Source organism: Streptomyces sp. NPDC050704 (assembly GCF_040654355.1).
In the GTDB taxonomy this organism is placed as follows: domain Bacteria; phylum Actinomycetota; class Actinomycetes; order Streptomycetales; family Streptomycetaceae; genus Streptomyces.
Genome location: NZ_JBFAHW010000085.1, coordinates 1 through 45,592, shown reverse-complemented (window position 1 = coordinate 45,592; position 45,592 = coordinate 1). Strand labels below are relative to the sequence as shown.

The 45,592-nt window shown below is 70.2% G+C and carries 44 protein-coding genes; 20 read left to right on the top strand and 24 right to left on the bottom strand.

What is annotated here, in order from left to right:
- Nucleotides 1-145 precede the first annotated feature (145 nt).
- Nucleotides 146-892 carry an MBL fold metallo-hydrolase gene (locus AB0I18_RS36650; protein ID WP_363110015.1) on the bottom strand — a complete coding sequence of 249 codons (747 nt, stop codon included), beginning with the start codon at nt 890-892 and terminating at the stop codon, nt 146-148.
- Nucleotides 893-951: 59 nt separating this feature from the next.
- Entirely contained in the window at nt 952-1,227 is a 276-nt protein-coding gene (locus AB0I18_RS36645) for a YkvA family protein (protein WP_363110014.1), read from the bottom strand.
- A 166-nt stretch (nt 1,228-1,393) separates the two neighbouring features.
- Here AB0I18_RS36645 and AB0I18_RS36640 point away from each other — a divergent pair, with 166 nt between their 5' ends.
- The 4 genes from AB0I18_RS36640 to chvE all read left to right on the top strand — a co-directional run bounded on the left by AB0I18_RS36640 (nt 1,394) and on the right by chvE (nt 8,377).
- Nucleotides 1,394-2,596 (top strand): FAD-dependent monooxygenase, encoded by a 1,203-nt coding sequence (locus AB0I18_RS36640; RefSeq protein WP_363110013.1) that lies wholly within the window; start codon nt 1,394-1,396, stop codon nt 2,594-2,596.
- Between the two features lie 79 nt (nt 2,597-2,675).
- The gene (locus AB0I18_RS36635; RefSeq protein ID WP_363110012.1) at nt 2,676-5,882 is read left to right on the top strand and encodes an amidohydrolase family protein; all 3,207 of its coding nucleotides are present in this window, start codon (nt 2,676-2,678) and stop codon (nt 5,880-5,882) included.
- 49 nt (nt 5,883-5,931) lie between these two features.
- Entirely contained in the window at nt 5,932-6,723 is a 792-nt protein-coding gene (locus AB0I18_RS36630; protein WP_363110011.1) for an aminoglycoside adenylyltransferase family protein, read from the top strand.
- A gap of 562 nt (nt 6,724-7,285) precedes the next feature.
- Nucleotides 7,286-8,377, top strand: coding sequence for a multiple monosaccharide ABC transporter substrate-binding protein (gene chvE / locus AB0I18_RS36625; protein ID WP_363110010.1), 1,092 nt, complete (start codon nt 7,286-7,288; stop codon nt 8,375-8,377).
- Nucleotides 8,378-8,462: 85 nt separating this feature from the next.
- Here chvE and AB0I18_RS36620 read toward each other — a convergent pair whose 3' ends face one another.
- Nucleotides 8,463-9,128: a Tat pathway signal sequence domain protein gene (locus tag AB0I18_RS36620; protein ID WP_363110009.1), complete on the bottom strand. Its 666-nt coding sequence runs from the start codon at nt 9,126-9,128 to the stop codon at nt 8,463-8,465.
- A 645-nt stretch (nt 9,129-9,773) separates the two neighbouring features.
- Between AB0I18_RS36620 and AB0I18_RS36615 the strand changes: the two genes are divergently transcribed.
- Both AB0I18_RS36615 and AB0I18_RS36610 read left to right on the top strand, forming a co-directional pair.
- A complete protein-coding gene (locus AB0I18_RS36615) occupies nt 9,774-10,469 on the top strand; it encodes a DUF6230 family protein (protein ID WP_363110019.1) in 696 nt (231 codons plus the stop codon).
- Nucleotides 10,469-10,867 carry a DUF6114 domain-containing protein gene (locus AB0I18_RS36610; protein ID WP_363110008.1) on the top strand — a complete coding sequence of 133 codons (399 nt, stop codon included), beginning with the start codon at nt 10,469-10,471 and terminating at the stop codon, nt 10,865-10,867. Before AB0I18_RS36615 ends, AB0I18_RS36610 begins: the two co-directional genes overlap by 1 nt.
- A gap of 46 nt (nt 10,868-10,913) precedes the next feature.
- On the opposite strand, the gene AB0I18_RS36605 is transcribed toward AB0I18_RS36610, so the two are convergent.
- The 3 genes from AB0I18_RS36605 to AB0I18_RS36595 form a co-directional block, all read right to left on the bottom strand.
- Nucleotides 10,914-11,540, bottom strand: a complete 627-nt coding sequence (locus tag AB0I18_RS36605; RefSeq protein ID WP_363110007.1) for an alpha-ketoglutarate-dependent dioxygenase AlkB — start codon at nt 11,538-11,540, stop codon at nt 10,914-10,916.
- A gap of 67 nt (nt 11,541-11,607) precedes the next feature.
- Complete coding sequence (locus AB0I18_RS36600) at nt 11,608-12,237, bottom strand: NUDIX domain-containing protein (RefSeq protein ID WP_363110006.1); 630 nt, start codon at nt 12,235-12,237, stop codon at nt 11,608-11,610.
- Between the two features lie 112 nt (nt 12,238-12,349).
- On the bottom strand, nt 12,350-12,520 hold the full coding sequence (locus AB0I18_RS36595; protein ID WP_363110005.1) for a hydrophobic protein: 171 nt from the start codon (nt 12,518-12,520) through the stop codon (nt 12,350-12,352).
- Between the two features lie 380 nt (nt 12,521-12,900).
- Here AB0I18_RS36595 and AB0I18_RS36590 point away from each other — a divergent pair, with 380 nt between their 5' ends.
- Nucleotides 12,901-13,698: an RNA polymerase sigma factor SigF gene (locus AB0I18_RS36590; RefSeq protein ID WP_363110004.1), complete on the top strand. Its 798-nt coding sequence runs from the start codon at nt 12,901-12,903 to the stop codon at nt 13,696-13,698.
- Between the two features lie 186 nt (nt 13,699-13,884).
- Here the strand turns inward: AB0I18_RS36590 and AB0I18_RS36585 are convergent, their stop codons facing one another.
- The gene (locus AB0I18_RS36585; RefSeq protein WP_363110003.1) at nt 13,885-14,259 is read right to left on the bottom strand and encodes an ANTAR domain-containing protein; all 375 of its coding nucleotides are present in this window, start codon (nt 14,257-14,259) and stop codon (nt 13,885-13,887) included.
- Between the two features lie 220 nt (nt 14,260-14,479).
- Here AB0I18_RS36585 and AB0I18_RS36580 point away from each other — a divergent pair, with 220 nt between their 5' ends.
- From AB0I18_RS36580 to AB0I18_RS36570, 3 genes are all read left to right on the top strand, one after another.
- Nucleotides 14,480-14,653, top strand: a complete 174-nt coding sequence (locus AB0I18_RS36580) for a CsbD family protein (RefSeq protein WP_363110002.1) — start codon at nt 14,480-14,482, stop codon at nt 14,651-14,653.
- A gap of 372 nt (nt 14,654-15,025) precedes the next feature.
- A complete protein-coding gene (locus AB0I18_RS36575; protein ID WP_363110001.1) occupies nt 15,026-15,226 on the top strand; it encodes a hypothetical protein in 201 nt (66 codons plus the stop codon).
- Nucleotides 15,227-15,282: 56 nt separating this feature from the next.
- Nucleotides 15,283-16,746, top strand: coding sequence for an aminotransferase class I/II-fold pyridoxal phosphate-dependent enzyme (locus AB0I18_RS36570; protein WP_363110000.1), 1,464 nt, complete (start codon nt 15,283-15,285; stop codon nt 16,744-16,746).
- Between the two features lie 209 nt (nt 16,747-16,955).
- On the opposite strand, the gene AB0I18_RS36565 is transcribed toward AB0I18_RS36570, so the two are convergent.
- From AB0I18_RS36565 to AB0I18_RS36530, 8 genes are all read right to left on the bottom strand, one after another.
- A complete protein-coding gene (locus tag AB0I18_RS36565; protein ID WP_363109999.1) occupies nt 16,956-18,392 on the bottom strand; it encodes a carboxylesterase family protein in 1,437 nt (478 codons plus the stop codon).
- 252 nt (nt 18,393-18,644) lie between these two features.
- Nucleotides 18,645-18,776 (bottom strand): hypothetical protein, encoded by a 132-nt coding sequence (locus AB0I18_RS36560; protein WP_363109998.1) that lies wholly within the window; start codon nt 18,774-18,776, stop codon nt 18,645-18,647.
- 6 nt (nt 18,777-18,782) lie between these two features.
- Nucleotides 18,783-19,400, bottom strand: a complete 618-nt coding sequence (locus AB0I18_RS36555; RefSeq protein WP_363109997.1) for a DNA polymerase ligase N-terminal domain-containing protein — start codon at nt 19,398-19,400, stop codon at nt 18,783-18,785.
- A 149-nt stretch (nt 19,401-19,549) separates the two neighbouring features.
- Complete coding sequence (locus AB0I18_RS36550; RefSeq protein ID WP_363109996.1) at nt 19,550-19,921, bottom strand: hypothetical protein; 372 nt, start codon at nt 19,919-19,921, stop codon at nt 19,550-19,552.
- A 31-nt stretch (nt 19,922-19,952) separates the two neighbouring features.
- Entirely contained in the window at nt 19,953-20,366 is a 414-nt protein-coding gene (locus AB0I18_RS36545) for a hypothetical protein (protein ID WP_363109995.1), read from the bottom strand.
- A gap of 111 nt (nt 20,367-20,477) precedes the next feature.
- Nucleotides 20,478-21,074 (bottom strand): hypothetical protein, encoded by a 597-nt coding sequence (locus AB0I18_RS36540; protein WP_363109994.1) that lies wholly within the window; start codon nt 21,072-21,074, stop codon nt 20,478-20,480.
- Nucleotides 21,064-21,684 carry an RNA polymerase sigma factor gene (locus tag AB0I18_RS36535; protein ID WP_363109993.1) on the bottom strand — a complete coding sequence of 207 codons (621 nt, stop codon included), beginning with the start codon at nt 21,682-21,684 and terminating at the stop codon, nt 21,064-21,066. The genes AB0I18_RS36540 and AB0I18_RS36535 overlap by 11 nt, the downstream gene beginning before the upstream one ends.
- Before the next feature lie 243 nt (nt 21,685-21,927).
- Nucleotides 21,928-23,403 (bottom strand): MFS transporter, encoded by a 1,476-nt coding sequence (locus tag AB0I18_RS36530; RefSeq protein WP_363109992.1) that lies wholly within the window; start codon nt 23,401-23,403, stop codon nt 21,928-21,930.
- Nucleotides 23,404-23,500: 97 nt separating this feature from the next.
- Between AB0I18_RS36530 and AB0I18_RS36525 the strand changes: the two genes are divergently transcribed.
- The 6 genes from AB0I18_RS36525 (at nt 23,501) to AB0I18_RS36500 (ending at nt 32,180) form a co-directional block, all read left to right on the top strand.
- On the top strand, nt 23,501-24,439 hold the full coding sequence (locus tag AB0I18_RS36525) for an AraC family transcriptional regulator (protein ID WP_363109991.1): 939 nt from the start codon (nt 23,501-23,503) through the stop codon (nt 24,437-24,439).
- 124 nt (nt 24,440-24,563) lie between these two features.
- Entirely contained in the window at nt 24,564-25,748 is a 1,185-nt protein-coding gene (locus tag AB0I18_RS36520; protein WP_363109990.1) for an ROK family transcriptional regulator, read from the top strand.
- 112 nt (nt 25,749-25,860) lie between these two features.
- A complete protein-coding gene (locus tag AB0I18_RS36515; protein WP_363109989.1) occupies nt 25,861-27,678 on the top strand; it encodes a carbohydrate-binding protein in 1,818 nt (605 codons plus the stop codon).
- Nucleotides 27,679-27,706: 28 nt separating this feature from the next.
- Nucleotides 27,707-30,082, top strand: coding sequence for a glycoside hydrolase N-terminal domain-containing protein (locus tag AB0I18_RS36510; RefSeq protein WP_363109988.1), 2,376 nt, complete (start codon nt 27,707-27,709; stop codon nt 30,080-30,082).
- A complete protein-coding gene (locus tag AB0I18_RS36505) occupies nt 30,079-31,242 on the top strand; it encodes an SGNH/GDSL hydrolase family protein (RefSeq protein WP_363109987.1) in 1,164 nt (387 codons plus the stop codon). The genes AB0I18_RS36510 and AB0I18_RS36505 overlap by 4 nt, the downstream gene beginning before the upstream one ends.
- Nucleotides 31,243-31,331: 89 nt before the next feature.
- Nucleotides 31,332-32,180, top strand: a complete 849-nt coding sequence (locus AB0I18_RS36500; RefSeq protein ID WP_363109986.1) for a universal stress protein — start codon at nt 31,332-31,334, stop codon at nt 32,178-32,180.
- A 20-nt stretch (nt 32,181-32,200) separates the two neighbouring features.
- On the opposite strand, the gene AB0I18_RS36495 is transcribed toward AB0I18_RS36500, so the two are convergent.
- The 3 genes from AB0I18_RS36495 to AB0I18_RS36485 form a co-directional block, all read right to left on the bottom strand.
- Nucleotides 32,201-33,451, bottom strand: a complete 1,251-nt coding sequence (locus tag AB0I18_RS36495; RefSeq protein WP_363109985.1) for a DUF4032 domain-containing protein — start codon at nt 33,449-33,451, stop codon at nt 32,201-32,203.
- Between the two features lie 137 nt (nt 33,452-33,588).
- Nucleotides 33,589-35,193 carry a cation acetate symporter gene (locus tag AB0I18_RS36490; RefSeq protein ID WP_363110018.1) on the bottom strand — a complete coding sequence of 535 codons (1,605 nt, stop codon included), beginning with the start codon at nt 35,191-35,193 and terminating at the stop codon, nt 33,589-33,591.
- Nucleotides 35,194-35,210: 17 nt separating this feature from the next.
- On the bottom strand, nt 35,211-35,621 hold the full coding sequence (locus tag AB0I18_RS36485) for a DUF485 domain-containing protein (protein WP_363109984.1): 411 nt from the start codon (nt 35,619-35,621) through the stop codon (nt 35,211-35,213).
- 523 nt (nt 35,622-36,144) lie between these two features.
- On the opposite strand from AB0I18_RS36485, the gene AB0I18_RS36480 reads away from it, so the two are divergent.
- Entirely contained in the window at nt 36,145-36,678 is a 534-nt protein-coding gene (locus tag AB0I18_RS36480) for a hypothetical protein (RefSeq protein WP_363109983.1), read from the top strand.
- Nucleotides 36,679-36,736: 58 nt separating this feature from the next.
- On the opposite strand, the gene AB0I18_RS36475 is transcribed toward AB0I18_RS36480, so the two are convergent.
- A complete protein-coding gene (locus AB0I18_RS36475; protein ID WP_363110017.1) occupies nt 36,737-37,654 on the bottom strand; it encodes a LysR family transcriptional regulator ArgP in 918 nt (305 codons plus the stop codon).
- A 68-nt stretch (nt 37,655-37,722) separates the two neighbouring features.
- On the opposite strand from AB0I18_RS36475, the gene AB0I18_RS36470 reads away from it, so the two are divergent.
- Nucleotides 37,723-38,334 (top strand): LysE/ArgO family amino acid transporter, encoded by a 612-nt coding sequence (locus AB0I18_RS36470; protein ID WP_363109982.1) that lies wholly within the window; start codon nt 37,723-37,725, stop codon nt 38,332-38,334.
- On the opposite strand, the gene AB0I18_RS36465 is transcribed toward AB0I18_RS36470, so the two are convergent.
- Nucleotides 38,312-39,271, bottom strand: coding sequence for a DMT family transporter (locus AB0I18_RS36465; protein ID WP_363109981.1), 960 nt, complete (start codon nt 39,269-39,271; stop codon nt 38,312-38,314). The genes AB0I18_RS36470 and AB0I18_RS36465 overlap by 23 nt on opposite strands.
- Before the next feature lie 90 nt (nt 39,272-39,361).
- Here AB0I18_RS36465 and AB0I18_RS36460 point away from each other — a divergent pair, with 90 nt between their 5' ends.
- Nucleotides 39,362-39,967 (top strand): TetR/AcrR family transcriptional regulator, encoded by a 606-nt coding sequence (locus AB0I18_RS36460; RefSeq protein ID WP_363109980.1) that lies wholly within the window; start codon nt 39,362-39,364, stop codon nt 39,965-39,967.
- A 137-nt stretch (nt 39,968-40,104) separates the two neighbouring features.
- Nucleotides 40,105-40,467, top strand: a complete 363-nt coding sequence (locus AB0I18_RS36455) for a DUF4180 domain-containing protein (protein WP_363109979.1) — start codon at nt 40,105-40,107, stop codon at nt 40,465-40,467.
- Between the two features lie 168 nt (nt 40,468-40,635).
- On the opposite strand, the gene AB0I18_RS36450 is transcribed toward AB0I18_RS36455, so the two are convergent.
- The 4 genes from AB0I18_RS36450 to AB0I18_RS36435 form a co-directional block, all read right to left on the bottom strand.
- Entirely contained in the window at nt 40,636-41,535 is a 900-nt protein-coding gene (locus AB0I18_RS36450) for a Gfo/Idh/MocA family oxidoreductase (RefSeq protein ID WP_363109978.1), read from the bottom strand.
- Nucleotides 41,536-41,614: 79 nt separating this feature from the next.
- Complete coding sequence (glgB, locus tag AB0I18_RS36445) at nt 41,615-43,774, bottom strand: 1,4-alpha-glucan branching enzyme (protein WP_363110016.1); 2,160 nt, start codon at nt 43,772-43,774, stop codon at nt 41,615-41,617.
- A gap of 112 nt (nt 43,775-43,886) precedes the next feature.
- Nucleotides 43,887-45,305, bottom strand: coding sequence for a maltokinase (locus tag AB0I18_RS36440; protein WP_363109977.1), 1,419 nt, complete (start codon nt 45,303-45,305; stop codon nt 43,887-43,889).
- A gap of 14 nt (nt 45,306-45,319) precedes the next feature.
- The coding region (locus tag AB0I18_RS36435) for an alpha-glucosidase C-terminal domain-containing protein (protein ID WP_363109976.1) at nt 45,320-45,592 on the bottom strand (273 nt) is incomplete at its 5' end.

The following is a 45,592-nucleotide window of genomic DNA, read 5'->3' as shown; positions in this document are numbered from 1 at the left end:
GCGACGCCCGGCGCGGCGAACCCCGCTTTCCCGTCCCCGTCGTTGGTGACCGCCGAGCCGAGGAACAAGCCACGGACGGCCCGCAGCCTCGGCGGCTACCGTTCGTCGGCTGCGGCACCGAGTCCCACCGACCCGGCACATTCAGTCAGGCTGCCTTCTCCCGCGCCCGCCGGGCGGCCTCGCGCACGGAACCGCGGTGCACGGGCCCATGCCCGGGCAGCAGGACGTCGCCGGAGAGCTCCTCGAAGGTGTCCAGTGAGGCGATCGCGCCGCTGCGCTCCCGGTGGAACATGTCGGGCAGCAGCTGCGGTCCCGCCAGGCGTGAGATGGGGTGGCCGCTGACCAGTCCGTCGCCTGATATCACGACCCCCGCCTTCGGCAGGTGGAAGGCGCAGTGGCCCGCCGTGTGGCCGGGGGTGTGCACGGGCACGGGGTGACCGGGCAGGTCGAGAGGCCCTTCGCCCGGGAAGGGCCGCGGGTCGGCGACTGGAATGTGGTCGGTGCCGCCGGAGCGGAGCGCGTGCACGGCCCAGGGCACCACGCCGGGCCGCCAGGCGTTCCGCAGGATCTTTCCGATGGTCACCTGGTGGAGGAAGTCCCGGCGCGCGTGCGGGACTTCCTCCTCGTGGGCGTAGACCGGTGTCCCGTACGTACGGCTGAGGTACTCGGCCGAGCCCAGGTGGTCGTTGTGGGCGTGCGTGATGAGCACGGCCGTGACCGCCTCCGGCGAACTGCCCACGACGGCAAGGGATTCGAGGACCTTGTCCCGGTCTCCGGGGTAGCCGGTGTCGACGAGGGTGACGGCGTCCCCGTCGCTGAGGATCACCCAGTTGGTGTTGCTGCCGTGCACCAGATGGATGCCGTCGGCGACTTGATGAATGTTGGCCCGCATGATCGTCCCGAACCTAGTGAGGCCCCCGACGGATACAGCCAAGCAGATCAACTGCCGTGTCAGCGCAGTGGGTCGGCCGAAGCGCGCATCGACTTCAGGGCCAGCAGCAGTACGGCGATGTCGTCGAAATAGGCGGGGTCGGGCAGTACGTCGGTCGGCAGCACGAGATAGGCGACGGCTCCCCAGAAGACCCAGCGGGGGCCGGTGGGCAGACCGGCCCGGCGGAGGTCGCGCCGGGTGCGGACCAGCCGGACCGTGAGGGTGACCGCCACCGCGAGGGCCGCTGCCAGCAGAACCGCGATGCCGAGAACGAGAATCCACACGCTGGTATCCATGAGCCCATCCTCGCCTCGCCCATTGCTCCTGTTCGTATGCCCAGGTTCGCCCCGCCCGCACCGCGGAGCCGGTCCGACACGCGGCGCGATGCGCCGGAATGCCTCTCACCGGACACCTACCCTGTGCTGTCGGTTGATCACCTTGAGCGAACAGTGGGGTACGCGCGTGAAGATCGCCTGTGTCGGCGGCGGGCCCGCCGGCCTGTACTTCTCCATCCTGATGAAGCGTCAGGACCCGGACCACGACATCACCGTCCACGAGCGGAACCCGGCCGGTTCGACCTACGGATGGGGGGTGACGTACTGGGGGAGTCTGCTCGACAAACTCCAGGCGGGCGACCCCGAGTCGGCGCGCGTAGTCAAGGAGAGTTCGGTCCGCTGGAGTGACGGGGTCGCCCACATCGGTGACCGTACGACAACTCACCACGGCGACGAGGGTTATGGCATCGGCCGCCGACAACTGCTGGACCTCCTCGCCGAGCGGGCCCGCTCCCTGGGCGTGCACGTCGAGTTCGAGCACGAGATCGCCGACGGGGATCCACTGCCCGACGCCGATCTTGTCGTCGCCGGCGACGGCGTCCACAGCGGGGTGCGCGAGCGGCACGCCGGCCACTTCGGCACCGAGGTCGCCCTGGGCCGGAACAAATACATCTGGCTGGGCACCACCAAGGTCTTCGACGCGTTCACCTTCGCCTTCGTGGAGACACCGCACGGCTGGATCTGGTGCTACGCCTACGGGTTCAGCGGGGAGCACAGCACCTGTGTCGTCGAGTGCTCCCCACAGACGTGGACCGGCCTCGGCCTCGACCGCGCGGACGAGGCGACAGGGCTCGCCCTCCTCGAAGGGCTGTTCGTGAAGCTGCTGGACGGGCACGGCCTGATCGGCCGAGCGAACACCGGCGGCGGCGCGCAGTGGCTGAACTTCCGTACCCTCACCAACCGCACCTGGTCCCACGGCAACGTCGTCCTGCTCGGCGACGCCGCCCACACCACGCACTACTCCATCGGCGCGGGCACCACCCTCGCCCTGGAGGACGCCATCGCCCTGGCGGACGCACTGTACGCACAGCCCCAACTCGCCCCCGCCCTCGCCGCGTACGAGAAGGAACGCAAGGCCGACCTCCTCGCCGTACAGAGCGCGGCCCGCCACAGCGCCCAGTGGTACGAGGACCTGCCGCGCTACATCGGACTCCCACCGGACCGGATGTTCGCGCTCCTCGGCCAGCGGCACTCCCCGCTGCTCCCGTACGTTCCGCCGCAGCTCTACTACCGGATCGACCGGGCGGCCGGACAGCTCGAAACGCTGCGCCGGCTCAAGCGATGGCTGGGGCCGAAGGTGGCGCGGACCCTGCACGCGAAGAGAGGGTGACGCTTCGTCAACAACCGACCCGTTTGGCGTGAATGGTGGTGTTGCCCATGTGCTTGGAGATACGCGAGCGTGCTGGGTCATGGACCGTGAACGGAGCAACGCCGCCCTTCCCCTCCCCGTCCCCCTCTCCCGTCGTCAACTCCTCGCGGCCGCGGGCGCCGCCGGTGCCGTCACCGCCGTAGGTGTCGCACCTGCCGTGGCGCGGCCGCGCACCGAACTGTCGCTGTCCTTCACGGCGGCCACCAACGGCTCGGCGGCCCTCGCCCCCGGCGGGGACCGGCTGATCGCCGAGATCCAGAACGTCCTGTGGTCGCTCCCGCGCACGGGTGGCGAGACCGTCCCCCTGACCGCGGCGGGCCTCGAACCGAACCGGCCGGTGTACGCCCCGGACGGCAAGCTCATCGCCTTCTGCGCGTACCGGGGCGGCGGCTTCCACGTATGGACGATGCGGTCCGACGGCTCGGACGTACGGCAGCGCACCGACGGTCCCTGGGACGACCGCGGCCCAGCCTGGTCGCCCGACGGCACCCGTATCGCCTTCGCCTCCGAGCGCGGCGGCGATCCGGTGACCGGCAGCCCGTACCGCATCCATGTGCTGGACCTGAGCACCGGCGACGTCACCCGTGTCACCGGCCTCCCGGATCAGGAAGGCCCCTTGCAGGACGGGGCGTGGGAGGACTTCGACCCCACCTGGTCACCGGACGGCGGACGGATCCTGTTCGTGCGGGCCAAAGGCGTCACCACCTCCACCGGCCTCGGACTCGAGTCACGGACCATCGCCGCCGCCCCCGTAGAGGGCAAGGGTCCGGTGGTCGTGGTGCACACCGAGACCACGGCCGCCCAGGTCATGACCCCCGCTCTCGCACCGGACGGCCGGCGCCTGGCGTATCTGCGGACCACCGCGGCACCCAACGGCTCCTGCACGCTCGTCGTCGACGGCGAACCCGTCGCGGTCGCCGGAGACATCGCACCCGTGCCGCCCCGCTGGACGCCGGAGGGTGAACTGCTGCTCACCGTGGACGGCCGCTTCACCCTCGTGCGGCCGGAGCGGCCGGCGGAGCCGGAGACGGTCCCCTTCGAGGGCGTACTGCCCGTGACGCGGCCGCGCTACCGGGTCAAGGAGTACGACCTGGGGGAGGGGCGGGCGCGCCCGGTGCGGGGCATCCATCTGCCCGCACTCTCGCCCGACGGCCGGAGCATCGCCTTCGCCGCGCTCAACTCGCTCTGGCTGGCGGACAGTTCGGGTGGCCGGGCGCCGGAGCGGCTGCGCCGTTCGGACCCCACCCGTTATCTGCTCGGACCCGCGTGGGCGCGCGACGGACGGTCGCTGCTGTACGCCGACGACCGCGACGGACTGCTCGGCGTCCACCGGCGAGATCTGGCCACAGGGGAGGAGACCGTACTCGCGACCGGGGGACGGGTGCATCCGGCGCTCTCGCCGGACGGGACACGGCTCGCCTGCCTCGACATGACCGGACGGCTCGTCGTCCGCGACCTGGCGGCAGGTACGGAACGGGTGCTCGCGACCCCGCTCGGCGCGGGCGGACTGCCCGGCCGGCCCAGCTGGTCACCCGACGGCCGCTACCTGGCACTGTGCGACCGCAACCGCCTCAACCTCCGCTTCCGAGAGGGCTACAACCTCGTCCGGGTCGTCGACACCACCACCGGCGCCGACCGGCTGCACGCCGTCGGCCCGCACCTGTCCCTCGCCGACCGCTACGACTCCGGTCCCGTCTGGTCGCCCGACGGCCGCTGGATGGCGGTGATCGTCGAGTCCGCGCTCTGTCTGTTGCCCGTCACACCCGACGGCACCCCACGAGGAGCCCTGCGCACCCTCACCACCGAACCGGCCGACCACCCCTCCTGGTCCGGCGACTCGAAAACCCTGCTGTACCTGTCCGGCACCCGGCTGCGCCTCATCGACATCGACGGGGATGGTGACGGCGGACCGGCCCGTACCGTCCGCGTCCCACTCGACCAGCGCAGACCCGTCCCCGCCGACACCGTGGTGCACGCCGGTCAACTGTGGGACGGCACCGGCGAGTCGGTACGGGAGGACGTCGACATCGTCGTACGCGGCGGACGCGTCGCGGCCGTCGAACCGCACCGGCGGCGCGGGGCGCTGCGCCGGATCGACGCCTCGGAGCGGACCGTCGTGCCCGGACTGTGGGACACGCACACCCACCCGTGGCAGGTCACCTACGGCGGCCGCCAGACCGTCGGCCAGCTCACCTACGGCATCACCACCGCCGTCTCCCTCGGCGGGTTCGCCTACGAACAGGCCCGGATCCGGGAGGCGGTGACGGCTGGTCAGCTGGTCGGGCCCCGGCTGCTGACCACCGGCGAACTGCTCGACGGGTCCCGGGTCGCGTACAGCATGGGACGCGCCCACCGGACCAGGGACGGGCTGCGGCGCTCGCTGGAGCGGGGCGCGGCGCTCGACTGGGACTTCGTCAAAACCTATGTGCGGGCGCCGAGTTGGGTGATGGAGGAGGCCGCGCGGTTCGCCCACGAGCGGCTCGGCGTGCGGTCCGGCGGCCATCTGCTCTCGCCCGGCGTGCAACTGGGACAAGACCTGACGACCCATCTGCAGGCCACCCAGCGCGGCGAGTTCGGGCACGCGGTGACCGCGTCCGGGCGTGCCTACCAGGACGTGCTGGAGATCTACACCGCGCGAGGCGTGAACTTCGGTCTCATCGCCACGCCGTTCACGTCAGCGCCGCTGCTCGGCGCGGACCCCGGGCTCGCCGACGACCCCCGGGTCACCGCCGTGATGCCACCGTGGGACGCCGCGGCGGTCCGGCAGTCGGCGGGCGTGCCCCCGACCGCGGCCCAACTCGCCACCCTGCGCACGGAGACCGACATCTACCGGCGGATCCTGGCCGCGGGCGGCCTCGTCGCCCTCGGCACCGACCAGCCGCTCGTCCCCGTCGGACTCTCCCTCCACCTCGGCCTGCGCGCGCTGCACCGGGGCGGCCTGTCCCCGGCGGCCGCCCTGCGCACCGCGACCGTCCTGCCCGCCCGCCTCTTCGGCGTGGACGACCACCTCGGCACGGTCGAGCCGGGCAGGCTCGCCGACCTGACGGTGGTCGACGGCGACCCGTTCACGGACTTCGACACCCTTGTACGGACGGTGTCCGTGCTCCGCGGCGGGGTGCCGTACACGACCGACGACCTCGTGGCCGCGTACGAGCCCACCGCGCGACGCGCGGCGGGCGACGAGGAGGAGTGGCTGGACGTGGGGCGGCTGATGCGGCGCGACGGGTGCTGCGACTCGGGGATCTGAGACGGTGGCGCCCTGCTCACGGGCGGGACGGGTTGTTACTGTCCGGCCCGTGAGTGACCGCCAGTCCCAGTCCCAGACCCAGACCCAGCATGTCCTTCACCTGGTGCGCGAGGTACTCGGCACGGAGGTTGTCGGCGTCTACCTGCACGGCTCCGCCGTCCTCGGCGGTCTGCGGCCGAGCAGTGACCTCGACCTGTTCGTCGTCGCGCGGCGACGCACGACGGAGCACGAGCGGCGGGCCCTCGTCCAAGGGCTGCTCCGGGTCTCCGGCGACGGCGCCAGGACCGGGCCACCGGCCCGCCCCGTCGAACTGACCGTCGTCGCCCAGGACGAGGTCAGGCCCTGGCGGTACCCGCCGCGCTGCGAACTCCTCTACGGCGAGTGGCTGCGCGACGAGTTCGAACGCGACATGGTGCCCGCACCGTCGCCCACGCCCGATCTCGCGCCGTTGATCACGATGGTGCTCCTCGGAGACGCCCCACTGGTCGGCCCGCCTCCCGCGGAGGTCCTCGACCCCGTGCCGCACGAGGACCTCCGGCGCGCGATCGTCGCCGGTGTGCCGGAGCTGCTCGCCGACCTCGAATCGGACACCCGCAACGTCCTGCTGACCCTCGCCCGCATCTGGACGACCCTCGCGACCGGGACCGTGACCTCGAAGGACGGGGCGGCCGCGTGGGTGCTGGACCGTCTTCCGGCCCGGCATCGGCCCGTACTGGCCCGTGCGCGGGCCGCCTATCTCGGGGGCGAGAGGGAGTCCTGGGGTGGACTGATGCCGGACGTCCGCGCACATGCGGATCACGTTGTCCGCGCGATCGAGCAACTAGCCGGACTACGCGGGTAATTGAAGGGAAATTGTCCAGAAATGAACCACGCCCCGCGCGGTATCGAGATCACGGATCGTGCGTCGTCGCAACTAATGTGACGAAAGAGGGCCACAGGGGCCACGCACCGGTATACGCTGCCCGGCACCCCACGTTCGATGCCGCGCCCGTGGGGGCCGGACACCCCGGCCTGCTCGTGTGCGGGTTCAACGGTGCCCCATCGCGAGAGACATACCGTCCGGTCTGACGCTCCACCCCCTCACCGAGACCCGGTGAGCCCAGCCGATCCCGGAAGGCTTCCCGCACCGGGCCCCGGCCAACTTTGGCGTCCGCCACCGGTACGTACGAGCTGTGCGGCTTCTTCCGGTACGGCGCCCCGAATCCCTGTCACGCGGCCTCGGCACGATCTCGGCGCTGACACCCATAGAACGCACCAACGGGACCCCGCCCTGGAACCGTGCGCTGCGGACGCGTCACGACCTGCCGGTCCGGCCGGGAGCGGACGACGGCCTTCAGCCGCTCGGCGCTCAGGCGGAAGCCCAGTCCCGTCGACTGCCTGCCACCCAGTGAGGAACGATGAGCATGCGCGCCCGCACCACCGTAGCTGCGGCCATTTCCGCGGTCCTGTCAGCCTCTCTCACCGCATGCGGTGAGAGTTCCGACGCGGGCAGTGGCGGAGAGGCCGCGTCCATTGGCATCGCCATGCCCACCAAGGTGTCGCAGCGGTGGATCAACGATGGTCAGAACATGGTCGACGAACTCAAGGGATTCGGTTACACCACCACCCTGAAGTACGCCGACAACGACCCCAAGGCCCAGGTCGCGCAGGTGGAGGCGATGATCTCCCAAGGTGTCGACGCCCTGGTCATCGCATCCGTCGACGGGCGTGCGTTCAACGATGTCCTGGGCAAGGCGGAGGACGCCGACATTCCCGTGATCTCGTACGACCGGCTGATACTGGGCAGCTCCGACGTCGACTACTACGCCACCTTCGACAACGTGAAGGTCGGCCGGCAGCAGGCCGACTTCCTCGTCGAGGACCTGGGACTCGTCAACGGCACCGGCAAGGGCCCGTTCACCGTCGAACTGTTCGCGGGCTCCCCCGACGACAACAACACGAAGTTCTTCTACGACGCCTCGATGGAAGTCCTGGAGCCGTACATCCAGAACGGCGACCTGATCGTGAGATCCGGGGAGACCGAAATGGACGTGATGACCACCCCGCGCTGGGACGGGCCCACGGCGGAGAAGCGCATGAACAAGCTGCTCGACGAGCACTACGCGAACGAGAACATCGACGCGGTGCTCTCGCCGTACGACGGAATGTCGATCGGCATCATCAACGCGCTGAAGGACCACGGCTACGGCGAGCCGGGCAAGCCTCTGCCCGTCATCACCGGCCAGGACGCCGAAGTGCCCTCGATCAAGTCGATCATCGACAACGAGCAGTCCCAGACCGTGTACAAGGACACCCGTGAGCTGGCGCTGGTCACCGCCTACATGGTCAACTCGGTGGTCCACGACAAGAAGCCGGTGATCAACGACACCAGAACGTACAACAACGGGAAGAAGGTCGTTCCCGCGTACCTTCTGGAGCCGGTGAGCGTCGACAAGGGCAACTACAAGTCGGTCCTCGTCGACTCGGGCTACCTCAAGAAGAGCGACCTGGACTGAGGCCTGGACTGAGCCGGGGCGAGCGCGCGGGGCGGGAGTGGTCTCCCGCCCCGCGCGCTCCTTGTTCGGCCGGCGTGGGCCGGCGTCAGTTGACGAAGACGGTGGGGCTGCCTTCCTGGCTCGTGTTCTGGACCGGGGCGTACTTGGCGGTGAAGTAGCCGTTGGCGAAGCACAGCGACGAACCGGAGAACTTCGTGAACTGCTGCTTGGCGAACGAGATGCTGTTGTCGGTGTTGTCGGCCGTGCCGGACAGGCTGGGCGCCCGGTAGACGCAGGTGATGCTGCCCAGGAGCGTACGCAGTACGACGGTTGTCTGGATGGTCGAGCCGTCGGCCGGGGTGATGGTGACGCCGCCCTCGGAGGTCACGGCGGTGGTGTAGGGCAGGTTGTCGACCGTGATGCGAGTGACCCCGAGTACACCGACGACGTTGCTGGAGCAACTGGTGCTGTCGAAGGTGTGGCTGGTGACGGACTCGGTGGCGGTGCCGGGCGCGGCCGGGTTGTCGACGACACTTGCCACGAAGGTCGACGACGCGCAGGAGACGCCGCTCGTTCCGGTGCTGCTGGAGTAGAGCGTGGCGTTGGTGCCGGTGGCCAGCGAGGCGCTGAGGACGTCGCCGGTCGCGACGGCCGTTCCGCCGGCGCCGCCGGTGGTCAGGACCGTGCCGTCGGCGGCCGAGGCCGGGCCCGCCGCCGAGAGGGCGAGGGCGGTGACGGCGGCGGCCAGGGCAAGGGAAGTCCGAGTACGCATGCGGGTGCCTCATTCTGGAGTGGGGGCGTGCGAGGGGGCCGCCACCGGTCCGCCGCGCCTTCTCCGTACGAGGCGGACCGGTGGTGGCTGTCGGCCGACCGGCCGGAGGCGTCGAGGGACGGCCTCCGGCGCGGGGCCGGGTGGGGCAGCCGGGCGCGGCCCAGGAGGGGAAGCGGCCGTGCCGGTGCCATGAGGGGTGGATGCGGATCGCACGTGTGGTCTGCCGACCGTGCAGCTGGTCTGCCGGCCGTGTGACGGGATGGAGCCCGGGTGTCGACGTGCGCCGCAGGGCGGATCCGGCGCCACGGATCCCTGCGTAACCTGGGAGAGTTGTAAACCTGAGGGTTGTTCAACGTCAAGACGTAGTAAGGAAGTTGACGATGAACGGGTCACCGGGACGGCCGGTCGGCTCCGTCCGGGACAGCCCTCCACGGGTCCGTCACATTTCCAACTTCGTATTTCCACAAGGCTCTTGACCCTCGCTGATTACCGGGGGTAACTTCCACGGCGGCTACTGCGGCGTAACCAGAAAGCCCTTGTGCTCGCCGGGAGGTACGAGGAGGCGTGCGCCGCAGCCGCTGTCCGCGCCAGGACAACGTGCCACTGAAGCCCTACCTCGCGCTGATCATGCCTTTGGGAGCAGAAATGGCCTCGTCCTCGGACGCCACCTCGTCCGCCGGTTCCACCCCCGATCCGTCCAGCGGATCGGAAAGCGGTTCCACCGCAGAGAGCTCCGAAGTCCCCGCCGACAGACGTGGGCGGGTCCGCCTGCGCCGCGCCGCGGTGATGGCGGTGCCTGCCACCGTGATCGCGGCGGGACTCATGATCCTCACCGCTCAGGGGGCCCTGGGTGTGCAGTTCGCGATCTCCGGAATGCCCTTCACGGTCACCGCGACGAACCTCGACGGTGAGGGCTTCGAGCAGTTCGGCGGCCTCGACCAGATGGCCGCGGGCAGCCCCAACGAGGGCGACACGGGAGGCCAGGTCCTGGTGGTGGTCTCCGCGATCAAGAAGGCGACCCTCACCAAGCTCTGCCAGAGCGTCGACCTCGGCGGCACCAACCTGCTCATCACCGCGGGCCAGGGCGCCCAGAAGGTGTCCGCGACGAACCTGACCACCGATTCCACCGAGCTCTCCGGCGACGCGTCCTTCGACAACATCGAGATCGGGAACGACGCCAGCACGCTCGACAAGGCCGGTGTCCAGGGCCCGAAGGGCGTCTTCAGCCAGCAGGCCGACACCGTTCACATCGCCAACCTCCGGCAGATCAACTACGCCACCACGGCGGCGGTGTTCAAACTCCCCGGCCTGAAGCTCCGCTTCAGCGACCAGGGCTGCTGATGGCCGCCTTCCGGCGGTGGCGGGCCGGCCGTCCGTTCTGGGGCGGGCTGCTGCTCGCCCTGGGCGGGGCGGAGATCCTCCTCACGGAGAAGGCGTCGCTGAAGGTCGTCATGCACATCGGCATGCAGGGCCTGGCCGGCTATCTCCTGCCCGCACTGATGCTGATCTGCGGTCTGCTGATCCTCTTCAACCCCGCCCAACGCCTCTTCTACTCGATCTGCGGCGTCCTGCTCTCGCTGGGCACCTGGCTCACCTCGAACCTGGGAGGTTTCCTGGTCGGGCTCTTCCTCGGCGTCGTCGGCAGCTGCCTCGCCTTCGGCTGGCTGCCGAACCAGGAACCGCGCCGGAGCCGTCCGCGGTGGCGCCGCGGCCGGACCCCGGCTCAGCAGCAGTCGTAGTGCGTGGCCCGACCGCAGGGGGCCGTGGCCGGCGGTACCCCTGCGGTCACTGCACGCCGTGCGGCCGGAACTGGACGCTGATCCGGGGGCCGGCCGCCCGCGCGGTCTTGGGGATCGCGTGTTCCCAGGTGCGCTGGCAGGAGCCGCCCATCACGATCAGGTCGCCGTGCCCGAGCGGTCTGCGAACGGCGGCGCCGCCGTTCCGGGGCCGCAGGAGCAGGTCGCGCGGAGCGCCTACGGAGAGGATGGCGACCATCGTGTCCTCCCGCGCGCCCCGGCCGGTCCGGTCCCCGTGCCAGGCCACACTGTCCCGCCCGTCCCGGTAGTGGCAGAGCCCGGCCGTGGTGAACGGTTCCCCCAACTCGTCGGCGTAGTGCGCGGACAGGGCATCCCGCGCCTCGTCCAGTACGGGGTGCGGCAGCGCGTCGTTAGCCCGGTAGAACGCGAGCAGGCGCGGTACGTCCACCGTGTGCTCGTACATCTGGCGTCGTTCGGCCCGCCAGGGAACGTCGGCGGCGAGCCGCGCGAACAGCGCGTCGGCCCCGGTCAGCCACCCCGGCAGCAGATCGATCCACGCCCCGTCACCGAGCACGGTCCGGTGCAGCCCGTCGAGTGTGCCGAGACGGGTCTCGTCGCTCTGGTCGAAGAGCGACCCCTGGAGGTGCGTGGACATGGGGCCAGGGTACTCGCATATTCGAATACGTGTGCTATCTAGGTCCGTGACCTGGCCCGAGGCACCTTCACTCGCGCCACGCTCCCCGCGTCAACTTACGGGTGAAGCGGTGCATGTGCGGGTCCAGTGAGGTCGGTGGCTCGGCGAGGATCTCCTCCGGGGTCAGCCACCGGATCTCGGTGAACTCCTCCTCGTCGTAGGAGGTGACGTCGGCGGTGTCGGAGCTGAGGACGTACCAGAGGGAGACGTCGGTGTGCTCGCCCTCCCCTCGGGTCCGCGTGACGGTGAGGAAGAAGGGCCGCTCTCCTGCCACGGCGGCCGCGACCGCGGGGATGCGCAGTTCCTCGTCGCACTCGCGGACGACGGTGGCCCACGGGTCTTCGCCCGGTTCCACGTGGCCACCGGTGGGCAGCCACAGACCGGCCTTGCGATGCGCGACCAGCAGCAGGCGCCCGTGTCTCTCGTCGAGGACGACGAAGTAGGCGACGAGGTGCATCGGGGGGACGTCGGGCTTGCGGGTCCGGCACAGCGGCGCACCACTGGCGATCCACTCGGCGGCGGTCCTCAGATGGCTCTGCTCCAGCTCGTCCCAGGGTTCGACGTGCTCCAGCAGGTGGCTCAACCGGGCGCGAAAAGGCTCGCGGTGGTCGTCCGGTCGGCTGCCGTGGTCTGCTGACCCGCTGCGAGATGAAGTCACCCGCGCATCGTGTCAGGCAGGTACGACACCGGGGTCCCGGGCTGCTGTGCCTGTTCAGGGCTACGGCCCCCGGAAACGGCGTGTCCAGGGGCCGGTCCGGCAGGGGGTCAACTCACCACCTGTACCAACGTGACCTGCCTCCCATGGCCGTCGGGCCGCGCATCAGGAAGCCGAGCAACCAGACGACGAGCACGGCGAGGGCGATCCACCAGAGGACCTCCACCGCGAATCCCGCCCCGAAGAGAATCAGGGCCAGTAGCAGAACCAACAGGATGGGGACCATGACCTCCACCTCCTGAGAGGCCGAGTTCCCCGAATCCTGGCCTTACACGGCGAATCCGCGCGGAGCTCTGCGTGACGAATTCATTTTCGGCGTTCTCAGCGTTCTCGGCGTTCGTGCTCGGCGATCTCCTGGGAATGGAGTCAACGTCCTGCCCGAAGTGCCGTCACACGTCATTACCGGTCGATCGCGAGGCGTCACGGAATGCGGCGAACCGTTTTAAACGCCCGAAGGCGGGAAATTTCTCTATCAGTGCTTCGGACAGGAGGCACGTCCGTGGGAGCTGGTTCGCCAGGTCGACGGGTGTGTTCCGAGCGATCCGTATGCGCGCCCTCCCACGGTGACTGTCCCTTCAGGACCCTCTGAGGGAGATGCGACGCACCATGCGAATCGCCGTCAGAACGAAGCAACATCCGCACGACGACGCCCCCGACACGGCCGCGGACTTCGAACGGCTCGCCGCCCTGCCCGAGGGGCCCGAACGCCGAGCACTGCGTGACGAACTGGTCCAGGCCTGGCTGCCCATGGCGAACCGCATCGCCATGCGGTACCGAGGGCGGGGCGAGTCCGTCGAGGACCTCTGCCAGGTCGCGGCCCTCGGTCTGGTCAAAGCGGTCGACCGCTTCGACGCCGACCGTGGCCACGCCTTCGAGAGCTACGCCATCCCGACCATCACCGGTGAGATCAAACGCCACTTCCGCGACCACATGTGGGTCCTGCACGTGCCGCGCCGAGTCCAGGACCTGCGCAACCGGGTGCGCTCCGCGGTGAAGGACCTGTCGCAGACGACCCCGGGACGTCGGCCCACCATCGCCGAGATCGCCGCGTACGCGCAGATGAGCGAGGACGATGTACGAGCCGGATTCGAGGCGCTCGACAGTTTCAGCGCCCTGTCCCTGGACGCCGAACTGCCCGGCAGTGACGACGGCTACGCGCTCGGGGACTCCCTGGGCGAACAGGACCCCGGCTTCGATCTGATCGTCGACCGCGAGGCCGTGAAGCCCTGTCTGGGGGCGCTGCCGGAGCGTGAGAGGACCATCCTCTACCTGCGCTTCTTCCGCGGTATGACCCAGAGTTGTATCGCGCAGGAACTCGGCATCTCGCAGATGCACGTGTCCCGGCTGCTCAGCGGCTGCTGCGCCAAGCTGCGGGAGCAGACGCTCGAAGACAAGGCCGCCTGACAGCCGACCCGCGGCGGCCGCACCGGGCTGGGGGCCGCGCCGACAGACCCAGCCGCCCGTCGCGGGTCTTCCCCGGCCGGGCGGCGGGCGGCGAGCTCACTGCCGAACCCTCCCGGGAGCGGTTTGCCAGTGCGCCGCCACTGTCCGAACTAACCTGTGCGGGCCGAACAAAACACCTTCCGCCCCTCAGGGTGGCAGAGAATCATCCGGAAGGAATGTGGGCCCGTACCGGTCAAGAGCATCTTCCAAAGTGGCCCGGATATCGGGTGGGAGATCGCCTTTCTGGCCCCAGATAATGATCAGCTCGGCGATATTCCGCAGTTTGATGTTCGTGTGCTGGGAGACGTCCCGCAGTACGGTCCAGCCCTGGTCGGGTGTCACCCGCCCCATCGCGACCATCATGCCGATCGCCTGGTCCACCACGGCATGCGAGGTCACGGCTTCCTTCAGCTGGTTGATCTCCTCCTGCAACTCGACGACCTTGGACACGTCTTCTTCCGGCACCGTCGGCTGCGGCGGGCCGCCTGGTTCGTAGGTTCCCGAGTGGGTCTCTGAGGTCATCGTCCCCTCCAGGGCGCGGGGGGCGGCGGGGCTCTGCCTGTTGTCCCGTCGGTGCGTGTCTGCTTCCATCCTCGTCACTCGGTCGGGCGTGTGCCAGTGCGGAGGCGTACCAAGAAAAACGGCAGTGACGCACTGTGTCGAAACGTGTACGGATTGCGAGGTCGGTGGCGGGGGCGCAGGGTGGATATGCCAGTCCAACCCCCACGAAGGACGGAAAACCATGGGTAAGGCAAAGGGCAAGGCCAAGCAGATGAAGGGCAAGATGAAGGAGACCACCGGCAGGGCCATGGACGACACGTCCATGGAGGCCGAAGGCCGGGGCGAACAGATGACGGGCAAGGCCCAGGAACTCTCCGCGAAGGCCGCCGAGCGGATGAAGAAGTCCGGCCGGTAGACCGGCCCACTCGTGCGGGACGCCCCCGAACGGCCGTGCCGGGCCCAGCCCGTGTACGGACGCCGGGGGCGTTCTGCCGCGCCCTCGGTGACCTCTGTGTCCTTCGCCGCCCGTGACGGACGGGATCGGACGAGGTGCGGATGAGGAGCCGCAGGGAACTCGACGCGCTGAAGGCAAGGAGCACTTGGTGCTCCGACGACGTGTGTCCCGCGGGCCGGCCGGCCGTCACCGCACGACTCAACGCCCTGCGGGCGACCTGGTCCTCAGTAATCCGCCCTACCTCCCCACGGCGCCCACCCACCCGGCCGCCGGACGGCCGCGGCGCCGAGCGGGTCTGACTGCATACGGACGGACCGGGGTACTCGCCGCCGCATGCGCAAGATTCTGCGGCGCCCGCTCAGGCGCAAGAAGCCGACCCGCACCGCGACCGAAGAGGTCCTGGAGGAAGTCAAGGAGCAGGGCCACGAGGACGACACGGACACCACGCGGGGGCGAGGCGGCGGGGCGGGCGATCCGATCACCCCGAGTCGCCAGGCGAACAAGGACGTCGTCGAAGGCGACCAGTCCGGCTAGACGTCACGGCCATCGACCTCAGGCACAATCCCGCCGCCGAAGGGAGGGCATTCCCCGTGGACCACACGCAAGCGCCCGTACTCGACGCCCTGCGGCGCTACCACGAGCGGGGCGAACTCGCCTTCACGCCGCCCGGCCACAAGCAGGCACGCGGCGCTGACCCCGAGGCCAGGAAAACGCTCGGGGACGCCGTCTACCACTCCGACCTGCTCGCGTCCGGAGGGCTGGACGACCGCCGTACCGGCTCAGACGTACTGGTGCGTGCCGAGCGGCTGATGGCGGACGCCGTGCACGCCGAGCACACGTTCTTCTCCACCTGCGGCAGTTCCCTGTCCGTCAAGGCGGCGATGCTCGCCGTGGCAGGCCCGAACGAGAAGCTCGTGGTGGGACGTGACGCCCACAAGTCGGTGATCTCCGGCCTGATCCTCTCCGGGACCGAGCCCGTCTGGGTCGACCCCCAATGGGACCCGGAACAGCGCATCGCCCACCCACCAGGACCGGCGGCCTTCGAGGAGGCGCTCACCCGCCACCCCGACGCCAGGGGAGCCCTGGTCACCAGCCCCACCCCGTACGGGAGTTGCGCCGCCCTCGACGAGATCGCGGAACTCTGCCACGGGCACGGGATCCCCCTCGTCGTCGACGAGGCCTGGGGCGCCCATCTGCCGTTCCACCCGGACCTCCCGTCCTGGGCGATGGACGCGGGTGCGGACGTCTGCGTGACCAGCATCCACAAGATGGGCAGCGGACTGGAGCAGGGCTCCGTCTTCCACCTGCAGGGCTCCCTGATCGAGGTGACGACCCTGCGCTCGCGCGCCGACCTGTTCGACACCACCAGCCCGTCGGTCCTCATCTACGCGGGACTCGATGCCTGGCGCCGGCAGATGGCCCTGAACGGCAAGAGCCTGCTGGACGACGTACTGCGCCTCGCCGAACAGGTCCGCTCCGCCATCGACGAGATCCCCGGCCTGCACGTCCTCGGGCACCACGACCTCGTGGGGCCCGGCCTGTCCGTCGACTTCGACCCGCTGCCCGTGGTCATCGACGTCAGGGGTCTCGGCACGAGCGGCTACCGTGCCGCCGACTGGCTGCGCCGGGAGCACCGGCTCGACGTGCACCTGGCCGACCACCGGCGCATCAGCGCCCAGCTCACCCACGCCGACTCGCCGGCCACCACGGACCCGCTGCTCGCCGCCCTGCGCGACCTCGCGGAGCACGCCGGGGAACTCTCGGCGGGGCTGCCGGACATCGAGGTTCCGAGCGGGGAGGACATGCGGCTGGAGCAGGCCTGCCGGCCCCGCGACGCCTACTTCGGCCCGTCCGAGCCTCTACCGCTGGACCGGGCGGCCGGCCGTGTCTCGACCGAGATGATCACTCCGTACCCACCGGGTATCCCGGCGGTGCTGCCCGGCGAACGGCTCACCGAGCCCGTCCTGCGCTACCTGCGGACCGGTCTGGACGGCGGCATGAACCTGCCGGACGCGTCCGACCCGGAATTGCGCACGATCCGTGTCCGCAGGTGAGTCCCCTCAGGGACGTTCTCGGTTCTCGGTTTTCTGGGGATGTTCGCGGCTGATCGCGGCAGAGTCCGCTCGCGCGGCGGCAGGCCGCTCACGGATGATCTCTCGCGCCTTCTCGTCGTCGCGCGGCCCGAGGAATCGCGGATGACGCAGCATGCCAACACCTACTCTGTTCGCCCCCTGCTGCGCTGTTCCGGATCGGCCGGTGACCGTCAGGGGCGGGCGATGTTCTCGAACAGGTCGAGGACCGCCTGGTAGTGGGCGCTGGGCTCGTGGGGAGGGGTGCCGACACTTCCCGAGGTGGGCCGGTCCGTGACGGCGGGCCACAGGCGGGTCTGCCCGCCGGTGACGAAGTCGAGCACGATGTCGCGGATACGTGTGTCACGGCCGGCCTGTTCGGGGCTGCGGCCCGGCTGTTCCTGGCCGACCAGGGCGTACATCTCGGTGCCGTGCACGGCGGGCGCACCCTCGGCGGGCCCGATCGCGAGGAGATGGGCGTTGCCGCCCGCGGCGGCGTGGGCCAGAGCACCGCGAGCGGCGGGGAGCGTGAAAATGTAGTCCGTCAGGAGCGCGGCGCGGACCTCGGCAGGGGTGCGGCCGCCCTGGTCGTAGGTATCGACGATCCTCTTGGCCCGGGAGCGGGGAATGCGCCACCCCGCGACTTCGTCGGTGACGCGATCGACGGCGTGCGGGTCGAACCGGGCGAGGTCGTTCGCCACCCACCAGCCCATCTCGTCACTGACCGTGCTCAGAAGGACGTCGATGTCCCGGTGCGAGCCCGAGGCCAGGACCTCCAGCGGGTGGGCGTGCAGCACCCCGCCGGGCTGTTCGGCGTCCAGGACGACGCCGACGCTCCGGTTGTCCATCCCGCCGCGGACTCCGAGATCCGTCGGGCAGACCTTGTGCAGGGCGGCCACCAGGGAGGCCGCGTCGAGATCGATCAGCTTGTCGGGGTTGCCCGAGACACCGAGTTCGGTGACGAACCGCTCCGCGAGCTCCTCGGCCCACCAGGCCGGGACGAGACGCGAGGGCGCGCCGGAGAACCCGGCCAGTCGCCGGTACAGGCCGTCCGCGGAGGAGGCCCCGAGCAGCCCGAGGGTGGAGTAGGCGCCGGCGCTGTGGCCGAAGACGGTGACGTCATCGGGGTCGCCACCGAAGTGGGCGATGTTCTGCTTGACCCAGGTGAGCGCGGCAATGACGTCCTGCAAGCCGAGGTTGCTGGCCTCGGCGAGCCGCCCGCCGTACTGCGACAGCGAGAGCGCACCCAGTGCGCCGAGCCGGTAGTTGACCGACACGCTCACCACGCGTCCCGTCGCGGCGAGACCGGCGGCGTTCGAGGTGGTCTGCGTGTTCGCGCCGAACTCGAATCCGCCGCCATGGACGTACACGGCCACCGGAAGCGCCCTCCCGGCCGGCTGCTCGGGAGCCCACACGTTCAGGTTCAGGCAGTCCTCGCCCGTCCCGCTGTCCGCTTCGAGCCAGTCGCCGCTGTCGGGCTGGACGGGGGCGACGCCCTTGCGGTCATAGGGGCGGTCCGGGTCGAAACCGGCGACCACGGGGCGGCGGTAACGCTCGGCGGTGGCGTACGGGATTCCCCACCAGGACCGCACCCCTGGTGCAGTCGGAGCCTTGGGCGCGGTCGCGGTCATGGCGTGAGATTCCTTCCGGTGCGGTTCGGTGTTTCGCGCGGCGCGTCGGCGGCTGATCGCTCGCGGTGACGCTCTCCAAGCATTGCCTGGACTCCGGTAAATCGCCGGGCGGACAGCGGTCACGCGGTGGTCACCAGGTGACACTTCGGAAACAGGATCTCGGTGCAGACCATGAACTTCTGCCTGTTGGGCCGCCGCCGCACATGGACAACGGACAGGAGCAAACCCTGTCCATAACTTCCGCTCGAAGATCTACTTCCCGGGGAAGTCCCGCCGGCCGCTCAGCGTGGCGAGCATGGGCTGTGCGGCCAGTTCCACGCCGGGACGCGCGTCACGGAGCAGCCGCCTCGGGTCGGTGGGCAGTGAGCCCAGGAGATCGGTCATGGCCGCTCACCTCTGTCCGGCGACCTGCCGCAGAGTGCGGCCGCTGCGTACCGAGCGGGCCCGGCGCGGATCGGGCGCTCCTCGGTCACCGGGCCGGGCCCGCTCGTCGTCGATCTTCACCAGCAGCCAGGCCTCGTCCTCCCCGTCGCCTGTGCCCTCACCGCCACGGAAGCGGGTCAGGGCGTATCCGCCGCGCAGCTTGGCGCCGTCCAGCCAGAACCTGGCGTGCCCGTGCTCCAGCGACTCTCCGAACGGCACGGGCCGCCCGCGACGGTCATGGCTGAGGGGTCGGTAGGTGCCGTGGTCCCAGACGATGACCGTCCCGCCGCCGTACTCGCCCTCCGGGATCACCCCCTCGAACTCCTCGTACTCGAGCGGATGGTCCTCCGTCGGCACGGCGAGCCGCTTGTCCCGCGGATCGGCGGACGGTCCTTTCGGGACCGACCAGGACTTGAGTACGTCGTCGACCTGGAGCCGGAAATCGAAGTGCGTGGTGCTCGCGTCGTGGATCTGCACCACGAAGCGCGGCCCGTCACCCGAGGACCCGTCCCGGCCGTGGGGCTCCTCGGTCCTGTCGAAGTCACGCCTGCCGCGGTAGGTCCGCAGCGCGCCCTTGTCAGCCACGTCCGGCTCCTTCCCTGGCCCCGCGGGTCCGGCCGCAAGGATCTGCGACCGGTCCCGCAGGCCCCGGGTACCCCTGATGTGCCCGGCCGACTCAGGAACGTACGAGAGGGCCAGGCGCTCGGAGACGCCTGGCCCTCTTCCCGCCGCCCTCAGCAGTCGGGCACGGCCACCCAGGGAACCAGCACGTCGTAGCGCGAGAAACCGGTGACGCCGGTCGTGGTGTCGGTGTGGCGGAACCACTCCTCCTCGTTCACCACGACCCGGCAGTGCACGGTCACGTCGTGCGAGGTGTACCCGTACCCGACGGTCGTGGACGACGGGTCGGCCCGGGTGTGGATCCGGGCCCCGTCCACCAGGTAGCGTCCCGGCTCGTCCTGCGCGACCCGCGTCCCGGCGTCCGTCACGCGGGTTCCGTCGGCGGCCCGGGTCCCCGAGTCCGCCAGTGCCGGGGTCGGCGCGGTGAGTGCGACGGCGGCGACCAGGGTCGTCAGCGCGACCCTGCCCGCGACGTGCGGCCTCATGATGACAGGCTCCTTTCGACTTCCGACGGGATCAGGCGCCGCACACCGGGACGCCGGGCAGCTGGTTGTCCGGGTGGTCCACGTAGTAGCTCGCGATGTAGCCGCGGGAGTCCCCCCGGGTGATGTAGACCCACCAGGGGTTGCCGCTGACGTTCTCCCCCTGCTTCTGGCAGACGGCCTCGAAGGACTGGCCGGGCTGCAACTGCCCGGCCACCGACGGGCAGTTGCCCGGCGACGGGAACCCGTCGCACACGGCCGGGTCGGCCGGGTTGTCGCGGACGTTGACGTCGGTCGCCCAGACGGTGAAGCTCGCCAGGGCCGACGCGCCGTCCGACGCGTCGTTGACGGACGTGGCACCGGTCGAGGCGGCGGTGGCCGGACCGGCCAGTCCGGCCGTCAGAGCTGTCGCGGCGAGGGCCGCAGCGAGAGCGGTACGAAGTCGCATGAAATCTCCCCGTGTTGTCGTGCTTGCCTTACGCACGGCACACGAAGGAGAAGCCCGATCCGTATGACACAAGCGGCCTGTGACGCTCATCACATGTCAAGAGGGCCGCTGTCAGGGGGAGTTGCGAACCTCGCTCGCCGAACACGTGCGCACGTCGGCCGTGTTGCGGGTGCGGACACCGGGCAGCCAGCCCTCCACCTCCGCACGGGTCCTGACCAGGTACCAGCGCGTCGACGTGATGCCGCTCTCGTCCGTCACCAGGGTGCCGCGGGTGACGACGCACGCCGCCGCCAGACGGTCACCGTGCCAGACGCGGCCGGCCGAGTTGCCCGGGGCCGTGTACGCCGCGTACGGATCCTTCGTCAGCCGCAGCGCGCATTCCAGTGTCCGCAGGGGGCGGCACGGCCGCTCGGCGTTGAACACCGTCACCGTGGTCCCGAACCGCGCGGGCGGGCCGGACGGGTTGTCCGCGGCCGGTCGTACGAGCCACCAGGCGCCCAGCACGACGGCGCTCACCAGGACGGCGGCGGCCGCGACCGCCAGGCCGAGCCGCAGGCGCGGGCCGACGACGGCCGGACGGGGTCGGGCGGTGGTGGACCGAATGTTCTCCCACAGCCCGGCCGGGGTCTCGATCTCCTCGTCCGCGGCCCTGAGCCGGTCGCGCAGCAGCGCGGCGACGCGGTCGTCGGACTCTGCGTCAGGCCTCATGCCCCGGCTCCCTTCCTGAGATGCCCGTGTTCTCTTCGGTGGTGTCTCCCGCGTTCCCGTCCAGCAGTGAGCGCAACTTCTCCAGGGCACGCGTGCGATGCCGTGCCGCCGTTCCGCGGTGCACCTTCATGATGCGGGCTGCCTGATCGATGGTGTAGCCGTCCAGGTCGACGAGTATGACCACTCCGGCCTGCCGGGAGGAGAGCCGCCCCAGCAGTCGTACCGCCTCCATCTCGGCGTCGCGGCGTTCCACCCCTCCGTCCCAGGCCGCGGCCACCACCGGGCCGATCGATCCCAGCCTGCCCGACGCGTCCACGGCTCCCGGGGCCTCCACGTCGTCCACCAGGACCTGACGGCGCTCGCGGCGCCGGGTGTCGCGTACGACGCTCAGGAGCGCCGCGAAGGCGTAGGCGTACGGCTCCGGGTGGTCGAGGAAACGCTGGGGCCGCGCGGCCAGTTTCAGATACGCCTCGTGCACGGCGTCCTCCGCCCAGGCTCTCGTCCCGGCCAGCATGACCGCTCTTCGGTAGAGCCGGGGGAGAAGATCGCAGAAGGTGTCGTCGAAGCGGGCCGGTGGTGACGGCGAGGGACCGGTCGGCGAGTGGCCCATGTGCTCGAATATCTCCCCGAAATGAAGCCGGGCGGGCCGTCGCCTGCCCGCCGTGCGGTGTGCCGAGTGATCGTCTACCCGGGAGCGGCCGGGGCACGCCGGTCTCTTTCGATCTCCACCAGGTCCTCAAATCCCCACGCCGAACCGCGATTTGTGGCCGACACCGCGGGGTGTCGACCACAAATCGCGAGCGGGAAGTCGCGAGCGGGAAGTGAGGAGGAGGGCCGAGCATGAGGACCGGGGCTACCGGTCGGTGACGCCCGCCTTGTCCGCGACGTCGCTCTCGGCGCTCACCCCCTCCGCCACCGGACCCACGCCCGGCTTCGGGCCCCTGAGAGCGAGGGCGAGGAAACCGCCGAGAACGGCGACGGCACCCGCCAGGACGCCGGCCAGCCGCAGGCCGTCCACGATCTCGTGCAACTGGGCTCCGCCCTCGCGGTCGATGCCGCGGTTGGCGACCGCGACCAGAGCCGCCAGGCCCACCGCTCCGCCGATCTGCTGGGAGGTGGAGACCGCGGCCGAGGCGACTCCTTGCTCCAGCGGCGAGACACCCATCCCGGCCGCCGCGAAAATGCAGGTGAAGCCCACTCCGCCGCCGAAGCCCCACAGCACGATGCCGGGCGTCATGGCCCAGAACGACCCGTCCACGGACATCGCCAGGGCGACGGCGGCCACGCCCAGGCCGTTGACGAGCAGCGCCACGGTCGTCACGGCACGGATGCCGAACCGGTTGAGCAGTCCGCCCGTGATCCGCCCGGCCGTCATCGAGAACACGGTGAGAGGCAGGAACGCCAGGCCCGCCTCCATGGGGCTGTAGCCGAGGGTGCCCTGGAGGTAGGTCGTGAACAGGAAGTAGCCGGTGGACAGGGTGGCCGAGAAAAGGAAGGCGACCCCCATGGTGGTGGCCAGGCTCCGGGTACGTACCAGCCGCGGCGGGATGAGCGGATCCCGGGTACGGGCCTCGACCCGCAGCAGGGCGGCCAGAAGCAGTCCGCCGAGGACGAGGGAACCCAGCGCGCGGGACGAGGTCCATCCGGACTCCGGGCCACTGACCAGGCCGAGGACGACGAGCGAGGAACCGGCCGTGGCCAGCACCGCACCCGGTACGTCGAACGCCTTGAGCCCGCCCCTGGGCGCGGAGTCCGGCGGCAGCAGCCAGCGGGCGACCGCCAGGGCGAACAGCGTCAGCGGGACGTTGACGAACAGAACGGACGCCCAGCCCCACCAGTCGGTGAACAGCCCGCCGCACAGGGCTCCGGTGGCCAGACCGCCGCCGCCCGTCGCGCCCCACACGGACAGGGCGCGATTGCGCTCGGGACCCTCGGCGAAGCCGGTGAAGACGAGGGTCAGGGTCGCCGGGAAGAGCAGGGCACCGCCCGCGCCCTGCACGGCACGCGCGGCCACCAGCGTCCCGGGGTCGCCGGCGAGCCCGCCCGCCAGGGACGAGACGCCGTACACGGCCAGGGCGAGCATGAACATGCGACGTGCCCCGAGCCGGTCGACCGCGCGGCCGCCGAGCAGCAGCAGGCCGCCGAACCCCACCGCGTAGGCACTCACCACCCACTGCAGTGACTGTGCCGAGAAGCCGAGGTCGGAACCGATGTCCGGCAGTGCCACGTACACGATGTTGTAGTCGACGGCGATGATGAGCTGGGCGAACCCCAGGAGCGCGAGCCGTAGCCCCAGGCGCGCCGGAGCGCGTGTCGATGAATCGGTCATGGCTCCGACCGTATGAAGTCCCCGGGGCGACGGTGAATGGCCCAGAGTCCTCACTCCATGTCTCAGGGTCTTCCAACTGCCGCGCTACGCTTGCTGGATGGACATGCTCAGCGACGTGCTCTCCGCCATGCGCACCGGGGAGCCGTACGCGGCCCGCAGCAAGAGCCACGCGCCCTGGGGCTTCCGCTTCACACCCGGCGACGCGGCCGGCTGCCACGTCGTTCTGCAGGGCGGCTGCTGGCTCGTACCGACGGACGGCGAACCGCTGGCGCTCGGAGTCGGCGACGTGCTGTTCGCCCCGCACGGGACCGGCCATGTGCTGGCCGACGAGCCCGGCCGCCCCACCGTCGACTTCCATCCCACCCGTGATGAGGAGTCACCCGTGGGGGAGTTGCGCATCCCCGGCTCGGGCGCCGTCACGGAGTTGCTGTGCGCCTCCTACTCCTTCGAGCGGGTACGCCCGCATCCGCTGCTCGGCGACCTGCCGGAGATCATCCACTTCCCCGCCCGGGTCGGGCAGCATGTCTCGCTGCGTGCCGCCGTCGACCTGTTGGGCGACGAACTGCGAGAGCCCCGGGCCGGCACCGACGCGATCCTGCCCTCGCTCATCGACATGCTGCTGCTGTACATCCTGCGCGCCTGGTTCGACGAGCAGGCCGACCGGCCGGACAGGGCCGTCACCGGCTGGGCGTCGGCGTTCGGCGACCCGGCGATGAGCAGGGCACTGCGCCGCATCCACCGACGCCCCGAACACCCTTGGACCGTCGCGGAGTTGGCTTCGGAAGCCGGACTCTCCAGGGCGTTCTTCGCCAAGCGGTTCGCCTCGGTCGTCGGACAGCCGCCGCTGGCGTACCTGACGTGGTGGCGGATGACCACCGCGGCCCGTCTGCTGCGCGGCTCCGACGCGCCGCTGCGCGCCGTCGCCGAACGCTGCGGCTACAGCTCGGAGTTCGCCTTCGCCAAGGCCTTCAAGCGCGCGTACGGAGTGGCGCCGGGCAAGTACCGAACCGATGTCCGAGACGGCGCGGTCCTCTAGTTCGTCGGTCAACGTCCGTTCGGCATCGCGCAATTGTAGGCGGCGTGGGCTCAACAGTCCTTCCTCAAGAAACATCTGCTTCTTTTATTGACGGCGGAAAAGAAGGGCCCTAGGTTTCCGGGCCATGCGATCGACTCCCCGTACGGAGGCGTTCCCGGCCCACACGCCGGCCGCTGCCCAGATCTTCACCACCGTGCTGTCCCACGGTCCGCTCACCCGGTCGGACATGGCAGGCCGGGCCGGACTGTCGGCGGCCGCGGTCACCAAGGCGGTCCGGCCGCTGATCGAGGCCGGGTACCTGGTGGAGCACGTCGACGACGAAGCGCGCCCCTCGCTTGGGCGGCCCGCCAACCCCGTGCGGGTGGACGGCGGACGGGCGCTGTTCATCGGCGTCAAGGTGACCGGCGACGAGATCATCGCCGTACTGACGGACCTGTGCTGCCGGATCAGGGCCGCCCGGCACCTGCCGCTGGCGGCACGTGATCCGAAGGCCGTGCTGGCCTCGATCGCCTCCCTCGTGCACGAGCTCCTCGCGGAGGCGGACGGCTTCGGCGTCCAGGTTCAGGGCCTCGGCGTCGCCGTCTCCGGTGACGTGGACCGCGCCGCCGGAGACGTGCGCTTCTCGCCCTTCCTGGAGTGGCGCGACCTCCCCCTCGCCGAGCTCGTCGAGATGACGACCGGACTGCCGGTCACCGTCGACAACGACGTCCGGGCCCTGACCGTCGCCGAGCAGTGGTTCGGCGCGGGCGTGGGGCTCTCCGACTTCGCGGTGGTGACGGTGGGAGCGGGCATCGGCTGCGGCCTCGTCGTGCACGGGAAGGTCGTCTCGGGCGCCCATGGGGTGGCCGGCGAGATCGGGCACGTGGTCGTGGACCCGACGGGACCGCCGTGCCACTGCGGAAACCGCGGCTGCGTCGAGGCGATCGCCGCGGACCCGGCGATCGTCACGGCGGTACGCGAAACGACGGGCCGCCCGGTGGCCGACGCGGCGCAGGCCCTGGAACTGGCCCACCGGGGCGACCCAGGCGCCCGGCAGGTCTACGCGCGGGCCGGGGACGCGATCGGCCGGGCCATCGCGACCGTGGCCAACCTCCTCGGGCCCGAGCGCGTGATCATCTCCGGCGAGGGCCTCGCGGCGTACGACCTGTTCGCCGAGCAGATCCGTGACGCCTTCGCCGTGTCCGCCTTCGGCACGGCCGCGCGGTGTGACGTGCTGACCCGTCCACTGCCCTTCGACGAGTGGGCGCGCGGTGCGGCGGCCACCGCGATCCAGTCCTTCATCAGCGGCCCGAACCTCGGCAAGGGATGAGACCCGCCCCCTCCTGCACGAACTGACGAGCAGTCAACGTCCTTGGTCTCCAAGGAAGTTCCCGCACCACCGCACCCGCGCATCGCCGAACCCACCACTGGAGGTCCGACCTATGCGGTCACCCTCGTACGCTCCCGGCACCCCCGCCCGTCGCTCCGCAAGAGCCGTGCTCGTCCTGGCCCTCACCGCGGCCGTGGCGACGACCCTTCCAGCAGCCGGTGCCGCCACCCCGACCCCCACCGCCGGCACCGCGGCGGTCGCGGCCAAGCCCTACATGGGCTGGTCGAGCTGGAGCATGCAGTCCTCGAAGTACCCCGGCCTCAACCCCGACGGCGACTACAGCTACCTCACCGAACGGAACGTCCTCAAGCAGACGAACGCCATGGCGGCCAAGCTCAAGCCGTACGGCTACGAGTACGTCAACCTCGACTCCGGATGGTGGCGCGACCAGGACTGGAAGCCGCAGTTCGACCAGTACGCACGCCAGAAGGCGGACCCGGGCCGCTTTCCGCGCGGCATGAAGCCCCTGGCCGACGACATCCACGCCAAGGGCCTCAAGGCAGGCATCTATCTGCCCGTCGGCCTGGAGAAGGAGGCGTACGGCGACGGCAAGGTACCCATCTGGAACGCCGAGGGGTGTACGACCGCCGACATCGTCCACGGCGACCTGCGCACCACCAACGGCTGGGACAGCTCCTACAAGCTCGACTTCTCGCGCCCCTGCGCGCAGAAGTACATCGACTCCCAGGCGCGGCTCATCGCCGACTGGGGCTACGACTTCCTCAAGCTCGACGGGGTCGGGCCGGGTTCCGGCAAGAGCGGCGACCAGTACGACAACGTTGCCGATGTCGCCGCCTGGCAGCGGGCCATCGCCGCCACCGGCCGCCCGATCCACCTGGAGATCTCCTGGTCGCTGGACATCGGCCGGGTCGCCGACTGGAAGAAGTACTCCCAGGGCTGGCGCATCGACACCGATGTCGAGTGCTACTGCAACACCCTCGTCAGCTGGGAGAACTCGGTCGATGACCGCTGGGACGATGTCCCCGGCTGGACCCGCCACGCCGGCCCCGGCGGCTGGAACGACCTGGACTCCCTGGACGTCGGCAACGGACAGATGGACGGGCTCACCAAGGCGGAACGACAGAGTTACGCGACCCTCTGGGCCATCGCCAAGTCCCCGCTCTACACCGGCGACGACCTCACCCGCCTTGACGACTACGGCCTGTCCCTGCTGACCAACCGCGAGGTCATCGCCCTCAACCAGGGCAGCACGCCACCGGCCCGTCCCGTCACTCCCTCAGACGCCCAGCAGGTCTGGGCCGCGAAGAACCCCGACGGCAGCTACACCGTGGCCCTGTTCAACCTCGCCGACGCGCCTGCCGCCGTCACCGCCGACTGGACGACCCTCGGCTTCACCGGCAGGGCCGCCGTCCGCGACCTGTGGAACCACGAGAACCTCGGCACGTACAAGAACAAGGTCACGCAGGCCCTGCCGGCCCATGGTTCGCGCCTGTTCACGGTCACTCCGCGCGGCAGCGCGCTCACCACGACCGGCTACGAGGCCGAGTCCCCGGCCAACACCCTCAGCGGCAACGCCTCCGTGGCCGGCTGCGACGCCTGCTCGGGCGGCCAGAAGGTCGGCAACCTCTACGGCGGCGGCAAGCTCCGCTTCAACGACGTCACCGTCGCCGAGGCCGGTACGTACTGGGTGAAGGTTGCCTACGTCAGCGGCGACGCGCGCTCGGTCGACGTCTCCGCGAACGGCAACGGCGTCGGCCGCCACAAGTTCCCCTCCACCGGCGACTGGGGGACCGCCGAGACCGTCAGCGTGCCCGTCACTCTCAAGGCCGGCGCCAACACGATCACGTTCGACAGCGGCTCCGGCTATGCCCCGGACATCGACCGCATCGACGTACCGAAGTCGTCCTGACCGCCGTTCTCTTCCCTGGAGCCGCAGCATGGACAGCACCCCCACCGAGCCCAGCAGACGAAGACTCCTTTCCCTGGCCGCGGTGGCCGGCATGGCCACCGCCCTCGGCGGTCTGCCCGCCTTCACCGCGACCGCCGCGCCCCGGCGGCCGACCGGTTCGCCGTTGCCGGCGGGTAGTTCACGCAGCGAGCTGTGGTGGCAGGCGCCCGCCGACGACCACTCGATGATCGAACAGGGCCTGCCCGTCGGCAACGGCCGCCTGGGCGCCCTCGCGAGCAACGACCCCGGTCGCGAACTCCTCCTGATCACCGACGCCACCATGTGGACCGGCGGCCTGAACGACACGCTCGACGCCGACGGCCAATTCCCTTACGGCCGCGAGGACTTCGGTTCCTTCACCCTGCTCGGCCGTCTCACCGTGGACATCCCCGACCACGACCTGTCCGCCGTCTCCGGATACCGCCGCACGCTCGACCTGGCACAGGGCCTGGTCACCACGTCGTACGTCCGCTCCGGTGTGACGTACCGGCGGCGGATCTTCGCCAGCCGCCCCGACGACGTCATCGTCCTGCACTTCACCCAGAGCGGGGGCGGCCGTTACACCGGCAGCATCGCCCTTGAAGGCACCCACGGCGAGACCATGCAGCGCACCCAGTCCTTCGGCGCCGCATTTCCGAACGGACTGCGGTACGGCGCGGCGGTGTCGGCGTACGGCTCCGGCGGCAGCGTCACCGTGACCGGGCCACGGATCGACTTCTCTGGCTGCAAGGACCTCACCGTGGTGGTGAGCGGCGGAACCAACTACGCGCCCGACGCCGCCGCCCACTACCGTGATCCGTCCCTCGACCCCGAGCGGCTGGCCCGCGCCAAGGTCCGCGAGGCGGCAGGTCACTCGGCGGACACCCTGCTGCGCACCCATGTCGCCGACCACCGCGCCTTGTTCGAGCAGCTGGAGCTCTCGCTGGGCACCTCGTCCGCCGAGCAGCGCGCCCTGGACACCTGGGAGCGCGTCAGGGCGCGCGCCCGGGACGGCGAGCCCGATCCCGAACTGGAGGCCGCCTACCTGCAGTTCGGCCGCTACCTGATGATCGCCGGGTCGCGAGGCAGCCACCCGCTCAACCTCCAAGGGCTGTGGCTGGACGGCAACGACCCCGACTGGATGGGCGATTACCACACCGACATCAACATCCAGATGAACTACTGGATGGCCGACCGGGCCGGCCTGTCCCAGTGCTTCGACGCTCTCACCGACTACTGCCTGGCCCAACTCCCGTCCTGGACCGCACTCACCCGCGCACTCTTCAACGACCCGCGCAACCGCTACCGCAACTCCACCGGGAAGATCGCCGGCTGGACCGTCGCCATCTCCACCAACATCCACGGCGGAAACGGCTGGTGGTGGCACCCGGCGGGCAACGCCTGGCTGTGCAACAGCCTGTGGGAACACTACGAGTACACGCGGTCACGCTCCCACCTGGTGAGGATCTATCCACTCCTCAAAGGCGCCTGCGAGTTCTGGGAGTCACGGCTGCTCACCACGACCCTCCCCGGCACCTCGCGAGAGGTCCTCATCGCCGACAGCGACTGGTCGCCCGAACACGGCCCGCTGGACGCCAAGGGCATCACCTACGCCCAGGAGCTGGTGTGGGCCCTGTTCGCAAACTATCGCGCTGCATCCGCCGAGTTGAAGAAGGACAGCGGTTACGCGGACACGATCGCCGCCCTCCAGAAGCGGCTGTACCTGCCGCAGGTCAGTCCCACGACGGGCTGGCTGGAGGAGTGGATGTCCCCCGACAACCTCGGCGAGACCACCCACCGGCACCTGTCCCCGCTCGTCGGACTCTTCCCCGGCGACCGCATCCGCCCCGACGGCTCCACCCCCGAAACCGTCGTCGAAGGCGCCACCGCCCTGCTCACCGCGCGCGGCACGGAGAGCTTCGGATGGGCGAACGCCTGGCGCAGCCTGTGCTGGGCACGGCTCAAGGACGGTGAGAAGGCCTACCAGTTGATCGTCAACAACCTTCGCCCGTCGACCGGCGGCAGCAACGGCACCGCCCCGAACCTCTTCGACATCTACCAAGTGGACCAGGGCCGCGGCATCTTCCAGATCGACGGCAACTTCGGCACATCCGCGGCGATGATCGAGATGCTTCTGTACTCCCGTCCGGGCCGGGTGGAACTGCTTCCGGCCCTTCCGGCCGCCTGGGCGAAGTCCGGATCCGTCACGGGAGTCGGCGCGCGAGGCGGATTCGTCGTCGACCTGCACTGGCGGGACGGCACGCCGATCGAGGCACGGATCCGCAGCGTCGGCGGCCGGACGACGACGGTCGCCCACGGCGACACCACCCGGAAGGTGACCCTCAAGCCCGGCGAGTCCGTCACACTGCGGGACTTCACCCGATGACGGCCGGGATCGCCCGAGCGGGCCGACGGGCGGCCCTGCCGCTGCTCGTCACGGCGCTGCTGGTCGGCACGGCCGTGCAGGCGACGCCCGCCGCGGCACGGGCGTCGTCCGGCGACCGCCACGAGGTGATCACCTGGGGCGCGAGCGCGGACCGCATGGGCGATGCCGCCCCCGACCGCAGCTACCGACTCGTCGTGCGCACCAGCATCGCGGGTGACGACCTGCGCGTCCGGCTCTCCAACGCCTTCGGGGACCGGCCGGTGACCTTCGACAGCGTCTACGCCGGCCTCCGGCAGGAAGGTGCCGCACTGGTCCGCGGCACCAACCGGCGGCTGACGTTCGGCGGGGCGCGGACCGTCACGGTCCCCGCGGGAGCCACCGCGTACAGCGACCCGCTGCCCGGACGCCTGCCAGCTGCGAGCGACCTCGTCGTCAGCCTCCATACGCGAGAGGCGGCCGGGCCGGCGACCGGTCACTCCATGGCCATGCAGACGTCGTACGCGGCCGACGGCGACCACACGGGCGAGGAGGGCGCCACGCCCTGGACCGACCGGATCGGCTCCTGGTTCTACCTGGACGCCGTCTCCGTACGTACCAGCACGACCACCGCGGCCGTGGTCGCGCTCGGTGACTCCATCACCGACGGCTGGCAGTCCACCACCGACCTCAACCGCCGTTGGCCCGACTACCTCGCCCGTCGGCTGCGGAAGGCGGACACGGCGGTCAAGGGTGTGGCCAACGAGGGGATCTCCGGAAACAAGGTCCTGGCGGACGGCGCCGGACAGAGCGTCCTCAACCGGCTGGGCCTCGATGTCCTCTCGCAGCCGGGGGTTCGCACGGTGTTCCTCTTCGAGGGCGTGAACGACATCAAGGCCCACACCGGCGTCACCGCCCAGGACCTGATCGCGGGATACCGCGAGATCATCGCCCGGGCCCACGAGGCCGGCACGTGCGTCGTCGGCGCCACCGTCGCGCCGTTCAAGGGCTGGTACGAGTGGGACGCCGCCGCCGAGTCCGTACGCCAGGACGTCAACCGATTCATCAGGGACAGCGGGGAGTTCGACGCCGTCACCGACTTCGACCGCATCCACCCCAACGACAAGGGGATGCAGGCGATGGCCGACTCCGTCGACCTCAACAGCCTCGACTGCCGCACGTAAGACCCGGCCCGCCGACGCCACCGCCGCGCGGGCCGACGGAACGGCTCTGTAGCGTGGGCGTATCAGCCGACAACGACGGAGGCCGCCGTATGACCCGCCCGATCACCGTGGGAGTGGACGGTTCCGCCGAATCCCTGGCCGCCGTGCAGTGGGCGGCCAGGGAGGCGGTACGCCGAGGGCTCCCGGTGCGTGTGGTGCACGCCTGGGAGAAGTCCGACGGGGCGGACGAGCCGGCGGGCGCGCGGGAAGCGCTGGCGGAGACCGTGCGCGACCTCGCCGACCGGCACCCCGACCTGCCGGTGAGCACCGGCCTCCTCGACGGAGGTCCGGTCGAGGCGCTCGTCACCGCGGCCGCGGACGCCGAGATGCTGGTACTCGGCTCACGCGGGCACGGCGCGATCGTCGGCTTCCTGCTCGGTTCCGTGGGCCAGCAGGTGATCGCCGAATCAGGGCGCCCCGTCGTCCTCGTACGCGCCGGTGACCGCGCCGAGACCGAGGCGGCCGGACGCGAGATCGTCGTGGGCCAGCAGGGCGGCCCGGACGACAGCGCCGCCGCCCTGCGGTTCGCGTTCGAGACAGCGGCGGCACGCGGCGCCGGCGTACGCGTCGTACGGGCCTGGAACCTGCCCACCCTGTACACCTTCAGCCCGGGCTCGATGAAGCTCCTTGACGAGGCCGGGGGCCTGGAACCGTACGAGAAGAAGGCGCTCAGGGAAGCGCTCCAGCCCTGGCGGGAGCAGTTCCCCGACGTGCCGGTGACCCAGCACGTCGAGATCGGCAGCGCGGGCGAGGTGCTGCTCTCGGTGGCCGCCCGGGCCCAGCTGATGGTGGTCGGCCGCCGGGCCCACCGCTCCGCCGTGGGGGCACGCATCGGCTCGGTGGCCCACGCGGTCATGCACCACGCGCCCTGCCCGGTGGCGGTCGTGCCGCCCGCCTGACCGCTCGCCCGGCCTTCGCCTCAGACCGGCAGCTCGGGATCGTCCGTGGGCGACGGCAGCGAGTCCCGCACCTTGGGCAGGATGTTCGCGACATAGTCGTCGACGGCCGTGTCCAGACCGATGTCGTGCTGCGCCCGCTCGGACAGGTACCAGCGGTGTTCGAGGAGGCCGTGGTACAGCTCGGCCGGGTCCATGGAGCCGCGCAGCTCCAGCGGTACGGCCCGCACGGTGGGCCGGAACACCTCGCGCACCCAGCGGTGCGCCAGCACCTCGGGACGTGCGGCGAGCGGGTCACCGGGCGCGTAGTCGTCCTGCGTGGCCATCCAGCTCTCGAGGTCGTTGAGGAGCCGGCGTGCCTGGTTCTCCTCGGCGTCGAGGCCGGTCAGCCGCAGCAGCTGCCGCTGGTGGTGGCCCGCGTCGACGACCTTGGGGACGAACGTGACGGTGTCACCGTTCGAGGAGTGCGCGATCTGCATCTCGGCGACGTCGAACCCCAGCTCGTTGAGCCGCCGGATCCGCCGGTCGATGTAGTGGTGCTTGCCCGCCGGATACACGGAGGTCCGCGTCAGCTCCTGCCACAGTCCTTCGTAGCGTTTGCAGATCTCCATGCCGAACTCGATCGGGTCCACGGACGGGTGCAGCGCCCCCGAGGCTTCCAGATCCAGCAGCTCACCGCTGATGTTGACCCGCGCGAGGTCCAGGTCGTAGTCCCGCTGTCCGTCGCTGAGCTGGGGATGCAGCTCGCCGGTCTCCGCGTCCACCAGGTACGCGGCGTACGCACCGGCGTCGCGCCGGAACAGCGTGTTGGACAGCGAGCAGTCGCCCCAGGCGAACCCGGCCAGATGGAGCCGGACAAGCAGCACGGCCAGCGCATCCATCAGCCGGTGCATCGTGGCCGGGCGCAGTGTCGTCTCGAACATCGACCGGTACGGCAGCGAACCGTTGAGATGCCGGGTGATGAGCACCGGTTCCAGGGGAGTGCCGTCGCCCAGGGTGCGGCCGGTGACCACGGCGAGCGGGTCCACCGCCGGGATGTTCAGCCGGTCGATACTGCGCAGCAGCTCGTACTCCCGCAGGGCCGGCCGCTCCGCGAGCTCCTTGACCGCCACGACCTCCGTACCGGCGCGCGCGTAGCGCACCACGTGCCGGGAGATGCCCCGCGGCAGCGGCACCAGGTAGTGCTCGGGCCACTCCTCCAGGGGCAGGTCCCAGGGAAGTTCGAGCAGGAGCGTGGGATGCTCCGGGTTGGTGGCGCTTATCTGCAATGCCATCGCTCGCCTGTCCTGCCTCACGGTCGGCCGTCATGTCGCAGGAGCATCTCCGCACCTGGACGTCCCTTTCGTCAACACGGACGTCCGTTTTGTCGCCAGGTGTTCGTCAGCAGGTGGGAGATGCGCCGCGGCTTCGGTCAGGCCGCCTGGTCGACCCCGAGCATCGCGCGGACCTCGAACTTCTCGTACGCCTCGGTGTCCTCCGGGTGACGGGACAGGACGGTGCCCAGCCAGCCCAGCAGGAATCCGGCCGGTACGGAGACGAGGCCGGGGTTCTGCAGGGGGAAGAAGGCGAAGTCCGCGTCGGGATAGAACGAGGCGGGCCCCGAGGAGACCACGGGGGAGCAGATGACCAGCAGGACGGAGGTGGCGAGGCCGCCGTACAGGCTGAGCAGGGCCCCGCGTGCGTTGAAGCGGCGCCAGAACAGGCTGTAGACCATGGTCGGCAGGATCGCGGACGCCGCGATGGCGAAGGCCAGGAACGCCAGGGTCGCCGTGTTCGTCCCCCAGGAGACGAGCGCGAGCAGCATGCCGAGGACGCCGATGACGACGGCGGCCAGCCGGGCCACGGTCAGCTCCTCACGCTGGTTCGCCCGGCCCTTGCGGATCACTTCTCCGTACAGGTCGTGCGCGAGCGAGGAGGCCGCCGCGAGAGTGAGTCCGGCGGCGACGGCCAGCAGGGTCACGAACGCCAGGCAGGAGATGAGCGCGGTGAGTACGGCGCCGCCGATCTCCTGGGCGAGCAGCAGCACCGCGGCGTCCCCCTTGGCGTCGATGCCCGCGATGGCCTCGCGGCCTACGATCGCCGTCGCGCCGAGCCCGAGCACACCCGCGGCCAGGCAGACGAAGCCGACCAGGCCCATCGCCCACAGCAGGGAGCGGCGCAGCACGCGGCCGACGCTCGGGGCCAGCAGCCGCATCATCACGTGGGGGAGTGCGGCCAGGCCCAGCACGATGGCGAGCTGCAGGCTGAAGAAGTCCAGCTTGCTGGTCGTACTTCCGCCGTAGCGCAGCCCGGGCTCCAGGAACCGCTGCCCGATCCCGCTGCCGGAGGTGGCGGCGCCGAGGAGGTCGTCGACGTTCCAGCTGTAGCGGTTCAGCACCATCACGGCGGTCACCGCGACACCGACGACCAGCATGACGGCCTTGACGATCTGGATGAAGGTCGCGCCGGGCATACCGCCGAGCGCCACATAGAGCACGACCAGGGTGCCGATGGCCACCACACACAGGGTGCGGGTGGTGCTGTCCGGTTCGCCGACGAACTGCGTCAACAGAGCCACGCTGCCGACGAGTTGGGCGACGAGATAGAGCACGGTGATGATCAGCGTGCAGGCGGCCAGGGCCAGGCGCACCGAGCGCTGGCTGCGGGGCAGGCGCAGCGCCAGGGTGTCGCCGAGGGTGAACTTGCCGGAGTTGCGCAGCGGTTCGGCGATGAGCAGCAGCACCAGCATCCAGGCGACGGCGGTGCCCACGAGGTACAGCAGGCCGTCGTATCCGGTGAGTGCGACCAGGCCGGTGCTGCCCAGCAGGGTGGCGGCGGACAGGTAGTCCCCGCACATCGCCAGCCCGTTGCGCAGGGGCGACATGGTGCGGTTGCCGAGGTAGAACTCGCCGATCTCGTCGCCCTGCGGGGCGGTGATGAGAGCGGTGAACATGCTGACCACGACCACCGACACGAACAGGATGAAGGTCAGCTTGAGACTGAAGCCGCCGATGACACCTTCGGCGAGGGTCACCATGCGGCTCTCGGGGAGGGTCACCACGCGCCGAACCGCCTCTGCTGCTGGGGGACGCGGGCCCGCTGGGCCTCGTCACGGTGCAGCTGCGCACGCAGGCGGTCGGCCGCCGGATCGATCCGCCGGTCCATGTGCACCGTGTACCGCCACGCGGTCACGGCCATCACGGCGAACTGCCCCACCCCGACGGCCAGCCCCAGCGTCACATGGCCGAACAGTGGCTGGTTGAGGACGTCGGGCAGGAAACTCGACAGCAGCACGAACAGCAGGAACCCACCCACCGAGACCGACAGCGCCACCACGCCGAAAGTGCGGTGGGCGCCGCGTATGGAGCGAAAGTCGGGATGGGAACCGATCGCGCTCCGGGGCTCAGGGGCGGACGGTGTCCGATCCGAGGGCGAACCATAGTGCGGGCTGTTGTGTCGTGGCATACCGTGCCTTATCAAATAAGAGTGCAGCTCAAGATGCGTTGTTGAACGGGATTCAAGTTCTTGGACCGCGCAGGTCGGGAATTCGCCCGAAATGCCGCTGAAATCCTCATCCGGTCAAACCGGGTGGCCCCGCTGGCGGGGTATTCAGCGCGGCCGAACGAATTGTGGCAGCCAGTCGATTCAACAATCAACACCGGAAATGTGAGGGATATGAGAGGAGGTATATTCGGCCTGTGGTCCGCTCCGCGCTGGCTCAAATGCAATGCACAGCGTCCGTCCCTTCGGCCCCTGTCTTCGCCGCCGCCCCCACCGTCGGGCGCCGCGTCGTCGGCCGGGGCCGCGGGACGTGATGTGCAGCACGCCGCGGCGGTGGCCGTCATCGCCGCCGGGAAGGTTCTGGCTGGGCAGCGCTTGATCAGTGATCAAGCCGGGCAAAGTCCCTGGCCAATGCGCATTCTGCCCATTTGACACTTCGTCGCGCGCACAGATAGGAAGCAGCTCTCTGGGTGGCGAGAGGTGGACTGTGTACGAGCCGAATGTGGTCGGGGACTGGCAGGAGTACGACGACGAGCATGCCGGCCTGCGTGTCCGCGTCCATGGCCTGGAGAAGGCGGAGCCGCCGCGCGGGCGGGACGACGCCGCCGAGGGGATGACCTACTTCAGGTTTCGGGTAACCGTTGAAAATCGAACGACCGAGCATTTCGGCATTCATCTCGAAGACGGCCAACTCGACATCCGTATCGGCGCCGACGGTGAGAGCGCGTTTCTCGACTGGCGCAACTCGCAGTTCATCGAGGGCTTCGACGTCTATCCGCTGCGCCGGGTGACCGCGATCCTGTATGCCGCCGCCGCGGACGGCTCCCTGCCCCAGGTGGACATCCAGGTCCAGCTGAAGGTCGACGACGACTGGACCGACCGGTACCTCTGGTCGGGCGGCATCGGCGTGGACGAGTCGGCCGTCGGTGTCGGCGCTCGCCCCGAGACCGCCCTGGACAGCCTCGCCGCCCAGGTGATGAGCTTCCTGGAGAGGGAAGCGGGGCCGGGGCCGGCCTCCTGAAGGACGCCTGATGCCGGCTGCTCGGCGCCCTCTTCGCCCGTGTCCGCTCGGCCGGGGCTCAGCTGTCTGTGTCGAGGACTTCGGCGGCCGCCGCCGCGACGGCCTCGGCCACGGCCGCGAGAGCCGGGAAGTCGAGTTTCCACTGCTGCCAGAAGAGCGGAGCGTCGATCTGCCGATCCGGTGCGAGATTGACGAGCTGCCCGGCTCTGAGCAGCGGCGCCGCCTGTACCTCGGGCACCATGCCCCAACCCAGCCCGGCGACGACCGCCTCGACGAATCCTTCGGATGTCGGCACGAAGTGCCGCAGCGAACTCGCGCCGCGCCGACCGTGCCGGAGCATGCGGACGAAAGCGTCCTGAAAGTCGTCACGCCGGTCGAAGCACACCACGGGCGCGTCGGCGATGACCTCCCGCAACGGCGTGTCCGGCCACCCGCCGAGCCACCGTGCGGCGAAACCGGAGCCGGCCACCGGGACGTACCGCATACGGCCCAGGCTGCGGACGGAACAACCGGTCACCGGTTCCGGGGACGAGGTCACCGCCGCCATCACCCGCCCCTCGCGCAGCAGCGCGGCCGTGTGGGCCTCGTCCTCGCGGCGCAGTTCGTAGCAGAGCCGCAGATCCTCGGGCACGCGCGTGAGCGCCGGCAGGAACCACGTCGCCAGCGAGTCGGCGTTCACCGCGATCGACAGAAGCGTCGGCTCCTCGGCGCCGGACATGCCGAGCTCGGCCCGCGCGTCACGTTCGAGCTGGGCCAGCTGTCGCGCGAAGCGCACGACGACCTCCCCGGAATCGGTCGGCCGGACCGGCTTCGTACGCATCAACAGGACACGCCCCGTGCGCTGTTCGAGTGCCTTGACGCGCTGGCTCACCGCCGACGGCGTGACATGCAGGACGGCGGCCGCGGCGTCGAACGTGCCCTCGTCCACGGCGGCCAGCAGGGTGCGCACTTGGTCCAGGGGGAGCTCGGTCATCATCACGATTGCTAATGATAGCTAAGAATCTTTAGCTGTACTCGTGTCGGTCGTCGTCCTAGCGTGGCCACGTGACCAGCACTTTGTCCGCCGCGGCCGCCGGGTTCGGCACCGGCCTCTCCCTCATCGTCGCCATCGGCGCCCAGAACGCCTTCGTCCTGCGCCAGGGCATCCGCCGGGAGGCGGTGCTCGCGGTGGTGGGCATCTGCGCCCTGTCCGACGCGGCTCTCATCGCCCTGGGAGTCGGCGGCGTCGGCGCGGTTGTGGTGGCCTGGCCGCAGGCGCTGACCGTGGTCGCGCTGGTCGGCGGCGCCTTCCTGATCGGCTACGGCTGCCTCGCCGTACGCCGGATCTTCCGGCCCGCGGCGCTGAGCGTGGCGGCGGGGACCGCGGGCTCGTGGCGGCGGGCCGTACTCACCTGTCTGGCCTTGACCTGGCTCAACCCGCACGTCTACCTGGACACCGTGTTCCTGCTCGGCTCCATCGCGGCCGACCGGGGTCCGCTCCGCTGGACCTTCGGCCTCGGCGCCGTACTCGCCAGCCTCTGCTGGTTCGCCGCGCTGGGCTTCGGGGCCCGGCTGCTCAGTCGCTTCCTGGTCCGGCCGTCGGCCTGGCGCGTACTGGACGGTCTGGTCGCCGCGACGATGATCGTGCTGGGAGTCACGCTGATCGCCGGGGCGTGAGACACGCTGCCTCCAGAGGCTGCCCGGTCCGGTGGCGGCCCTGGTCGGCCCGGTCGTCGCGGTGGTCTCCGCGGTCGTCTCCGCGATGGACGACGGCGACGGCCAGCAGGCCGAGCGTGAGCCCCACCGCCGTCTGCGGCCCGAACGGTTCGCCGAACATCAGCGCACCCCACACGGCCGTCACGGGCGCCATCAGGAACATGAGCGTGTTCACCTTGGTCACCCCGGACCGCCGCAGGATCAGCCAGTACAGCCCGTACCCGCCGAAGGTGGAGAGCACCACGAGCCAGACCACGGCGGTCCAGAAGGAGCCGCTGGCCGGTGGCGTCACCGTCCCGGTTCCCGCGGCAAGCGCCGTGAATATCAGGGCACTTGTGACGGCATGGACGGTCATCGACACCATCGGGTGAACGTCCGCGCGGGCCCGGCGGTCCAGGAAGGTCGCCGCCACCAGGGACAGCATGCCGACGAACGGTACGAGATACGCCCACCAGGCAGCGCCGCTGCCGGCCCCGGCGTCGGCCGCGGTCACGATGACGACACCGGTTACGCCGAGCCCCAGCCCGAACCATTGGGTACGGGAGACCGGTGCGCCCAGCAGGGGCCCGGCCAGTGCTCCGGCCACCAGCGGCTGGGTGCCGTCGATCAGGGCCGTCGTCCCGCTGGAGACGCCCAGGTCGATCGCGTAGTAGACGGTGAGGAGATAGCCGCTCTGCGACAGCGCTCCGACGACGGCCTGCCGGGCGAGATCACGCGGCGTCAGCCCGCGCCACGAGGCCCGCACGACCGTCAGGGCGACGAGGCCGAGCACGAGGGCCAGCGGCAGAAAGCGCCACATGAGGAGCGTGGCCGGGGTGGCGCTGCCCGCCCCGAGCTTGGCTCCGATGAACCCGGAGCTCCAGGCTCCTACGAATGCGATCGACAGCAGGATGTTCACGGCACCACACACCTCCAAGGTCAGGGACCCAGCGACTATACCGATCTGTATACCTGTCACCGAGTATACAGATCGGTATAGTATTGGGGAATGAGCACCACGAACTCGCCCCGCCGAGTGGCCCTGACCCCCGGCGCCCGCCGCGCTCTGGAGGCAGCGGGCCGACTGTTCTACGACCGCGGCATCCACGCGGTCGGCGTCGACCTCATCGCGGCCGAGGCCGGCGTCACGAAGAAGACCCTCTACGACCGGTTCGGCTCCAAGGAGCAGATCGTGGTCGAGTACCTCGCCGACCGCGACGAACGCTGGCGTGCCTTCCTCGCCCCCCGCCTCGACGCGGCCCACACGCCGCGGGACCGGGTCCTGGCAGTCTTCGACGCCTCACGCGACTGGATGGACGCCACCAGCCCCAGAGGCTGCAGCATGGTCAACGCCCATGCGGAGATCGACGATCCGTCCCATCCGGCGTACGCGATCATCACCGGCCAGAAGGAGTGGATGCTCACGCTGTTCACCGATCTCGTACGTCCCCTCGCGCCCGCCACCGCCCAGTCGCTGGGCCGCACCTTGATGCTGCTCCACGAAGGCGCCCTCGTCGCCCACGGCCTGCGCATCTTCCCCGGCGCGCTCGACCACGCCCGCGAACAGGCGGAGCTTCTCGTGGCCGCGGCCGACGGCCCGTCGCTCACACGCTGAGCTCACACGACCACCCGCCCCACGACGCTCCTCTCCTGACCGGCGACAGTCACCTTCCCGGCCGTGAACGGCCACGGCGGGAGTGCTCGGAGAAATTGCGTCGACTCCGCACGCGTCCGGAATTAGCCTCGACCCCCATGAGCACCCTGCAGACGATCCATGACGTGCCCGTCCTGATGTGCGCCTCCGAGGGAGATGCCATCGGCGATGAACGCGGCGCCTTGGATCTCATCGGGGACGCCGGTTACCAGGGTGCCCACTGGGTCGTCATCCCCGCCGGGCGGTTCGACGAGAGGTTCTTCGATCTGCGTACCCGCGTCGCCGGCGAGATCGTCCAGAAGTTCGCCAACTACCGGCTCGGGGTCGTCGTCCTCGGCGACATCTCCCGCCACACGACGGAGAGTTCGGCCCTGCGGGACTTCGTCCGCGAATGCAACCGCGGTCGCCAGACGTGGTTCCTCGCCGACGCCGAGGAACTGCGGGAGCGCCTGAAGGGCTGAACGAAGCAGCAGACCACCGCCGGCCCGCGGGTCTGGACGGCTCCGGCAGTCCCCCCGGCCGGCTCTCCGACGTGCGGAACCGAGGGGACCGGCCGTGCCACCGCACCACGGGTTCGTCCGTGAGGCCGCCGCAACCGGGCGGGGCGGCGGGGTCCGCGACGAGCCGGGTCAGCTCTCCGCAGGCATGGCTCGGGCGATCAACTCCTGGAGATACAGACCGCGACGGGCGTCGAGCTCACCGGACACGCCGGTACGTACCGCGGTGGCGAAGGCCTGGCGCAACACGGGCCAGCACTCGTCGTGGTCGAGCCCCGCGGTGTCGTAGACAAGCTCGGGGTGAGCCCCGAAGAGCTCGATCCGTATACCCCCGGACCGCACCTCGACCGACCCGGACAGCGAAGCCTGGCTGACCGCACCGCTCTCGTGCTCGCACGTCAACTCGATCCACCGACGCGGATCTCCCGTCCCGCGAACCCGCACGATGGGACCCATGGCCGCGTCCAGCAGGTCCAGAACGTGCGGCCCGAGATCCAGCAGGGCACCGTGCTCCAGCCGCCAGGGAGTCGCGAAGTCACCGCCCAGGAAGGCCCCGCTGAGACAAGACGAACGTGCTCCCGCCACCTCGATCTCCTGCGCCGCCCTGACGAACTCCTGAGCGGCCGGGTGATAGCGATTGGTCAGGACGACCTGGGACACGACCCCCGCCTCGTCGATGGCATCGACAAGGCGCCGAGCCGACGGTACGTCCAGGCCGAGAGGCTTCTCCAACAGCAGCGCCTTGCCCGCCTTCGCCGCCTGAGCGGCCAGCTCCGCCTGAACGTTCGGCGGAACGGCGAAGGCCACCGCCTCACAACTGTCGAGCAGCTCCTCGAAACGCGTCACCGCGGTCGCTCCGTGCGGCGCGGCGGTCTCCTGCGCCGCCTCTGGGCGGCGCGCCCACACCGCGGTCAGTTCCGTCTCGGGGCCGGTGGCGAGTACGGGTGCGTGCACTCCGCGTGCCCAGGGGCCGGCGCCGACGAGGCCGACCTTGACGGGGGAGTGTGGCCAGGGTGACGAAGTGTCGTTCACGGAAGTCCTATCTGTGCCGGGGGGCCGGTGCGGCGAGGTGACAACCGTGAAACTACCGGGCGGCGGGGGCGAGAAAAGGCTAGGCCGGTCGCAGCCACACCGTGGCCAGCGGTGGCAGGGTGAGCCGGATGCTGGCCGGTTGGCCGTGCCAGCCCTGGGCGTCGGGTTTGACGGGGTCGGGGTTGGTGACGTCGCTGCCGCCGTAGCGCTGGGCGTCGGTGTTGAGGATCTCGTGCCAGGCGGGCACGTCGTCCGGGACGCCGATGCGGTAGGCGTGGCGGACGACGGGGGAGAAGTTGGAGACGGCGAGCAGCGGCGCGCCGTCGGCGTCGTGGCGCAGGAAGGCGAAGACGTTGTCCTCGGCGGCGTCCCCGGCGATCCAGGCGAAGCCGGCGGGGTCGGTGTCGCGTTCCCACAGGGCGGGAGTGGCGCGGTAGACGGTGTTGAGGTCGCGGACGAGGTCACGGACGCCTTGGTGGTCGGCGGCGGCGCCGTAGGAGGGGTCGAGCAGCCACCAGTCGGGTCCGTGGGCCTCGGACCACTCCGCGCCCTGGGCGAACTCCTGGCCCATGAAGAGGAGTTGCTTGCCGGGGTGGGCCCACATGAAGCCGAGGTAGGAGCGCAGGGTGGCGCGCTGCTGCCACCAGTCGCCCGGCATCTTGGACACCAGCGATCCCTTGCCGTGGACCACTTCGTCGTGGGAGATCGGCAGCACGTAGTTCTCGCTGTACGCGTACACCATCGAGAACGTCATCTCGTTGTGGTGGTACTTCCGATGGACGGGATCCTTCGCCACATAGACCAGCGAGTCATGCATCCAGCCCATGTTCCACTTCAAGCCGAAGCCCAACCCACCGTCGGAGGTCGCCCGCGTGACCCCCTCCCAGGCGGTCGACTCCTCGGCGATGGTGAGCACCCCCGGGCAACGGCGACAGACGGTGGCGTTCATCTCCTGGAGGAAGGCGACGGCGTCGGGGTTGTCCCGCCCGCCGTGCTCGTTCGGCGACCACTGCCCGTCCTCGCGGGAGTAGTCGAGGTAGAGCATGGAGGCGACGGCGTCGACGCGCAGGCCGTCGATGTGGAACTCCTCGCACCAGTACACGGCGTTGGCGACGAGGAAGTTGCGTACTTCGCGGCGGCCGTAGTCGAACTCCAGGGTTCCCCAGTCGGGGTGGGCGGCGCGCAGCGGGTCCTCGTGCTCGTACAGCGGGCGTCCGTCGAACTCGGCCAGTGCCCAGTCGTCGCGCGGGAAGTGGGCCGGCACCCAGTCCATGATCACGCCGATTCCGGCCCGGTGCAGCGCGTCGACCAGGTACTTGAAGTCGTCCGGTGTGCCGAGGCGGGCGGTCGGCGCGTAGAACCCCGTGATCTGGTAGCCCCAGGAGCCGCCGAAGGGGTGTTCGGCGACCGGCATCAGCTCTACGTGGGTGAAGCCCAAGTCGGATACATAAGTGGTGAGTTGGTCGGCCAGCTGACGGTATGTCAGGCCCGGTCGCCAGGACGCCAGGTGGACCTCGTACACAGAGAACGGCGACTCGTGCACGGGTCGGCGACCCCGTCCGGTCATCCACTCCTCGTCCCGCCACTCGTGGCGGGAGACATGAACGACCGACGCCGTAGCGGGCGGCGTCTCCGCCCAACGAGCCATCGGATCCGCCCGCATGGTCCTGGAACCGTCGGACCGGGTGATCTCGAACTTGTATCGTTCCCCCTCGCCGATCCCCGGGACGAAGAGCTCCCAGACCCCGGAGGAGCCCAAGGACCGCATCGGAAGAGCGGTCCCGTCCCAGAAATTGAAGCTTCCCGCCACCCGCACGCCACGGGCGTTGGGTGCCCACACCGTAAAGCGGGTGCCGGTGACGCCCTGGTGGACCATCGGCTCGGCACCGAGCGCCGTCCACAGCTGCTCGTGCCGCCCCTCGCCGAACAGATGCAGATCGAACTCACCGAGCGACGGCAGGAACCGGTAAGGGTCCTGCACCTGCGTCTCGTTACCCTCGTACCTCACCAGCAAGGTGTATTCGGGGACCGAGTCGAGTGGCAGGACCCGGGAGAAGAGACCGTCACCCTCGTCGGCCAACTCCTCGCGCACCCCGTCGGCCAACGACACGGTCACGGCTTCGGCGTACGGCCGCAGGACGCGAAAGACCACACCCCCGGACACCGGATGGGCCCCGAGCAGCGCATGAGGGTCATGGTGGGCGCCCGACAACAGACGTTCCCGATCGGTCGCGCCCATCGAGGCCACCGACCGCCCGGGCTGCCCGGGCCGTCCCGACCGTTCGCTGTGACGGACGACTTCGGACGCCGGTGCGGACAGGGATACGGAGATGTCGCGGGGTGCCACGGCTTCAGCCTCCTTGAGCGCTGTGAAAGGAAGGGACCGGTTTCGGGGGACGGCTACCGGAGGGAGCGGGCGTACGGTCACGTTCGGCGAGACGGGCGATCGCCGCCATCGGCACGGGCAGCCAGTCGGGCCGGTGCCGTGCCTCGTACAGCACCTCGTACACGGCCCGGTCGGTCTCGTGCGCGCGCAACAGCTCGGGCTCCGCGCGCGGATCCCACTTCGCCTCGACGGCGTACCCCGCGCAAAAGGCCTCCCGGCAGCGCCGCGCCCACTCCGGACGCCACGGCCGTCGGCTGCGGGCGGCGTAGTCGAAGGAGCGCAGCATGCCCGCGACGTCGCGCACGGGGGACTGGGGACGACGGCGTTCGGCGATCGGACGGGCCGGTTCGCCCTCGAAGTCGATGACGAACCACCGCTTCCCGGCCCGCAGCACCTGACCGAGGTGAAGATCGCCGTGAATCCGCTGCACGGGGCGGCCCGCGCCGAGGACGGCGAGTGCGTCGAAGGCGGTCCGCAACCCGGCCACGTACGGCAGCAGGTCCGGCACCGACCGGCACGTGGCGTCCAGCCGCTCGTTCATCGCGGCCGCGAGCCGCCTGCTCTGGTCCCGGGTCGGGGCGTCGAGGGCGAACGCCCTGGCCAGCGCCAGATGCACCTCGGCGGTCGCCCGCCCCAACTCGTATGCCTCGTCGGTGAAATCCCTCCCCGCGGCCAGCGACTCGAGCGCCAGGGTCCACCCGTCGGCTGCCTCGGGCAGGAACGGCTGGAGTACGCCGAGCGTCGCTTCCTGGGGCTGCGAGGTACGGAACCACGCCACGGGGGCCGGCACCCGGGTGCAGCCCTGGCGGGCCAGCGCCCAGGGCACTTCCAGGTCCGGGTTGATGCCGGGCTGCACTCGGCGGAAGAGCTTCAGGATGTACGAATCCCCGTATACGAGTGAGGAGTTGGACTGCTCGGCGTCGAGGAGCCGTGGAGTGAGACCGGCGGGGACCGTCACCTGCGGGTCGCGCTCGAACCGCAGCGGGCCCGCCGTTCCCGGGGTGCGCAGCCGCTCCAGGAGCAGGTCCGCCGACCGGGGTTCCTGAAGGGCGTCGTACACCGTCAGGCCGGCCAACGGCCCCTCGTTCGGACGGCCGATGCGGGCATGGGCCAGGCGGGGTGGCAGGACGTCCCGAACACCGAGCAGCAACTGATAGCAGTCTCTGGGCAGGGACGTGCCGGCGTCGTGCCGCGTACTCACCAGGAGGTGCAGACAGCCCGGCTGCAGTTCGGTCACCGACAGCAGAGACAGTTCCGTGACGCGCCGGCCCTTGCCCGCGAACCAGCGCTGCTCGGGCAGCCACGACCGCAGCAGTCCGGCGAGCGACGTCAGCAGGAGCGCCGGGGTGTGGCTGCTCGGGCGGGGCGGTACGACCTTGTGCATGTCGACGCGTCCTTTCAGGAGCACACCATCAATCGTCGGTTGGTGGGGGGAGCGACTGCGCGGAGTCGGAACCAGTAGAAGCCGTGTCCGGCGAGGGTGAGGAGGTAGGGGAGGTCGCCGATGGCGGGGAAGCGGACGCCGCCGATGAGTTCGACGGGGTGGCGGCCGTTGAAGGTTTGCAGGTCGAGTTCGGTGGGTTGGGCGAAGCGGGAGAAGTTGTGGACGCACAGGACGAGGTCGTCGCCGTGTTCGCGGAGGAAGGCGATGACGGCGGGGTTGGTGGAGGG

Excerpts from the sequence above, each read along its gene's own strand:
- chvE (WP_363110010.1), top strand. The coding sequence starts at position 7,286 with ATGCGCGCCCGCACCACCGTAGCTGCGGCCATTTCCGCGGTCCTGTCA.
- AB0I18_RS36585 (WP_363110003.1), bottom strand. The coding sequence starts at position 14,259 with ATGACCTCAGAGACCCACTCGGGAACCTACGAACCAGGCGGCCCGCCG.
- AB0I18_RS36580 (WP_363110002.1), top strand. The coding sequence starts at position 14,480 with ATGGGTAAGGCAAAGGGCAAGGCCAAGCAGATGAAGGGCAAGATGAAG.
- AB0I18_RS36500 (WP_363109986.1), top strand. The coding sequence starts at position 31,332 with ATGACCCGCCCGATCACCGTGGGAGTGGACGGTTCCGCCGAATCCCTG.
- AB0I18_RS36475 (WP_363110017.1), bottom strand. The coding sequence starts at position 37,654 with ATGATGACCGAGCTCCCCCTGGACCAAGTGCGCACCCTGCTGGCCGCC.
- AB0I18_RS36560 (WP_363109998.1), bottom strand. The coding sequence starts at position 18,776 with ATGACCGATCTCCTGGGCTCACTGCCCACCGACCCGAGGCGGCTGCTC.
- AB0I18_RS36610 (WP_363110008.1), top strand. The coding sequence starts at position 10,469 with ATGGCCGCCTTCCGGCGGTGGCGGGCCGGCCGTCCGTTCTGGGGCGGG.
- AB0I18_RS36635 (WP_363110012.1), top strand. The coding sequence starts at position 2,676 with ATGGACCGTGAACGGAGCAACGCCGCCCTTCCCCTCCCCGTCCCCCTC.
- AB0I18_RS36510 (WP_363109988.1), top strand. The coding sequence starts at position 27,707 with ATGGACAGCACCCCCACCGAGCCCAGCAGACGAAGACTCCTTTCCCTG.
- AB0I18_RS36590 (WP_363110004.1), top strand. The coding sequence starts at position 12,901 with ATGCGAATCGCCGTCAGAACGAAGCAACATCCGCACGACGACGCCCCC.
- AB0I18_RS36605 (WP_363110007.1), bottom strand. The coding sequence starts at position 11,540 with ATGTCCACGCACCTCCAGGGGTCGCTCTTCGACCAGAGCGACGAGACC.
- AB0I18_RS36550 (WP_363109996.1), bottom strand. The coding sequence starts at position 19,921 with ATGAGGCCGCACGTCGCGGGCAGGGTCGCGCTGACGACCCTGGTCGCC.
- AB0I18_RS36615 (WP_363110019.1), top strand. The coding sequence starts at position 9,774 with ATGGCCTCGTCCTCGGACGCCACCTCGTCCGCCGGTTCCACCCCCGAT.
- AB0I18_RS36575 (WP_363110001.1), top strand. The coding sequence starts at position 15,026 with ATGCGCAAGATTCTGCGGCGCCCGCTCAGGCGCAAGAAGCCGACCCGC.
- AB0I18_RS36525 (WP_363109991.1), top strand. The coding sequence starts at position 23,501 with ATGGACATGCTCAGCGACGTGCTCTCCGCCATGCGCACCGGGGAGCCG.
- AB0I18_RS36515 (WP_363109989.1), top strand. The coding sequence starts at position 25,861 with ATGCGGTCACCCTCGTACGCTCCCGGCACCCCCGCCCGTCGCTCCGCA.
- AB0I18_RS36520 (WP_363109990.1), top strand. The coding sequence starts at position 24,564 with ATGCGATCGACTCCCCGTACGGAGGCGTTCCCGGCCCACACGCCGGCC.
- AB0I18_RS36545 (WP_363109995.1), bottom strand. The coding sequence starts at position 20,366 with ATGCGACTTCGTACCGCTCTCGCTGCGGCCCTCGCCGCGACAGCTCTG.
- AB0I18_RS36490 (WP_363110018.1), bottom strand. The coding sequence starts at position 35,193 with ATGGTGACCCTCGCCGAAGGTGTCATCGGCGGCTTCAGTCTCAAGCTG.
- AB0I18_RS36645 (WP_363110014.1), bottom strand. The coding sequence starts at position 1,227 with ATGGATACCAGCGTGTGGATTCTCGTTCTCGGCATCGCGGTTCTGCTG.
- AB0I18_RS36485 (WP_363109984.1), bottom strand. The coding sequence starts at position 35,621 with ATGCCACGACACAACAGCCCGCACTATGGTTCGCCCTCGGATCGGACA.
- AB0I18_RS36440 (WP_363109977.1), bottom strand. The coding sequence starts at position 45,305 with ATGCACAAGGTCGTACCGCCCCGCCCGAGCAGCCACACCCCGGCGCTC.
- AB0I18_RS36650 (WP_363110015.1), bottom strand. The coding sequence starts at position 892 with ATGCGGGCCAACATTCATCAAGTCGCCGACGGCATCCATCTGGTGCAC.
- AB0I18_RS36460 (WP_363109980.1), top strand. The coding sequence starts at position 39,362 with ATGAGCACCACGAACTCGCCCCGCCGAGTGGCCCTGACCCCCGGCGCC.
- AB0I18_RS36540 (WP_363109994.1), bottom strand. The coding sequence starts at position 21,074 with ATGAGGCCTGACGCAGAGTCCGACGACCGCGTCGCCGCGCTGCTGCGC.
- AB0I18_RS36505 (WP_363109987.1), top strand. The coding sequence starts at position 30,079 with ATGACGGCCGGGATCGCCCGAGCGGGCCGACGGGCGGCCCTGCCGCTG.
- glgB (WP_363110016.1), bottom strand. The coding sequence starts at position 43,774 with ATGGGCGCGACCGATCGGGAACGTCTGTTGTCGGGCGCCCACCATGAC.
- AB0I18_RS36565 (WP_363109999.1), bottom strand. The coding sequence starts at position 18,392 with ATGACCGCGACCGCGCCCAAGGCTCCGACTGCACCAGGGGTGCGGTCC.
- AB0I18_RS36495 (WP_363109985.1), bottom strand. The coding sequence starts at position 33,451 with ATGGCATTGCAGATAAGCGCCACCAACCCGGAGCATCCCACGCTCCTG.
- AB0I18_RS36535 (WP_363109993.1), bottom strand. The coding sequence starts at position 21,684 with ATGGGCCACTCGCCGACCGGTCCCTCGCCGTCACCACCGGCCCGCTTC.
- AB0I18_RS36595 (WP_363110005.1), bottom strand. The coding sequence starts at position 12,520 with ATGGTCCCCATCCTGTTGGTTCTGCTACTGGCCCTGATTCTCTTCGGG.
- AB0I18_RS36530 (WP_363109992.1), bottom strand. The coding sequence starts at position 23,403 with ATGACCGATTCATCGACACGCGCTCCGGCGCGCCTGGGGCTACGGCTC.
- AB0I18_RS36620 (WP_363110009.1), bottom strand. The coding sequence starts at position 9,128 with ATGCGTACTCGGACTTCCCTTGCCCTGGCCGCCGCCGTCACCGCCCTC.
- AB0I18_RS36455 (WP_363109979.1), top strand. The coding sequence starts at position 40,105 with ATGAGCACCCTGCAGACGATCCATGACGTGCCCGTCCTGATGTGCGCC.